At 60.5% G+C, this 56076-nt stretch carries 53 protein-coding genes, 1 pseudogene and 1 riboswitch; of the genes and pseudogenes, 40 read left to right on the forward strand and 14 right to left on the reverse strand.

What is annotated here, in order from left to right; all coding sequences use genetic code 11:
* Nucleotides 1-770: 770 nt before the first annotated feature.
* Nucleotides 771-2060, reverse strand: a complete 1290-nt coding sequence (gltA, locus tag JKA62_RS27975) for a citrate synthase (protein WP_007959044.1) — start codon at nt 2058-2060, stop codon at nt 771-773.
* A gap of 364 nt (nt 2061-2424) precedes the next feature.
* On the opposite strand from gltA, the gene sdhC reads away from it, so the two are divergent.
* The 12 genes from sdhC (at nt 2425) to JKA62_RS28035 (ending at nt 16715) form a co-directional block, all read left to right on the forward strand.
* A complete protein-coding gene (sdhC, locus tag JKA62_RS27980) occupies nt 2425-2799 on the forward strand; it encodes a succinate dehydrogenase, cytochrome b556 subunit (RefSeq protein WP_011333113.1) in 375 nt (124 codons plus the stop codon).
* Nucleotides 2793-3161 carry a succinate dehydrogenase, hydrophobic membrane anchor protein gene (gene sdhD / locus JKA62_RS27985; protein ID WP_007959040.1) on the forward strand — a complete coding sequence of 123 codons (369 nt, stop codon included), beginning with the start codon at nt 2793-2795 and terminating at the stop codon, nt 3159-3161. Before sdhC ends, sdhD begins: the two co-directional genes overlap by 7 nt.
* Before the next feature lie 3 nt (nt 3162-3164).
* The gene (gene sdhA, locus JKA62_RS27990) at nt 3165-4937 is read left to right on the forward strand and encodes a succinate dehydrogenase flavoprotein subunit (protein ID WP_011333114.1); all 1773 of its coding nucleotides are present in this window, start codon (nt 3165-3167) and stop codon (nt 4935-4937) included.
* 11 nt (nt 4938-4948) lie between these two features.
* On the forward strand, nt 4949-5653 hold the full coding sequence (locus JKA62_RS27995; RefSeq protein ID WP_007959035.1) for a succinate dehydrogenase iron-sulfur subunit: 705 nt from the start codon (nt 4949-4951) through the stop codon (nt 5651-5653).
* Between the two features lie 253 nt (nt 5654-5906).
* Nucleotides 5907-8738 (forward strand): 2-oxoglutarate dehydrogenase E1 component, encoded by a 2832-nt coding sequence (locus JKA62_RS28000; RefSeq protein ID WP_011333115.1) that lies wholly within the window; start codon nt 5907-5909, stop codon nt 8736-8738.
* Nucleotides 8739-8780: 42 nt separating this feature from the next.
* Nucleotides 8781-9998, forward strand: a complete 1218-nt coding sequence (gene odhB / locus JKA62_RS28005; protein ID WP_201820454.1) for a 2-oxoglutarate dehydrogenase complex dihydrolipoyllysine-residue succinyltransferase — start codon at nt 8781-8783, stop codon at nt 9996-9998.
* Between the two features lie 97 nt (nt 9999-10095).
* The gene (lpdA, locus tag JKA62_RS28010) at nt 10096-11532 is read left to right on the forward strand and encodes a dihydrolipoyl dehydrogenase (protein ID WP_011333117.1); all 1437 of its coding nucleotides are present in this window, start codon (nt 10096-10098) and stop codon (nt 11530-11532) included.
* A 201-nt stretch (nt 11533-11733) separates the two neighbouring features.
* Entirely contained in the window at nt 11734-12900 is a 1167-nt protein-coding gene (gene sucC / locus JKA62_RS28015; RefSeq protein WP_007959029.1) for an ADP-forming succinate--CoA ligase subunit beta, read from the forward strand.
* Entirely contained in the window at nt 12900-13784 is an 885-nt protein-coding gene (gene sucD, locus JKA62_RS28020) for a succinate--CoA ligase subunit alpha (RefSeq protein ID WP_011333119.1), read from the forward strand. Before sucC ends, sucD begins: the two co-directional genes overlap by 1 nt.
* Nucleotides 13785-14111: 327 nt before the next feature.
* Nucleotides 14112-15425 carry a branched-chain amino acid transport system II carrier protein gene (gene brnQ / locus JKA62_RS28025; protein ID WP_011333120.1) on the forward strand — a complete coding sequence of 438 codons (1314 nt, stop codon included), beginning with the start codon at nt 14112-14114 and terminating at the stop codon, nt 15423-15425.
* Between the two features lie 151 nt (nt 15426-15576).
* Nucleotides 15577-16314, forward strand: coding sequence for a DUF599 domain-containing protein (locus JKA62_RS28030; RefSeq protein WP_011333121.1), 738 nt, complete (start codon nt 15577-15579; stop codon nt 16312-16314).
* Nucleotides 16314-16715, forward strand: coding sequence for an MAPEG family protein (locus JKA62_RS28035; RefSeq protein ID WP_201820456.1), 402 nt, complete (start codon nt 16314-16316; stop codon nt 16713-16715). Before JKA62_RS28030 ends, JKA62_RS28035 begins: the two co-directional genes overlap by 1 nt.
* A 76-nt stretch (nt 16716-16791) precedes the next feature.
* Here JKA62_RS28035 and JKA62_RS28040 read toward each other — a convergent pair whose 3' ends face one another.
* Nucleotides 16792-17028 (reverse strand): hypothetical protein, encoded by a 237-nt coding sequence (locus tag JKA62_RS28040; RefSeq protein WP_011333123.1) that lies wholly within the window; start codon nt 17026-17028, stop codon nt 16792-16794.
* A gap of 158 nt (nt 17029-17186) precedes the next feature.
* Here JKA62_RS28040 and JKA62_RS28045 point away from each other — a divergent pair, with 158 nt between their 5' ends.
* The 4 genes from JKA62_RS28045 to JKA62_RS28060 all read left to right on the forward strand — a co-directional run bounded on the left by JKA62_RS28045 (nt 17187) and on the right by JKA62_RS28060 (nt 20895).
* Entirely contained in the window at nt 17187-17663 is a 477-nt protein-coding gene (locus tag JKA62_RS28045; protein ID WP_201820459.1) for a PaaI family thioesterase, read from the forward strand.
* Nucleotides 17660-18112, forward strand: a complete 453-nt coding sequence (locus JKA62_RS28050) for a PaaI family thioesterase (protein ID WP_007959014.1) — start codon at nt 17660-17662, stop codon at nt 18110-18112. The genes JKA62_RS28045 and JKA62_RS28050 overlap by 4 nt, the downstream gene beginning before the upstream one ends.
* An 81-nt stretch (nt 18113-18193) precedes the next feature.
* Nucleotides 18194-20098, forward strand: a complete 1905-nt coding sequence (gene htpG, locus JKA62_RS28055) for a molecular chaperone HtpG (protein ID WP_201820462.1) — start codon at nt 18194-18196, stop codon at nt 20096-20098.
* A 68-nt stretch (nt 20099-20166) separates the two neighbouring features.
* Complete coding sequence (locus tag JKA62_RS28060; protein ID WP_201820464.1) at nt 20167-20895, forward strand: dienelactone hydrolase family protein; 729 nt, start codon at nt 20167-20169, stop codon at nt 20893-20895.
* Nucleotides 20896-20937: 42 nt separating this feature from the next.
* Here JKA62_RS28060 and JKA62_RS28065 read toward each other — a convergent pair whose 3' ends face one another.
* Nucleotides 20938-21828 carry a pirin family protein gene (locus JKA62_RS28065; protein ID WP_201820466.1) on the reverse strand — a complete coding sequence of 297 codons (891 nt, stop codon included), beginning with the start codon at nt 21826-21828 and terminating at the stop codon, nt 20938-20940.
* 61 nt (nt 21829-21889) lie between these two features.
* Nucleotides 21890-22306: an OsmC family protein gene (locus JKA62_RS28070; protein WP_007959010.1), complete on the reverse strand. Its 417-nt coding sequence runs from the start codon at nt 22304-22306 to the stop codon at nt 21890-21892.
* 129 nt (nt 22307-22435) lie between these two features.
* On the opposite strand from JKA62_RS28070, the gene JKA62_RS28075 reads away from it, so the two are divergent.
* From JKA62_RS28075 to JKA62_RS29290, 3 genes and pseudogenes are all read left to right on the forward strand, one after another.
* Nucleotides 22436-23491, forward strand: a complete 1056-nt coding sequence (locus JKA62_RS28075) for an amidohydrolase family protein (RefSeq protein ID WP_236676697.1) — start codon at nt 22436-22438, stop codon at nt 23489-23491.
* A 130-nt stretch (nt 23492-23621) separates the two neighbouring features.
* Nucleotides 23622-24392, forward strand: a pseudogene (locus JKA62_RS29285) (MCP four helix bundle domain-containing protein); the annotation flags it as partial.
* Nucleotides 24384-25247 carry a methyl-accepting chemotaxis protein gene (locus JKA62_RS29290; protein ID WP_442962202.1) on the forward strand — a complete coding sequence of 288 codons (864 nt, stop codon included), beginning with the start codon at nt 24384-24386 and terminating at the stop codon, nt 25245-25247. The pseudogene JKA62_RS29285 and the gene JKA62_RS29290, both read left to right, overlap by 9 nt.
* 60 nt (nt 25248-25307) lie before the next feature.
* Here the strand turns inward: JKA62_RS29290 and JKA62_RS28085 are convergent, their stop codons facing one another.
* From JKA62_RS28085 to purM, 3 genes are read right to left on the reverse strand one after another with little or no spacing between them, the layout of a single operon-like run.
* The gene (locus JKA62_RS28085) at nt 25308-26021 is read right to left on the reverse strand and encodes a DUF3108 domain-containing protein (protein ID WP_007950391.1); all 714 of its coding nucleotides are present in this window, start codon (nt 26019-26021) and stop codon (nt 25308-25310) included.
* An 8-nt stretch (nt 26022-26029) separates the two neighbouring features.
* Nucleotides 26030-26680, reverse strand: coding sequence for a phosphoribosylglycinamide formyltransferase (gene purN, locus JKA62_RS28090; protein WP_011333131.1), 651 nt, complete (start codon nt 26678-26680; stop codon nt 26030-26032).
* Nucleotides 26680-27738, reverse strand: a complete 1059-nt coding sequence (gene purM, locus JKA62_RS28095; RefSeq protein ID WP_011333132.1) for a phosphoribosylformylglycinamidine cyclo-ligase — start codon at nt 27736-27738, stop codon at nt 26680-26682. The genes purN and purM overlap by 1 nt, the downstream gene beginning before the upstream one ends.
* A gap of 375 nt (nt 27739-28113) precedes the next feature.
* On the opposite strand from purM, the gene JKA62_RS28100 reads away from it, so the two are divergent.
* The 5 genes from JKA62_RS28100 (at nt 28114) to JKA62_RS28120 (ending at nt 32808) form a co-directional block, all read left to right on the forward strand.
* Entirely contained in the window at nt 28114-29193 is a 1080-nt protein-coding gene (locus JKA62_RS28100; RefSeq protein ID WP_201820469.1) for a DUF2066 domain-containing protein, read from the forward strand.
* A gap of 35 nt (nt 29194-29228) precedes the next feature.
* Nucleotides 29229-30302 carry an AI-2E family transporter gene (locus JKA62_RS28105; RefSeq protein ID WP_011333134.1) on the forward strand — a complete coding sequence of 358 codons (1074 nt, stop codon included), beginning with the start codon at nt 29229-29231 and terminating at the stop codon, nt 30300-30302.
* A 210-nt stretch (nt 30303-30512) separates the two neighbouring features.
* Complete coding sequence (gene hda / locus JKA62_RS28110; RefSeq protein ID WP_007950396.1) at nt 30513-31217, forward strand: DnaA regulatory inactivator Hda; 705 nt, start codon at nt 30513-30515, stop codon at nt 31215-31217.
* A gap of 214 nt (nt 31218-31431) precedes the next feature.
* The gene (locus tag JKA62_RS28115) at nt 31432-32052 is read left to right on the forward strand and encodes a C40 family peptidase (protein WP_007950397.1); all 621 of its coding nucleotides are present in this window, start codon (nt 31432-31434) and stop codon (nt 32050-32052) included.
* Between the two features lie 219 nt (nt 32053-32271).
* Nucleotides 32272-32808 (forward strand): C40 family peptidase, encoded by a 537-nt coding sequence (locus JKA62_RS28120; protein ID WP_011333136.1) that lies wholly within the window; start codon nt 32272-32274, stop codon nt 32806-32808.
* Between the two features lie 64 nt (nt 32809-32872).
* Here the strand turns inward: JKA62_RS28120 and JKA62_RS28125 are convergent, their stop codons facing one another.
* Both JKA62_RS28125 and JKA62_RS28130 read right to left on the reverse strand, forming a co-directional pair.
* On the reverse strand, nt 32873-34186 hold the full coding sequence (locus JKA62_RS28125) for a PQQ-dependent sugar dehydrogenase (RefSeq protein ID WP_201820470.1): 1314 nt from the start codon (nt 34184-34186) through the stop codon (nt 32873-32875).
* 65 nt (nt 34187-34251) lie between these two features.
* Nucleotides 34252-34836 carry a hypothetical protein gene (locus JKA62_RS28130; RefSeq protein ID WP_041475179.1) on the reverse strand — a complete coding sequence of 195 codons (585 nt, stop codon included), beginning with the start codon at nt 34834-34836 and terminating at the stop codon, nt 34252-34254.
* A gap of 166 nt (nt 34837-35002) precedes the next feature.
* Nucleotides 35003-35228: riboswitch (cobalamin riboswitch) on the forward strand.
* A gap of 81 nt (nt 35229-35309) precedes the next feature.
* Here JKA62_RS28130 and cobO point away from each other — a divergent pair.
* Genes cobO through JKA62_RS28195 form a run of 14 tightly spaced genes read left to right on the forward strand, consistent with a single transcriptional unit; the run spans nt 35310 to nt 46555 of the window.
* Entirely contained in the window at nt 35310-35921 is a 612-nt protein-coding gene (gene cobO, locus JKA62_RS28135) for a cob(I)yrinic acid a,c-diamide adenosyltransferase (RefSeq protein WP_007950401.1), read from the forward strand.
* Nucleotides 35918-37213 (forward strand): cobyrinate a,c-diamide synthase, encoded by a 1296-nt coding sequence (locus JKA62_RS28140; protein ID WP_201820471.1) that lies wholly within the window; start codon nt 35918-35920, stop codon nt 37211-37213. The genes cobO and JKA62_RS28140 overlap by 4 nt, the downstream gene beginning before the upstream one ends.
* Entirely contained in the window at nt 37210-37860 is a 651-nt protein-coding gene (bluB, locus tag JKA62_RS28145) for a 5,6-dimethylbenzimidazole synthase (protein ID WP_011333140.1), read from the forward strand. Before JKA62_RS28140 ends, bluB begins: the two co-directional genes overlap by 4 nt.
* Complete coding sequence (gene cbiB / locus JKA62_RS28150; RefSeq protein ID WP_011333141.1) at nt 37857-38765, forward strand: adenosylcobinamide-phosphate synthase CbiB; 909 nt, start codon at nt 37857-37859, stop codon at nt 38763-38765. Before bluB ends, cbiB begins: the two co-directional genes overlap by 4 nt.
* Entirely contained in the window at nt 38758-39768 is a 1011-nt protein-coding gene (gene cobD, locus JKA62_RS28155) for a threonine-phosphate decarboxylase CobD (RefSeq protein ID WP_201820473.1), read from the forward strand. Before cbiB ends, cobD begins: the two co-directional genes overlap by 8 nt.
* Complete coding sequence (locus JKA62_RS28160; RefSeq protein WP_201820476.1) at nt 39765-41231, forward strand: cobyric acid synthase; 1467 nt, start codon at nt 39765-39767, stop codon at nt 41229-41231. Before cobD ends, JKA62_RS28160 begins: the two co-directional genes overlap by 4 nt.
* Nucleotides 41219-41740, forward strand: coding sequence for a bifunctional adenosylcobinamide kinase/adenosylcobinamide-phosphate guanylyltransferase (gene cobU / locus JKA62_RS28165; protein ID WP_201820478.1), 522 nt, complete (start codon nt 41219-41221; stop codon nt 41738-41740). The genes JKA62_RS28160 and cobU overlap by 13 nt, the downstream gene beginning before the upstream one ends.
* Nucleotides 41737-42792: a nicotinate-nucleotide--dimethylbenzimidazole phosphoribosyltransferase gene (cobT, locus tag JKA62_RS28170; protein ID WP_201820481.1), complete on the forward strand. Its 1056-nt coding sequence runs from the start codon at nt 41737-41739 to the stop codon at nt 42790-42792. The genes cobU and cobT overlap by 4 nt, the downstream gene beginning before the upstream one ends.
* Nucleotides 42789-43364, forward strand: a complete 576-nt coding sequence (gene cobC / locus JKA62_RS28175; RefSeq protein ID WP_201820484.1) for an alpha-ribazole phosphatase family protein — start codon at nt 42789-42791, stop codon at nt 43362-43364. Before cobT ends, cobC begins: the two co-directional genes overlap by 4 nt.
* 1 nt (nt 43365) lies before the next feature.
* Entirely contained in the window at nt 43366-44097 is a 732-nt protein-coding gene (locus JKA62_RS28180) for an adenosylcobinamide-GDP ribazoletransferase (RefSeq protein WP_201820485.1), read from the forward strand.
* A 56-nt stretch (nt 44098-44153) separates the two neighbouring features.
* Nucleotides 44154-44558, forward strand: a complete 405-nt coding sequence (locus tag JKA62_RS28185) for a MarR family winged helix-turn-helix transcriptional regulator (RefSeq protein WP_007950413.1) — start codon at nt 44154-44156, stop codon at nt 44556-44558.
* A 53-nt stretch (nt 44559-44611) separates the two neighbouring features.
* Entirely contained in the window at nt 44612-45820 is a 1209-nt protein-coding gene (locus JKA62_RS28190) for an MFS transporter (RefSeq protein WP_039769832.1), read from the forward strand.
* Nucleotides 45817-45939: a hypothetical protein gene (locus JKA62_RS29050; protein WP_007950415.1), complete on the forward strand. Its 123-nt coding sequence runs from the start codon at nt 45817-45819 to the stop codon at nt 45937-45939. Before JKA62_RS28190 ends, JKA62_RS29050 begins: the two co-directional genes overlap by 4 nt.
* A 55-nt stretch (nt 45940-45994) precedes the next feature.
* A complete protein-coding gene (locus JKA62_RS28195) occupies nt 45995-46555 on the forward strand; it encodes a glutathione peroxidase (RefSeq protein ID WP_085682922.1) in 561 nt (186 codons plus the stop codon).
* Nucleotides 46556-46634: 79 nt separating this feature from the next.
* Here the strand turns inward: JKA62_RS28195 and JKA62_RS28200 are convergent, their stop codons facing one another.
* The 3 genes from JKA62_RS28200 to JKA62_RS28210 all read right to left on the reverse strand — a co-directional run bounded on the left by JKA62_RS28200 (nt 46635) and on the right by JKA62_RS28210 (nt 49036).
* Complete coding sequence (locus JKA62_RS28200) at nt 46635-47906, reverse strand: OmpP1/FadL family transporter (RefSeq protein ID WP_011333150.1); 1272 nt, start codon at nt 47904-47906, stop codon at nt 46635-46637.
* A gap of 146 nt (nt 47907-48052) precedes the next feature.
* On the reverse strand, nt 48053-48535 hold the full coding sequence (locus JKA62_RS28205) for a hypothetical protein (protein ID WP_011333151.1): 483 nt from the start codon (nt 48533-48535) through the stop codon (nt 48053-48055).
* 276 nt (nt 48536-48811) lie between these two features.
* Nucleotides 48812-49036 carry a hypothetical protein gene (locus JKA62_RS28210; RefSeq protein WP_007950419.1) on the reverse strand — a complete coding sequence of 75 codons (225 nt, stop codon included), beginning with the start codon at nt 49034-49036 and terminating at the stop codon, nt 48812-48814.
* 954 nt (nt 49037-49990) lie between these two features.
* Here JKA62_RS28210 and JKA62_RS28215 point away from each other — a divergent pair.
* Entirely contained in the window at nt 49991-50314 is a 324-nt protein-coding gene (locus JKA62_RS28215; protein ID WP_011333152.1) for a hypothetical protein, read from the forward strand.
* Nucleotides 50315-50489: 175 nt separating this feature from the next.
* Nucleotides 50490-51854, forward strand: coding sequence for a DNA recombination protein RmuC (rmuC, locus tag JKA62_RS28220; RefSeq protein WP_201820498.1), 1365 nt, complete (start codon nt 50490-50492; stop codon nt 51852-51854).
* A gap of 9 nt (nt 51855-51863) precedes the next feature.
* Here the strand turns inward: rmuC and JKA62_RS28225 are convergent, their stop codons facing one another.
* Nucleotides 51864-55334, reverse strand: a complete 3471-nt coding sequence (locus tag JKA62_RS28225) for a hybrid sensor histidine kinase/response regulator (protein WP_011333154.1) — start codon at nt 55332-55334, stop codon at nt 51864-51866.
* Between the two features lie 132 nt (nt 55335-55466).
* The gene (locus JKA62_RS28230) at nt 55467-56009 is read right to left on the reverse strand and encodes a TetR/AcrR family transcriptional regulator (protein WP_011333155.1); all 543 of its coding nucleotides are present in this window, start codon (nt 56007-56009) and stop codon (nt 55467-55469) included.
* Between the last annotated feature and the right edge of the window lie 67 nt (nt 56010-56076).

A 56076-nucleotide genomic window follows, 5' to 3' on the forward strand; every position in this document is an offset into this window, starting at 1 on the left:
GCTGCACCTCCTCTCGATGTGTTTGGCTTCGCCAAACGGTCGCTGCGCTCCCACCCCCGGATCAATCCCTCCACTCAGCCTGCCGACGGGCCCTGCGATCAAAAGCGGTACTCGAGCTAACGCTCATTGTGGTGAGTGGTGAGTGGGGAGGGGCGTGGGGTGTTCGGCTTTGGATTTGTGGTGGATTTACCCCTCACCCCAACCCTCTCCCCGAGGAGAGGGAGCCGATTTTTGTGCTTTTCAAAACCTGAGTTCAACGCGTTATCGCACGTCGGCGAACCTCTCCCAAACCACTCAGTCAGTTCCCTCTCCCTCCGGGAGAGGGCTAGGGTGAGGGGGGGGCTCTTGATCTGGCTTCTGCTCTGGCTCTGGCTTTTGATCTTTAGCCCCTTCGGCAGGCCGAGCGGAGGTGTCCATCAGGGGGTAGGCGCGCAGCGCCGTGCGGCGCAGCCGCATACATCGAGAGGAGGTGCAGCGAAGCAAACCGTAGGCGATGCCCCCTGATGGACACCGTAGCGAGGGAGCACTGAGCCTAAGCGAAGTGCCGTACGCCGGGGCAAAAGCCTTTTGGTTCCTTTTTGGCGTTTGAAAAAGGGACTCGCTGTAAGAGCGAAACCGCCAGCGGCAGCACCCGAAGCAACGGATATACACCCAATCAACAAAAAAACAGTCGGCCCAAAGGCCGCTGAGATGCCCAAAACGAAAAACGGCCCCCATTCACATGGAGGCCGTTCCCGGTAAAACGCTAAGACGCTATCGCAAGACAGCTCTTATTTGCGGTCTTCCAGCTTGGTGATATCCCGCGACTCATAACCAGTGTACAGCTGACGCGGACGGCCAATCTTGTACGGGCTTGAGAGCATTTCCTTCCAGTGCGAAATCCAGCCGACAGTACGTGCCAGGGCGAAGATCACAGTGAACATGCTGGTCGGAATGCCGATCGCCTTGAGGATGATCCCCGAGTAGAAGTCGACGTTCGGGTACAGCGAGCGCTCGATGAAGTACGGATCGGTCAGGGCGATCTCTTCCAGGCGCATGGCCAGTTCGAGTTGCGGGTCGTTCTGGATGCCCAGTTCCTTCAGCACTTCGTCGCAGGTCTGCTTCATGACAGTCGCGCGAGGGTCGCGGTTCTTGTAGACGCGGTGACCGAAGCCCATCAGTTTGAACGGATCGTTCTTGTCCTTGGCCTTGGCGATGAACTTGTCGATGTTCGAAACATCGCCGATTTCATCGAGCATGGTCAGCACGGCTTCGTTCGCACCGCCGTGGGCAGGGCCCCACAGTGCGGCGATGCCGGCGGCGATACAGGCGAACGGGTTGGCACCCGAGGAGCCCGCCAGACGCACGGTGGAGGTCGAGGCGTTCTGCTCGTGGTCGGCGTGGAGGATGAAGATCCGGTCCATGGCCTTGGCGAGTACCGGGCTGATCGGTTTGATCTCGCACGGGGTGTTGAACATCATGTGCAGGAAGTTTTCCGCGTACGACAGGTCGTTGCGCGGGTACATCATGGGTTGGCCCATGGAGTACTTGTAAACCATCGCGGCCAGGGTCGGCATCTTGGCAACCAGGCGGATCGCGGAGATTTCGCGATGCTGCGGGTTATTGATGTCGAGGGAGTCGTGGTAGAAGGCCGAGAGGGCGCCGACTACACCACACATGACAGCCATCGGGTGGGCGTCACGGCGGAAGCCGTTGAAGAAGGTTTTCAGCTGCTCGTGAACCATGGTGTGGTTCTTCACGGTGCCGACGAACTGGGCCTTTTGCTCTGCAGTCGGCAATTCGCCGTTCAGCAGCAGGTAGCAGGTTTCCAGGTAGTCCGACTTTTCAGCCAGCTGTTCGATCGGGTAGCCGCGGTGCAGCAGGATGCCGTTGTCGCCGTCGATATAGGTGATCTTCGATTCGCAGGAAGCGGTCGACATGAAACCGGGGTCGAAAGTGAAGCGGCCCGTGGCCGTCAGGCCCCGAACATCGATAACATCGGGACCAACGGTGCCGGTTAAAATGGGCAGCTCGACGGGGGCTGCGCCCTCGATGATCAACTGCGCTTTTTTGTCAGCCATGTGGCCTCCTATTTATGCTTGAAATCATCAGACAGACCCCCCACGCAGGGCCCGCACCACTATAGTGAGATAAATTCGAATGTCAATTTGCCTAAAGTCTTGCTCCAGAAGGCTTTAACCGTACTTTTTCCTCGAAATTGCCTGCCATTTACGCCTTTTATACGACTTGTGCAATCCGCTATTGGGGGTAGGCGATTGCGTTGTCATTAGTAGCCTAACTGTCTATACTCGGCGACCGACCGCCAAGGGCTTTTGGGCTTGCTTTCATTGGGGGTCGCATCCCTGGGTGGTGGTTACCTGACCAGTGCACTCCCCAACAACTTTGCCCTGATTGTTAGGGGCTCTTCAGTGTGAAAAAAAAGCCGTGAAAAGCCAACGACCTGTAAACCTAGACCTAAGGACCATCAAACTCCCCATCACCGGCGTTACGTCGTTTCTTCACCGTGTTTCCGGCATCATCCTCTTCCTGGGCCTTGGCATCATGCTTTATGCATTGGGCAAATCCCTGGGTTCCGAGGAAGGTTATGTCGAGGTGAAGGCATGCTTGACCAGTCCGCTGGCCAAGTTCGTAGCATGGGGCCTCCTGTCCGCTCTTCTGTATCACCTGGTTGCCGGTGTGCGCCACTTGATCATGGACATGGGCATCGGTGAGACGCTGGAAGGCGGCCGCCTGGGCTCGAAACTGATCATCGCCGTTTCCGTGGTGCTGATCGTTCTGGCAGGAGTTTGGATATGGTAACCAGCGTTACAAACCTTTCGCGTTCGGGCCTCTATGACTGGATGGCACAACGTGTGTCTGCGGTCGTTCTCGCGGCTTATTTCATCTTCCTGATCGGCTACCTCGTCGCGAACCCGGGCATTGGCTACGACCAATGGCACGGCCTGTTCGCCCACAACGGAATGCGTATCTTCAGTCTGCTGGCACTGGTTGCCCTGGGCGCTCACGCCTGGGTCGGCATGTGGACCATCGCGACCGACTACCTGACGCCAATGGCGCTGGGCAAGTCCGCGACTGCAGTACGTTTCCTTTTCCAGGCAGTATGCGGCGTCGCGATGTTCGCTTACTTCGTCTGGGGTGTGCAGATTCTCTGGGGTATCTGATTCATGGCTAACATTCCAACGATTTCTTTCGACGCCATCATTATTGGTGGCGGCGGTGCCGGCATGCGCGCAGCGCTGCAACTGGCACAGGGCGGTCACAAGACTGCCGTGATCACCAAGGTTTTCCCGACCCGTTCGCACACTGTGTCCGCACAGGGCGGCATCACCTGCGCCATCGCTTCGGCCGACCCGAACGATGACTGGCGCTGGCACATGTACGATACCGTCAAGGGTTCCGACTACATCGGTGACCAGGACGCTATCGAATACATGTGTCAGGAAGGCCCGGCTGCCGTTTTCGAGCTGGACCACATGGGTCTGCCGTTCTCGCGTACCGAGCAAGGCCGTATCTACCAGCGTCCGTTCGGCGGTCAGTCGAAGGATTACGGTAAAGGCGGGCAGGCTGCCCGTACCTGCGCCGCTTCCGACCGTACCGGTCACGCGCTGCTGCACACCCTTTATCAGGGCAACCTGAAAGCCGGTACCACGTTCCTGAACGAGTACTACGCTGTCGACCTGGTGAAAAACCAGGAAGGCGAATTCGTCGGTGTGATCGCGATCTGCATCGAAACCGGCGAAACCACCTACATCCGCGCCAAAGCCACCGTACTGGCTACCGGCGGTGCAGGTCGTATCTACGCATCCACCACCAACGCCCTGATCAACACCGGTGACGGCGTCGGCATGGCTCTGCGTGCTGGCGTGCCGGTACAAGACATCGAAATGTGGCAGTTCCACCCGACCGGCATCGCCGGCGCCGGTGTACTGGTTACCGAAGGCTGCCGTGGTGAAGGTGGTTACCTGATCAACAAGCACGGCGAGCGTTTCATGGAGCGTTATGCTCCGAACGCCAAAGACCTTGCCGGTCGTGACGTTGTTGCCCGTTCGATGGTTAAGGAAATCATCGCCGGTAACGGTTGCGGTCCGAATGGCGACCACGTAATGCTCAAACTCGACCACCTGGGCGAGGAAGTGCTGCACAGCCGTCTGCCAGGCATCTGCGAACTGTCGAAGACTTTCGCACACGTTGACCCGGTGGTTGCTCCGGTTCCGGTTGTTCCGACTTGCCACTACATGATGGGCGGCGTTGCCACCAACATTCACGGCCAGGCGATCACCCAGGACGCCGAAGGCGTGGATCAGATCATCCCTGGTCTGTTCGCGGTAGGTGAAGTGGCTTGCGTATCGGTTCACGGTGCCAACCGTCTGGGCGGCAACTCGCTGCTCGACCTGGTGGTATTCGGCCGCGCTGCCGGCCTGCACCTCGAAAAAGCGCTGACCGACGGCATCGAATACGACGACGCTACCGAAGCCGACATCGAAGCTGCCCTGGCACGTCTGAACGCCCTGAACAACCGTACCGACGGCGAAGACGTCGCTACCCTGCGTCGCGAGCTGCAAAGCTGCATGCAGAACTACTTCGGTGTATTCCGTACCGGCGAATACATGCAGAAAGGTATTGCCCAGCTGGCTGATCTGCGCAAGCGCATCGCGAATGTGAAGATCAACGACAAGTCGCAGGCGTTCAACACTGCCCGTATCGAAGCGCTGGAACTGCAAAACCTGCTGGAAGTGGCTGAAGCTACCGCCATCGCTGCCGAAGTACGTAAAGAGTCCCGCGGTGCTCACGCCCGTGAAGACTTCGAAGATCGTGACGACGAAAACTGGCTGTGCCACACCCTGTACTTCCCGGGTGAGAAACGCGTCGCCAAGCGTGCCGTGAACTTCTCGCCGAAGACTGTTCCGACTTTCGAACCTAAAGTCCGGACTTATTAAGGGTGACCGCCATGTTGCAAGTCAGTGTTTATCGTTACAACCCTGATCAGGACGCTGCGCCGTTCATGCAGGAATTCCAGGTTGATACCGGTGGTAAAGACCTGATGGTGCTGGACGTGCTGGCCCTGATCAAAGAGCAGGACGAAGGTTTCTCCTATCGTCGCTCCTGCCGTGAAGGCGTCTGCGGCTCCGACGGCATGAACATCAACGGCAAGAACGGCCTGGCGTGCATCACGCCGCTGTCCGCTGTCGTCAAAGGTAACAAGCTGATCGTTCGTCCGCTGCCAGGTTTGCCGGTTATCCGTGACCTGGTTGTCGATATGAGCATCTTCTACAAGCAATACGAGAAGGTTAAGCCATTCCTGCAGAACGACACGCCGGCTCCGGCCATCGAGCGTCTGCAGTCCCCTGAAGAGCGTGAAAAGCTCGACGGTCTGTACGAGTGCATCCTGTGCGCCTGCTGCTCGACCTCTTGCCCGTCCTTCTGGTGGAACCCGGACAAGTTCCTGGGTCCAGCTGCCCTGCTGCAAGCGTACCGCTTCCTGGCAGACAGCCGTGACACCAAGACGTCCGAGCGTCTGGCGTCCCTCGATGACCCGTTCAGCGTCTTCCGCTGCCGGGGCATCATGAACTGCGTCAACGTATGTCCGAAAGGCCTGAACCCGACTAAGGCCATCGGTCACATCCGTAACATGCTGCTTTCGAGCGGCGTGTGATTCAGCTGCTGTAACCGCTGTACCCGTAGAGGGCTTAGGCGCGGGCTTCAACCCGCGCCATGGCTATAACCAGAGCAGCAGCCATAAGCTGCGGCTCTTATTTTGAAGAAATGAGACAAGCAGGGGCATCCGGGCTGGTACCCGGACTATCAGTGTGATCCTAAGTGGCTTGTTTTGGTCGCTGCATTCGGACTTCTGCAAGCTTGCTCGGTGTCGGCACCGATGGTGTTCCCCTAACCGAGGGTGACCAAGCATGCAAGAAAGCGTGATGCAGCGCATGTGGAACAGCGCCTACCTTTCAGGTGGAAACGCTGCCTATGTGGAAGAGCTCTACGAGCTCTACCTGCACGACCCTAACGCTGTGCCAGAAGAGTGGCGCACCTACTTTCAGAAGCTGCCTGCCGACGGCAGCTCTGCCACCGATGTTTCGCACTCCACAATTCGCGATCATTTCGTGCTGCTGGCAAAGAACCAGCGCCGCGCCCAACCGGTTTCCGCCGGCAGCGTGAGCAGTGAGCACGAGAAGAAGCAAGTTGAAGTGCTGCGATTGATCCAGGCCTACCGTATGCGTGGCCACCAGGCAGCCCAGCTTGACCCGCTGGGGCTGTGGCAGCGTCCTGCACCTGCAGACCTGTCGATCAATCACTACGGCTTGACCAATGCCGATCTTGATACGACCTTCCGTGCCGGCGACCTGTTCATCGGCAAAGAGGAAGCGAGCCTACGCGAAATTCACGAAGCGTTGCAGCAGACATATTGCCGCACCATCGGCGCTGAATTTACGCACATCACCGATTCCGAGCAGCGCCAGTGGTTCCAGCAGCGTCTGGAAAGCGTGCGTGGCCGTCCGGAATATTCCGCGGACATCAAGAGCCACCTGCTCGAGCGCGTGACAGCCGGTGAAGGCCTGGAAAAATACCTGGGCACCAAATACCCGGGCACCAAGCGTTTCGGTCTGGAAGGCGGCGAAAGCCTGATTCCGATGCTCGACGAACTGATCCAGCGTTCCGGTTCCTACGGCACCAAGGAAGTCGTCATCGGCATGGCTCACCGTGGCCGTCTGAACGTACTGGTCAACACCTTCGGCAAGAACCCGCGCGAGCTGTTCGACGAGTTCGAAGGCAAGAAGAAGGTCGAGCTGGGTTCCGGTGACGTTAAATACCACCAGGGCTTCTCGTCCAACGTAATGACCACCGGCGGTGAAGTTCACCTGGCCATGGCGTTCAACCCGTCCCACCTGGAAATCGTTTCCCCGGTGGTCGAGGGTTCGGTTCGCGCCCGTCAGGATCGTCGCAACGACCCTACCGGTGAGAAGGTTCTGCCGATCTCCATCCACGGTGACGCGGCATTCGCCGGTCAGGGCGTGGTAATGGAAACCTTCCAGATGTCGCAGACCCGCGGTTTCAAGACCGGCGGTACCGTGCACATCGTGATCAACAACCAGGTCGGTTTCACCATCAGCAACCCGCTGGACTCGCGTTCCACCGAGTACGCGACCGACGTTGCGAAAATGATCCAGGCGCCGATCCTCCATGTGAATGGTGATGATCCGGAAGCCGTGTTGTTCGTGACCCAGCTGGCCATCGACTACCGCATGCAGTTCAAGCGTGACGTGGTGATCGACCTGGTCTGCTACCGTCGTCGCGGCCACAACGAGGCCGACGAGCCAAGCGGCACCCAGCCTCTGATGTATCAGCAGATCACCAAGCAGCGCACCACCCGTGAGCTGTACGCTGATCGTCTGACCCAGGCCGGTGTATTGGACGCAGAGCGTGTTCAGGCGAAAGTCGACGAATACCGCAACGCGCTGGACAACGGTCTGCACGTCGTGAAATCGCTGGTCAAAGAGCCGAACAAAGAGCTGTTCGTGGACTGGCGTCCGTATCTGGGCCACGCCTGGACTGCGCGTCACGACACTCGCTTCGACCTCAAGACCCTGCAGGAACTGTCCGCCAAGCTGCTGGAAATTCCGGAAGGCTTCGTGGTTCAGCGTCAGGTCGCGAAGATCTACGAAGACCGTCAGAAGATGCAAGCCGGCGGCCTGCCGATCAACTGGGGTTACGCCGAAACCATGGCGTACGCGACCCTGGCGTTCGAAGGTCACCCGATCCGCATGACCGGTCAGGACATTGGCCGCGGCACGTTCTCGCACCGTCACGCTGTGCTGCACAACCAGAAAGATGCCGGTACCTACATTCCGCTCAAGCATCTGTATGAAGGTCAGCCACGCTTCGACCTGTACGACTCGTTCCTGTCGGAAGAAGCCGTACTGGCGTTCGAATACGGCTACTCGACCACCACGCCAAACGCGCTGGTGATCTGGGAAGCCCAGTTCGGCGACTTCGCCAACGGTGCACAGGTCGTTATCGACCAGTTCATCACCAGCGGCGAGCACAAGTGGGGCCGTCTCTGCGGTCTGACCATGCTGCTGCCACACGGTTACGAAGGTCAGGGCCCTGAGCACAGCTCGGCACGTCTTGAGCGTTACCTGCAGCTGTGCGCCGAGCACAACATTCAGGTGTGCATGCCGACCACCCCGGCCCAGATCTACCACTTGCTGCGCCGTCAGGTGATTCGCCCGCTGCGCAAGCCATTGGTCGTTCTGACTCCAAAGTCGCTGCTGCGCCACAAGCTGGCCATCTCGACTCTGGAAGATCTGGCCGAAGGTTCGTTCCAGACCGTTATCCCGGAAATCGATGCACTGGACCCGAAAAAGGTCGAGCGCGTTGTTCTGTGCAGCGGCAAGGTCTACTACGACCTGCTGGAAAAACGTCGTGCCGAAGGCCGCGAAGATATCGCCATCGTGCGTATCGAGCAGCTGTACCCGTTCCCTGAGGACGACTTGAAAGAAGTCCTGGCTCCTTACACCAATGCCAAAGCGGCCGTGTGGTGTCAGGAAGAGCCGATGAACCAGGGCGCCTGGTACTGCAGCCAGCACCACCTGCGTCGCAGCATCAGCAACCTCAACAAATCTCTCGTACTCGAGTACGCGGGCCGTGAGGCTTCTGCTGCCCCAGCATGTGGTTACGCATCGATGCACGCCGAGCAGCAGGAACAACTGCTGCAAGACGCGTTTACCGTTTAACGCCTTCGCGCACCTGAAACCGAATTTAAGGAACCACAGATAATGGCTATCGAGATCAAAGCCCCCACTTTCCCGGAATCGGTTGCCGATGGCACCGTTGCCACCTGGCACAAACAACCGGGCGACGCCGTCAAGCGTGACGAACTGATCGTCGACATCGAAACCGACAAAGTCGTACTGGAAGTGCTGGCTACCGCCGACGGCGTGCTGGGCGCAATCGTCAAGGGCGAGGGCGAAACCGTCCTGTCCGACGAAGTCCTGGGCTCCATCGTTGAAGGCGGCGCTGCATCCGCTGCTCCGGCTGCTGCTCCTGCCGCTGCCGCCGCTGCACCTGCTGCCGCTCATGGCGAAGACGACCCGATCGCTGCTCCTGCCGCGCGCAAGCTGGCTGAAGAGAACGGCATCAACATCGCTTCTGTTGCCGGCACCGGCAAAGGCGGTCGCGTGACCAAGGAAGACGTGGTTGCAGCCGTTGCTGCCAAGAAAGCCGCTCCGGCTGCCGCGCCTGCCAAGGCAGCTGCTCCGGCCGCCGCCGCTCCTGTGTTCGCCGCTGGCGACCGCATCGAGAAGCGCGTTCCGATGACCCGCGTTCGTGCCACCGTTGCCAAGCGTCTGGTTGAAGCTCAATCGAACATGGCGATGCTGACCACTTTCAACGAAGTCGACATGACCGAAGTCATGGCCCTGCGTTCGAAGTACAAGGATCTGTTCGAGAAGTCCCACAACGGCGTACGCCTGGGCTTCATGTCGTTCTTCGTGAAGGCTGCCACCGAAGCGCTGAAACGCTTCCCGGCGGTCAACGCTTCGATCGATGGCAACGACATCGTTTACCACGGTTATGCCGACATCGGCGTCGCTGTTTCCAGCGACCGCGGCCTGGTGGTTCCTGTTCTGCGTAACGCCGAACACATGAGCCTGGCTGAAATCGAAGGCGGCATCGCCACTTTCGGCAAGAAAGCCCGTGACGGCAAACTGTCGATGGACGAAATGACCGGCGGTACCTTCACCATCACCAACGGTGGTACCTTCGGTTCGATGATGTCGACCCCGATCGTCAACCCGCCGCAGGCAGCGATTCTGGGCATGCACAACATCATCCAGCGTCCGATGGCCATCAACGGTCAGGTCGTGATCCGTCCGATGATGTACCTGGCACTGTCCTACGATCACCGTCTGATCGATGGCAAAGAAGCTGTAACCTTCCTGGTGACCATCAAGAACCTGCTGGAAGATCCGGCTCGTCTGTTGCTGGATATCTGATAGAAGCAGTCACGCGCTGCAAGCTTCAAGCTGCGGGAAAACGCAGCCTGGCTTGCAGCGCGCGGCTTGAAGCTTTTCGCTAAAGAGGATTTTTTGAATGTCGCAGAAATTTGACGTAGTAGTGATCGGTGCGGGCCCTGGCGGCTACGTGGCAGCTATCAAGGCCGCGCAACTCGGCCTGAGCACTGCCTGCATCGAGAAGTACACCGATGCTGAAGGCAAGCAAGCCCTGGGCGGCACCTGCCTGAACGTAGGCTGCATTCCTTCCAAGGCGCTGCTGGACAGCTCCTGGAAATACAAGGAAGCGAAAGAAAGCTTCAACGTCCACGGTATCTCGACCGGCGAAGTCAAAATGGACGTCGCTGCGATGGTTGGCCGCAAGGCTGGTATCGTCAAGAACCTGACCGGCGGTGTTGCCACCCTGTTCAAGGCCAACGGCGTTACTTCGATTCAGGGCCACGGCAAACTGCTGGCCGGCAAGAAAGTCGAAGTCACCAAGCCGGACGGCTCGGTTGAAGTCATCGAAGCCGAAAACGTCATCCTGGCTCCAGGTTCGCGTCCGATCGACATTCCACCGGCTCCGGTCGATCAGAAAGTCATCGTCGATTCGACTGGCGCTCTGGAATTCCAATCCGTACCTAAACGTCTGGGCGTGATCGGCGCTGGCGTGATCGGTCTGGAACTGGGTTCGGTGTGGTCGCGTTTGGGTGCAGAAGTGACTGTTCTGGAAGCCCTGGACACCTTCCTGATGGCAGCGGACACCGCGGTTTCCAAGGAAGCGCTGAAAACCCTGACCAAACAGGGTCTGGACATCAAGCTGGGCGCCCGTGTAACCGGCTCGAAAGTGAACGGCGACGAAGTCGTTGTGAACTACACCGACGCCAACGGCGAACAGACCATCACTTTCGACAAGCTGATCGTAGCCGTTGGTCGCCGTCCGGTGACCACTGATCTGCTGGCTGCCGATAGCGGCGTGACCCTGGACGAGCGCGGTTTCGTGCACGTTGACGATCACTGCGCCACCACCGTACCGGGCGTTTACGCCATCGGCGACGTGGTTCGCGGCATGATGCTGGCTCACAAGGCCTCGGAAGAGGGCATCATGGTTGTCGAGCGCATCAAGGGTCACAAGGCCCAGATGAACTATGACCTGATCCCTTCGGTTATTTATACTCACCCGGAAATCGCATGGGTCGGTAAAACCGAGCAGGCCTTGAAAGCTGAAGGCGTTGAAGTTAACGTCGGCACCTTCCCGTTCGCAGCATCCGGCCGTGCCATGGCCGCCAACGATACCGGTGGTTTCGTCAAGGTCATCGCCGATGCCAAGACTGACCGCGTATTGGGCGTGCACGTGATTGGCCCGAGCGCCGCAGAACTGGTTCAGCAGGGCGCGATCGGTATGGAATTCGGCACCAGCGCTGAAGATCTGGGCATGATGGTTTTCTCCCATCCGACCCTGTCTGAAGCCTTGCACGAAGCCGCTTTGGCAGTGAATGGCGGCGCCATCCACATTGCCAACCGCAAGAAGCGTTAAGACACACAATAAGAAACCACGGCGGTACGGCCCGTCGTGAGCCTTGCGTGCAAGACTCACCGCGGAATGTCCGCTGGACGCAGCCTTGCGTAGCTGCACCGGGTATCCGGAAAGGCTACGCAAGCAGCAGTCACAGGTGGCGCGGCACTCATAAAGAGCGCAGCGCCGAATGCGCAGTACCTAACGAAGACGGTAAAAAGCATGAATCTTCACGAGTATCAGGGTAAGCAGCTGTTCGCTGAATACGGCCTGCCAGTTTCCACTGGTTTCGCAGTAGACACCCCGGAAGCAGCAGCAGAAGCTTGCGACAAAATCGGCGGCAACGAGTGGGTTGTCAAAGCCCAGGTTCACGCCGGTGGTCGCGGTAAAGCGGGCGGCGTCAAGCTGGTTCGCAGCAAAGAAGACGCCAAAGCCTTCGCACAGCAGTGGCTGGGCAAGCGTCTGGTGACTTACCAGACTGATGCCAACGGCCAGCCAGTCACCAAGATCCTGGTTGAATCGTGCACTGATATCGCTAAAGAGCTGTACCTGGGCGCTGTCGTTGACCGTTCGAGCCGTCGCATCGTGTTCATGGCTTCCACCGAAGGTGGCGTGGACATCGAGAAAATCGCTCACGACACTCCAGAAAAAATTCTGAAAGCCACTATCGATCCACTGGTTGGCGCTCAGCCATTCCAGGGTCGCGAGCTGGCATTCCAGCTGGGTCTGGAAGGCAAGCAGGTTGCTCAGTTCGCCAAGATCTTCGTAGGTCTGGCCAAGCTGTTCAAGGATCACGACCTGGCTCTGCTGGAAGTGAACCCGCTGGTGATCAAGGCTGACGGCGATCTGCACTGCCTGGACGCCAAGATCAACATCGACGCCAACGCAATGTACCGTCAGCCTAAGCTGAAGACTTTCCACGATCCGTCGCAGGACGATCCGCGCGAAGCGCACGCTGCCAAGTTCGAACTGAACTACGTAGCACTGGAAGGCAACATCGGCTGCATGGTGAACGGTGCCGGCCTGGCCATGGGTACCATGGACATCGTCAACCTGCACGGCGGCAAGCCAGCCAACTTCCTCGACGTAGGTGGTGGTGCTACCAAAGAGCGCGTAACCGAAGCTTTCAAAATCATTCTGTCCGACAGCAATGTCGCTGCAGTACTGGTTAACATCTTCGGCGGCATCGTTCGTTGCGACATGATTGCCGAAGGCATCATCGGTGCAGTGAAAGAAGTCGGCGTGAAAATCCCGGTTGTTGTTCGTCTTGAAGGCAACAACGCTGAACTGGGCGCTAAAGTACTGGCAGAAAGCGGTTTGAACATCATCGCTGCTACCAGCCTGACCGACGCTGCTCAACAAGTCGTTAAAGCTGCGGAGGGCAAGTAATGAGCGTCCTGATCAATAAAGACACCAAAGTAATCTGCCAGGGCTTCACCGGTGCGCAGGGTACTTTCCACTCCGAACAAGCCATTGCCTACGGCACCAAAATGGTTGGCGGCGTGACGCCAGGCAAAGGTGGCACCACTCACCTGAACCTGCCTGTGTTCAACACTGTGAAAGAAGCTGTAGAAGCCACTGGCGCCACCGCCAGCGTAATCTACGTTCCGGCTCCTTTCTGCAAGGACTCGATCCTGGAAGCAGCTTTCGGCGGCATCAAGCTGATCGTCTGCATCACCGAAGGCATTCCTACCCTGGACATGCTGGACGCCAAAGTTAAGTGCGACGAGCTGGGTGTTACCCTGATCGGCCCTAACTGCCCAGGCGTGATCACCCCAGGCGAATGCAAGATCGGCATCATGCCAGGTCACATTCACTTGCCAGGCAAGGTCGGTATCGTTTCCCGTTCCGGCACCCTGACCTACGAAGCTGTGAAGCAGACCACTGACGCCGGTTTCGGTCAGTCGACTTGCGTCGGCATCGGTGGTGACCCGATCCCGGGTTCGAACTTCATCGACATCCTGAAGCTGTTCCAGGAAGACCCGAAGACCGAAGCGATCGTCATGATCGGCGAGATCGGCGGTTCGGCTGAAGAAGAAGCGGCTGCCTACATCAAGGCCAACGTGACCAAGCCGGTTGTTTCCTACATCGCTGGTGTGACTGCTCCTCCGGGCAAGCGCATGGGCCATGCTGGCGCAATCATCTCCGGCGGCAAAGGCACTGCAGACGAGAAATTCGCTGCTCTGCAAGACGCAGGCGTGAAAACCGTGCGTTCGCTGGCAGACATCGGCAAGGCCCTGGCCGAGCTGACTGGCTGGGAAGTGAAGAAGTAAGCTTCGGCTGACTTCTCTGCTCCAGCAACAAAGGCCACCTTCGGGTGGCCTTTGTCGTTTCCGGCGTTCGGGTGGACGATGGAAATTTATAAGCACTCACCCAATAACATGCAAAAACGCGACACAGAAACGTCGCGTATCGGATAGTTCGCCCTCTAACAGTGCGTTTGTCGGGCAAATTCGTTAGGCTAGCCGCCATTTTGCGTCTGCCGCCCACAAGGCATGCAACGCGCTAACGGGTCAGTCTTATACGGATTGACAGCATTTCCCTAACCCCACAGGGAAATCCCCCTCTAAATTCCGATTCAGTAGTGTGGTATTTCCTTAATGAAAGTTTTGAAAGGTCAGGACATCCTGGCACTTGGCTTTATGACATTCGCCCTGTTCGTCGGGGCCGGCAACATCATCTTCCCGCCTATCGTCGGTTTGCAGTCCGGGCCTAACGTCTGGATCGCGGCGCTGGGCTTCCTGATCACGGCAGTCGGTCTGCCGGTGGTCACCGTGGTTGCACTGGCCAAGGTCGGTGGCGCAATGGACGCCCTGAGCAGCCCGATCGGCAAGGTCGCCGGTGGCGTACTGGCTGCCGCGTGCTACCTGGCAGTCGGCCCGCTGTTTGCCACCCCGCGTACCGCGACCGTTTCCTTTGAAGTGGGTCTGGCGCCGCTGACCGGCGAGAGCCCGCTGGCACTGTTCCTCTACAGTTCGGTGTACTTCCTGCTGGTGTTCTTCATTTCGCTCTACCCTGGGCGTCTGCTGGACACCGTCGGTCGCTTCCTCGCGCCACTGAAGATCATCGCCCTGGCCGTGCTCGGTATCGCCGCATTCGCGCTGCCGGCCGGTGACATCGGCGTGGCCACTCCGGAATACGTTGCGGCACCGTTCTCGCAAGGCTTCATCAATGGTTACCTGACCATGGATACCCTGGGCGCGCTGGTGTTCGGCATCGTCATCGTCAACGCGATCCGCTCCCGTGGCGTCGAGTCGCCGGCGCTGATCACCCGTTACGCGATCATCGCCGGGCTGATTGCCGGTGTCGGTCTGGCGCTGGTGTATGTCAGCCTGTTCCGTCTGGGTTCCGGCAGCCACGAAGTCGCTGCGGGCGCGACCAACGGCGCCGCGGTGCTGCACGCTTACGTGCAACACACCTTCGGTTCGCTGGGCAGTGGTTTCCTTGCCGTGCTGATTTCCCTGGCGTGCCTGGTGACCGCTGTTGGCCTGACCTGCGCCTGTGCCGAATACTTCAGCCGCGTATTGCCGCTGTCCTACAAGACCCTGGTGATCATCCTGGCGGCGTTCTCGCTGCTGGTGTCCAACCTGGGCCTGACCAAGCTGATCGCGTTCTCGATCCCGGTGCTCACCGCGATCTACCCGCCGTGCATCGTGCTGGTGGCCCTGAGCTTTTGCGCTGCGTTCTGGCATGAGCAGAGCCGCATCATGGGCCCGGTGATGCTGGTGTCGTTCGTGTTCGGCACCATCGATGCGCTGAAAGGCGCCGGTCTGGCGGACTGGATGCCATCGCAACTGGCCCACCTGCCGCTCAGCGAGCAAGGTCTGGCGTGGCTGGTGCCGTGCGTAATGACCCTGGTGGTTGCCGTGGTTTGCGACCGCCTGCTGGGCAAGCGCGCCGAAGCACTCGCCTAAGATTGCCGGGCCGCCAAGAGCGGCTGCCGAGCGTTTAAACAGAAATGCCCCGTATCAATCGATACGGGGCATTTTTTATGGGCTTCAGGAAGTGTCTTTTTCCCTCGACTAACGTCGAAGGGGAGCCGAAATCTTCATCACAGGGAATTGCATGTCGTTCATCCAAGCCAACCTGATCCACCTGCTGGCCGCGCTCTGGTTTGTCATCTGCTGGGGCGGTTACACCCGTTATGCCACCTGGAAGGGCCGTGACACCGCGTGCCTGGCCAGCGTGCTGCACCTGTACCGCGAAGACTGGATGCGCCGCATGCTGCTGCGTGACAACCGTATCGCCGACGCCAGCGTGATCGGCAACCTTGAACGCAACGCCTCGTTCTTCGCCTCCAGCACACTGATTATCCTGGCGGGCATCCTGACCGTGCTCGGTGCTTCCGAGCGCGCGGTTTCGCTGCTGGCGGACATTCCGATGGTGCAACAGGCCTCGCAGGGGATGTCGGAGATCAAGTTGCTGTGCCTGGCGCTGGTGTTCGTTTATGCCTTCTTCACCTTCAGCTGGTGTATGCGCCAGTACAACTTCGCCGCCATTCTGGTCGGCTCGGCCCCGATGATCGGTGAGCGGCAAGTGTCGGAGCAGGAGCGCAAGGCGTTCGCCTCGCGGGCGGCTCGAGTGATTTCGATGGCGGCCAACCAGTTCAACTTCGGTCTGCGTTCCTACTACTTCGGGATGAGCATGCTGGCGTGGTTCGTCAGCCCGTGGCTGTTCATGTTGATGAGCGCAGGCGTGGTGCTGGTGTTGTATCGCCGGGAGTTTCATTCCGACGTGCTCGATGTAATGGTCTATACACCTACAGAGGCGCCATTGCCCGAAGCGAACAAAGAGGCTGCTTGATGAGTATTCCGTTCTGGTGTGTGTTTATCAGTGCATTGTTGATCTACGTGGCGCGTATGCCGGTCGGCAAGGCCATGAAAGAGCAGGGCGGTTACAACAACCACCTGCCGCGTCAGCAGCAGGCGCAACTCAGCGGTTACGGGGCCCGGGCGCTGGCGGCACATCAGAACAGCATCGAAGCGTTCATCCTGTTCGCCGTTGGCGTGCTGATGGCGCATACCACGCAGACGGCGGGATGGCTGATCGATACATTGGCGATCATCTTCGTGATCTCACGGATTTTCTATTTGTGGTTCTACCTGGCGGATATTCCCACGCTGCGCAGTCTGGTCTGGCTGGTCGGCTTAGTGTGTTCATTGTTGCTGATGATTAGTCCGACTTTTAGAACTGTCTTGCTCTAAGGCGGCATTGGCAAAAAATGACAGGCAAAAGAAAACCCGCACTTGGCGGGTTTCTTTTTTGCCATCGAGAAGCGGCTTATTGCTTCTTGGCAGCTTCTTCTTGCGCTGCAGCGTTCGATTCGGCCTGATCTTTGGCGGCTTCGGCATTTTCTTTCGCCGCGTCGTTCACTTTATCCTGAGCTTCGTTCATTTTCTGCTGAGCTTGTTCAGCATGTTGGTTGGCATCTTGAGCTTTGTCCTCGGATTTTTTATCGCAGGCAGCGAGACCGAGGGAAGCGGTCAACATCAAGGCAATAGCTAAAGTCTTACGCATGGGGTGTTTCTCCTTATGGAAAATAACTACTGGCCTTAAGAACTCGCGCCCAAGGGTTAAGTTCCTCATTTGTTTCAGATATATAAGTTTGTTTCGCAATGGAACTTTTGCTGTTCTTTCCACTACCGGGAACAGCGACTAACAAGAGTAATTATCAAATGGCCGAAAACCCCGTTTTTGAGCGTGCGACACGGTTTCTCTCGGCCCTGCGTCACTGTCAGGTACTGGGATTGAAAGTGCACAGCGCCAGCCACGAAGGCCTGACGGTGGCGCTGCCGTACAGTGCGCAGATCGTCGGCAACCCGCTGACCGGCGTGGTCCACGGCGGGGCGATCACTTCGCTGATGGACACTGCATGCGGCATGTCGACCCTGTGCGTGCTGCCGGAATTCGAAGTCTGCCCGACCCTCGATCTGCGCATCGACTACATGCACGCCGCCGAGCCACATAAAGACGTGTTTGGCTTCGCCCAATGTTATCGAGTCACCACCGATGTGATCTTCGCTCGCGGCTTTGCCTATCAGGATGATCCCGAGCAGCCGATTGCCCATGTCGTCGGCACCTTCATGCGCATGGGCAAAGGCCTTAAAGGCACGAAAGGCTTTGGTGGCGCGATCAAGGGAGAAAGCCCATGAGCGACGATTTCAAGCAGCAACTGCAAGAGGCACACGAGAAGGGTGACTATGCGCCGCTGCTGAAGCTGATTCCCTATGCCGGGCTGATTGGTGTCGAGTGTTCGCGGGTCGGTGATGACTTGCTGTTCAAGCTGCCGGCCAACAAGGACAACATTGGTAACCCTTTATTGCCGGCGATCCACGGCGGGGTGATTGCCGGTTTCATGGAGTTGTCAGCGGCCCTGCACCTGCTGATTTTCACCGGTGCGCCCGGTGTACCGAAAATTATCGATTTCTCCCTCGATTACCTGCGGGCCGGGCAGTTTCGCGACACCTGGGCCCGGTGTCAGGTCTGCCGTCAGGGCCGGCGGGTGGCCAACGTCGCGGTCACGGCCTGGCAAAGCACCGAAAGCGAACCGATTGCCACCGCCCGCGCGCATTTCAAAATCGATGAGCCCTTGAAATCCTGAAGCACGCCCCCAACTCACAGAACAACCCGCCGCCGACCGGCAAGGTCGCGGCCAATGCCATCTGATTGGAGTTTGATGACCATGAGTGTGGAAACTCAAAAGGAAACCCTGGGCTTCCAGACCGAGGTGAAGCAACTGCTGCACCTCATGATCCATTCGCTGTATTCCAACAAGGAAATCTTCCTTCGCGAATTGATCTCGAACGCCTCTGACGCCGTCGACAAATTGCGCTTCGAAGCCCTGGCCAAGCCTGAGCTGCTCGAAGATGGCGCTGAACTGAAAATCCGTGTGAGCTTCGACAAGGACGCCAAGACCGTCACCCTCGAAGACAACGGCATCGGCATGAATCGTGACGATGTGATCACCCACCTGGGTACCATCGCCAAATCCGGCACCGCCGATTTCATGAAAAACCTGTCCGGCGATCAGAAGAAGGATTCGCACCTGATCGGCCAGTTCGGTGTGGGCTTCTACTCGGCCTTCATCGTTGCTGACAAAGTTGACGTGTACAGCCGTCGCGCCGGCACCGCTGCCAGCGAAGGCGTGCACTGGTCGTCGAAAGGCGAGGGCGAATTCGAAGTCGCCACCATCGACAAACCGGAACGCGGCACCCGCATCGTCCTGCACCTGAAATCCGGTGAAGACGAGTTTGCCGATGGCTGGCGCCTGCGCAACATCATCAAGAAGTACTCCGACCACATCGCGCTGCCGATCGAGCTGCCGAAAGAAGCGGCCGCGGCCGAAGGCGAAGAGAAGCCTGAAGTTGAATGGGAAACCGTCAACCGCGCCTGCGCCCTGTGGACCCGTCCTCGCACCGAAGTCAAGGACGAGGAATATCAGGAGTTCTACAAACACATCGCCCACGACTTCGAAAACCCGCTGTCGTGGAGTCACAACAAGGTTGAAGGCAAGCTCGAGTACAGCTCGCTGCTGTATGTGCCGGCCCGCGCACCGTTCGATCTGTACCAGCGTGAAGCGCCGAAAGGCCTGAAGCTGTACGTGCAGCGCGTGTTCGTGATGGATCAGGCCGAGTCCTTCCTGCCGCTGTACCTGCGCTTCATCAAGGGCGTGGTCGACTCCAACGACCTGTCGCTGAACGTGTCGCGGGAAATCCTGCAGAAAGACCCGATCATCGACTCGATGAAGTCGGCGCTGACCAAGCGTGTTCTGGACATGCTGGAAAAACTGGCGAAGAACGAGCCTGAGCAATACAAGGGCTTCTGGAAAAACTTCGGTCAGGTCATGAAAGAAGGCCCGGCAGAAGATTTTGCCAACAAGGAAAAAATTGCCGGTCTGCTGCGTTTCGCATCGACCAACGGCACCGATGGCGAGCAGATCGTCGGTCTGGCCGAGTACCTGGCGCGCGCCAAGGAAGGTCAGGACAAGATCTACTACCTCACCGGCGAAACCTACGCGCAGGTCAAGAACAGCCCGCACCTGGAAGTCTTCCGCAAGAAAGGCATCGAAGTGCTGCTGCTGACCGACCGTATCGACGAGTGGCTGATGAGCTACCTCAGCGAATTCGACGGCAAGACGTTTGTCGACGTCGCGCGCGGTGACCTGGACCTGGGCAACCTGGACTCGGAAGAGGACAAGAAGGCCGCAGAAGAAGTCGCCAAGTCGAAAGAAGGACTGGTCGAGCGTCTGAAAACCGCACTGGGCGATTCCGTTGCCGAAGTCCGGGTTTCCCATCGCCTGACCGATTCGCCGGCCATCCTGGCGATTGGCGAGCAGGACCTGGGTCTGCAAATGCGTCAGATCCTTGAAGCCAGTGGGCAGAAGGTGCCGGATTCGAAGCCTATCTTCGAATTCAACCCGAGCCACCCGCTGATCGAGAAGCTCGACAACGAGGCCAGCGAAGATCGCTTCAGCGACCTGTCGCACATCCTCTTCGACCAGGCCGCCCTGGCGGCGGGCGACAGCTTGAAAGACCCGGCCGCTTATGTGAGCCGTCTGAACAAGCTGCTGGTCGAGCTGTCGGCTTGATCAAACTGTAGAAAAACCCGCTTCGGCGGGTTTTTTCATTCTGGAATTCAACCAATCTGGAGTCAGAAATGAGCCAAGTCACTGTACGTTCCGTGGTCTATCAGATTGACGGCCAGCCTTATGAAGGTCGCCTGGCATTTGACGCCGAGCACAAGGGCGCGCGTCCGGGCCTGCTGATGGCGCCGAACTGGATGGGTGTCAGCGCTGGCGCTGAAGAGATCGCCAAATCGGTGGCGGCCAAGGGTTATGTGGTGCTGATCGCTGACGTATACGGCCAGGCCGTGCGTCCGCAGAACGCTGATGAGGCCGGTGCGGCGATGATGCCACTGAAGAATGATCGTGCGCTGCTGCGCAAGCGTATGCAGGCCGCATTCGAACAATTGCAGAAGCAGGGCGACGCGTCGGTCGATACCTCGAAACTGGCGGTGTTCGGTTTCTGCTTCGGCGGCTGCTGTGCGCTGGATCTGGCTCGCACCGGTGCCTCGGTGAAAGCGGCGGTGTCGTTCCACGGCACCCTGGATTCGCCGAATCCGGCGGACGCCAAGAACATCAAGGGCTCGGTGCTGGTGCTGCACGGCGCTTCCGATCCGCTGGTGCCGAAAGAGCAGTTGCCGGCATTCGAAGACGAGATGAACGCTGCTGGTGTGGACTGGCAGTTGCTGAGCTACGGCGGCGCGGTGCACTCGTTCACCGATCCGCACGCCAATGTGCCGGGCAAGATGATGTACGACGCGAAGACCGCAGCGCGTGCGTTCAAGTCGATGCATGACTTGCTGGAAGAGGTGTTCAAGGGCTGAATCGGCTGAACACACTCCCACGCCTGGTGTGGGAGTGTTGCTTTACAGCGGTGTCGGCTCGCTGCGCGATTTAGGCAGCTCGATCCGCTCGACTTCCCACGGCACCGTCGGCCAATCCCCGGCCGCCCACTTGCGCCGCGCCTCATCGATCGCCGCCGGATCGCTCGCGACAAAATTCCAGTTGATCCGCCGTGGACCGTCCAGTGGCGCACCGCCGAACAGCACCGCGTGGCTGTCGCTTTCGGCGAACAGGCTCATCTCTTCCCCGGTCGGCAACACCACCAGTGCATGGGGTTCGACCGCTTCGCCATTCAGCTGCACATCACCACTCAACACGTACAGCGCCCGCTCTTCATGCTCGGTCGGGATCAGCAGTGTGGTCGCGGTTTGCATCTTCAATTCGGCATACAGCGTAGGAGAAAGCACCGGCACCGGCGATTCCAGGCAAAAGCCTGACCCGGCGATCATGCGGATCTGTACACCGAGGTTATCGCTGACCGGCAAGGTCGAGGCCGGGTGGTGGCTGTAATGCCCCGGGCCTTGTTCGTGGTCCCTGGGCGAGGCGAGCCAGATTTGCAGGCCGTGCATCTTGAAGCTTTGTTCCCAAAGCGGTTCGGGCGTGCGCTCGACGTGAGCGATCGCCGTGCCGGCGGTCATCCAGCTGACATCGCCGGCGCTGACCACCTGATCCGAACCCAGGCTGTCCTTGTGCTGGATCTGCCCGTCGAACAAATACGTAAGGGTCGACAGACCGATGTGCGGATGCTGTCGGATGTTCATGCCTTTGCCCGCCGGATAAACCGTTTCGAGCATGTGATCGAAAAACACGAAAGGCCCGACGCTGCGGCATTTGGCTGACGGCAGCGGGCGCAAGATCGGCTGGCCTTCGACGTCTTCGGCGCGCGGGCGGATGATCAGGGGTTGGGTGTCCATGGTCCATTCCAGGCTGAGCGGGTGATGCGTGGAGCATAACCCGCCGGTGTCGTCGGGGTGATTACTGGCTGTCGAAGCCGACGGGTGCGTGGGTTTCGATGGTGACTTCGCTGGTGGTCATCAGCTTGTGGATCGGGCAGCGGTCGGCAACACGCAGCAGTTCTTCGCGCTGGGCATCGGTGAGCACGCCCTTGAGGGTGAGGGTCACGTGCAGGGCGTATTTGCCTTTCTGCTCCTGGCTGTTGTCGCGTTTGACCTCAACGCCGACGCCGGTCAGCGGGATGTCCTTTTTCTTCGCGTACAGCTTCAGGGTCAGAGCCTTGCAGGCACCGAGGGCGGCGTCGAAGTAATCGTGCGGCTCGGGAGCCGAGCCTTCACCGCCGGCAGTCGTCGGGACATCGGCAAACAGCTCATGCTCATCGATCTGAACGGTGTGGCGAAAACCCTCGGCGGACACGGTATTGACGGTAACGGTCATGTGAACCTCGCAAGCAGTAGGAAAAGGGATTCGATCAAAAAAGACCTTGCAGGTATAGAGCATTTCCCACACAGGCGCGTTCCACTTTCTTGCCGGGTGAACCCTCGTTGCCCGGCGAGGGTCTAGGCTATGCCTGTCTGCCGGAGAACGCTTGTGTCCGTGTTTCGTTTGAGCCTTGCCGTCCTGATGGTTTTCACCGGCGCCGCCAGCGCCCGGGAATACACCTACAGTGACGCGCACCTGCATTACGTGGATTTTTTCCAGGAAACTGCCGGCATGCCGAAATTGCTCACGGCCATGAAGGAAAACTCCATTGAGCATGTGATGATTTCCGGCATTCCCGTGGCGAAGAAATGGCACGAAGACGAGCCGAAGCGCCCGCGTTATTACGCTGGCGATGATGCCGACGCCTATTGGTACAGCGCGACGGACGTGATCGTCGCCGACGCGGTGCAGAAGCTCACGCCGGAGCAGCGCCAGTCCTTTCACCCGTTTCTTTCAGGCTTCAACCCCAACGACAAGAACTCCGCCGCGCACATCCAGCGCATGCTCGATCTGTATCCCGGCTTGTGGCAGGGCATCGGCGAGGTCTTCACCCGTCACGACGATCTCACGGCACTCACCTCCGGCGACACGCCACGCGCCAATAATGAAGCCATGACCCGCATCTATCACCTGGCCGCCGAAAACGATCTGCCGGTGATGCTGCATTCCAACATCACCTCCAAGCGTGAGAAGAATCCGCTGTACCTGAAGGAAATCGAAGAGCCGCTGCGTAATCATCCGCACACCCGGTTCATTTGGGCCCATGCCGGCACCAGTGCCGAGATCCATCGTCATCAGACCCAGCTGGATTTTCTGCTGCCGACCCTGACGCGAATGCTGGAGACATACCCGAACCTGTTCATCGATCTGTCGTGGAGCCTGCTGACGCCTTATCTGCTGGATGAAAAGGAACAGCCGCGAGCCGAGTGGGTGCAACTGGTGGAGCGCTATCCGGATCGCTTCATGATTGGTTCGGACGTGGTCGGGCGATTCAACAAACTCGGTAAGGAAATTCATAGCTTCAAGCCGTTTCTCGACGCCTTGCCTGAGGCAGTCGCGAAAAAAGTCGCACGGGACAACTTCCTCGCGATCTTGCCGCGAACAGCGCTCAAGTCCGGTCAACCTGCGCTGAATCGTTAATGCCGACGGTTCGTAGGATCAAGGCCTTTTGATATCGCGTTTTGGTCTTACGCATTTTTTACAAGGGCCGATACCTTCTAGAGCAACCAGCTGCAGGGTTGATGCAGCGCTTTTGGAAGGAACCAGAGCAATGAGTATCCGTAGTCTCAATATTGCACCCCGGGCCGGGCTGGGTTTCGGGGTGCTGGCGCTGATGGTGTTTGCCCTTGGGGCGTTCGCACTGTTGCAGATGTCAAACATGCGCGCGCAGTCCGACGAGGTCGACAACAACTGGTTGCCCAGCGTGATGGCGGTGGGCGAGATGAGCCAGGACATGCTGCGCCTGCGTGCGCTGACCATGCGCCTGTTGCTCAATCGCGATCCGCAGGCGCTGGATCAGAACGTGGCCAAGCTCGATGATTTGCGCGGTGTGCTGAGTGAAGCCCAGCAACGTTACGACATCCTGATCGCATTACCCGAAGAGCGCGCGCTGTTCGACCGCTTCAAGGTTGCCGAACACAAGTACCTGGAGCTTCAGGCGCAGGTGATGACGTTATCCGCTCAGGGACGAGTGGAGGAGGCGGCCGCCATTCTCAACGGGCAGATGAGCCCGCTGGCGGATGAAATTGCGGTGACCCTGCGTGAACTGGTCGAGCTGAACAAGCACAACGCCAACCTCGCCACTGAGGCCGCACGTTTGGTGTTCACTAACTCGCGGGTGTGGGTCGGGGTGATGATCGGCATCACCGCGCTGATTACCGTCGCCCTGGCGTTGTTGCTGACCCGCAGCATCGTGCTGCCGCTGTCGCAATCACTCAGTGTTGCGGAAGTGGTGGCCGGTGGCGACCTGACCGGGGATATCAGCATTTCCGGCAAGGACGAACCGGCGCGGCTGCTGCATGCGCTCAAGAGCATGCAGCACAACCTGCGCGACACTATCCGCCAGATCTCGGAGTCCTCCAGTCAACTGGCCTCGGCTTCGGAAGAATTGAGCTGTGTTACCGAAGACGCGACGCGGGGGCTGCACCAGCAGAGTCTGGAAATTGAACAGGCGGCCACGGCGGTCAATCAGATGACCGCTGCCGTGGAAGAGGTGGCGAGCAATGCCGTCGCGACTTCCGAGGCTTCCCGTGAGTCTGATCGCATTGCCCAGCATGGCCGCGAGCAGGTCCAGCAGACCGTCTCGTCCATCGAGCTGCTGGCGGACGATGTCACGGCGAATGCCGCGCAGGTGGAGGATCTGGCACAGAAGGTCTACAGCATCAGCAAAGTACTGGATGTGATTCGCTCGATTGCCGAGCAGACCAATCTGCTGGCGTTGAACGCGGCGATCGAAGCCGCGCGGGCGGGGGATGCCGGACGGGGTTTTGCGGTGGTGGCGGACGAAGTGCGGGCGCTGGCCCATCGCACTCAGCAGTCGACCCAGGAAATCGAGCAGATGATCGGCGGCATCCAGCAGGGCACCGATTCGGCGGTCAGCTCGATGCAGCAGAGCAACGTTCGGGCGCGCTCGACGCTGGAGCTGGCGAAGGCCGCCGGCGTTGCGCTGGAGGAAATCGCTTCGGCGTTTACCTTGATCAACGAGCGCAATCTGGTGATTGCCAGTGCGTCGGAAGAGCAGGCGGCCGTGGCGCGGGAAGTTGATCGCAACCTGATGAACATCCGTGACCTGGCGATGCAGACGTCTGCAGGGGCCAATCAGACCAGCGCCGCGAGTCAGGAGTTGTCGCGGCTGGCGGTGGGCCTGAACAGCATGGTCGCCAGGTTCTCGGTCTGATCAGCGTTCGACAGGCGAAAAAAAGCCCCGCGTTTGCGGGGCTTTTTGATTTGCGTTGGATCAGCTGCCTTTGACCGTCTTGCCGTTGACCGTGCCGTCGAGGAGCATGATGTTGTACTCCTTGCCGTCGGTTTCGACCTGTTGCAGGCGAACCAGCAGGTAATCCCAGTCCTTGGCGAACCACAGGACGGTGATGCGCTTGCTTTGTGTCGGATCGCGGACGCGCTCGACCTTGATCGCATCGATCTGGCCGGCCTTGGTTTCGACTTTTTCCGAACCGAGCACGCGGAAGTCGTAGGTATCGACTTCGCCATCATCGACAACCTGATAGCTCATGCTTTTTTTGCCGGCGGCCACGTCATGCTGCAGCGCCAGTTGATAGGTGGATTTGTCGACCATGCCGCGGTTGAGCGGGATTTTCACCGCGTCGCCGCGGTCGGTGCCGGTCACCAGCTTGTTGGCCCAGTCGAAGTCCAGGTCAGCCTTTTTCGCCTTGCCCAGACCACCGCGTTCAAAGTGGTAGGACTGTGGCAGCAGGGTGTCCTTGTCCAGGGTCAGGGTGCTTTCCTCGGACAGGCTGGCAATCATCATCGAGGCTTTGAAGCTGAGCTTCCAGACGCCGTTGGCCTGTTTGGTCAGGCTGCGCTCGGCGGTGCCGCTCATGGGCAGCTGTTTCCAGTCGGCAGTGTAGCTGGCGGAGAACGGTTGAAGGTCTGCCGCCTGGGCAAAAGGCAGGGCGAGCAGAGCGCAAGCGAAGAGCAGGGCGCGACGCATAAAATCTCCTAGTTTCGAATCAAGTGACCGCTGGCCCCGAGTAACTGGCCATCCAGTAAAGCACCTTGCTCGCCGAGGCTCAGCCGTCCTTCGGCGAACCAGCGTACGGCCATCGGGTAGATCAGGTGTTCCTGAGCGTGAACCCGCTGCGCCAGACTTTGCGGCGAATCGTGCAACTCTACCGGTATTACTGCCTGTACGACCAGTGGTCCGCCATCGAGTTCCTCGGTGACGAAGTGCACGGAGCAGCCGTGTTCGGCGTCGCCGGCTTCCAGCGCGCGCTGATGAGTGTGTAACCCTTTGTATTTGGGGAGTAGCGACGGGTGGATGTTGAGCAGGCGACCCTGGTAGTGACGGACGAAGTCAGCGCTGAGAATGCGCATGAAGCCGGCCAGTACCACGAGTTTGGGATTGAATTCGTCGATCAGTTCGATCAGAGCGGTATCGAAGGCCTCGCGGCCCTCGAATCCCTTGTGATCCAGCGAGCGGGTGGCGATACCCGCGTCACTGGCGCGTTGCAGGCCGTAGGCGTCGGCGCGGTTGGAAATCACCGCAGCGATGCGGACCGGGCTGTCGCCGGTCCGCGTGCTGTCGATCAGGGCCTGCAAGTTACTGCCGGTGCCGGACAACAGCACCACGACATCACAGGTCTGGGACATCAGTGAGCCTTGAGGTTCTTCAGTTCGACCTGGGCCGCGCCTTCGGCAGCGGCAGCGATCTGACCGATGACCCAAGGCTGCTCGCCGGCGTCACGCAGGGTGTTCAGCGCAACTTCAACGTGCTCCTGAGCCACGCAGATCACCATGCCCACGCCGCAGTTCAGCACGCGGTGCATTTCGGTTTCGTCGACGTTGCCTTTCTCTTGCAGCCAGTCGAAGACGGCCGGGCGGTTCCAGCTGGCCACGTCAACCACGGCCTGAGCGCCTTTTGGCAGAACGCGCGGGATGTTGTCGAGCAAACCGCCACCGGTGATGTGGGCCATGGCCTTGACCGCGCCGGTGTCCTTGATCAGCTTGAGCAGCGGCTTCACGTAGATGCGGGTCGGGGCCATCAGCAGTTCGGTCAGCGGCTTGCCGTCGAGCTGAACGGTTTCGATATCGGCACCGGACACTTCGATGATCTTGCGGATCAGCGAGTAACCGTTGGAGTGCGGGCCGGACGATGGCAGGGCGATCAGGGCGTCACCGGTGGCGACTTTCGAGCCGTCGATGATTTCGGCTTTTTCCACGACGCCGACGCAGAAGCCGGCCAGGTCGTAGTCTTCGCCTTCGTACATGCCAGGCATTTCAGCGGTTTCGCCGCCGACCAGCGAGCAGCCAGCCAGTTCGCAGCCTGCACCGATACCGGTAACCACGGTGGCCGCTACGTCGACGTTCAGCTTGCCGGTGGCGTAGTAGTCGAGGAAGAACAGCGGCTCGGCGCCGCACACCACCAGATCGTTGACGCACATGGCGACCAGGTCCTGGCCGATGCTGTCGTGCTTGTTCAGGTTCAGCGCCAGGCGCAGTTTGGTGCCGACGCCGTCAGTACCGGAAACCAGCACCGGCTGCTTGTAACCGGCCGGGATCTCGCAGAGGGCGCCGAAACCGCCCAGGCCGCCCATGACTTCCGGGCGCGCAGTGCGCTTGGCGACGCTCTTGATGCGTTCGACCAATGCTTCACCGGCGTCGATGTCTACACCGGCGTCCTTGTAGCTCAGGGAGGGTTGCTTGCTCATGATCCAGGCCTTTAGGGGAGGGGATTCAGGGGTAACGACCGAGTTCAGCGGGAACGCCGAATCCGACAGGGGGCGATTGCCTCACGCGGAGTTCGGGGTGCCCGGCTGTTGCCGGTCTGCGAAGGCGCGCGATTTTATCAGGCTTGAGGGGCAGCGGCCATCCTCACGCCGACGGGCAGGGGCATATCGGTGGAAAAATTTTGCAATTGACGCTGTGGGCGACATCACGGGTGCCTGTATAAGGAACCGTCTATCGTTAGGACTGTGCAAAAACTTACCGACCGCGTGTGAATGTTTTGCGACGGCCTGTGGTCACAGGCTTGCAGAACGGTACACGCGGCCTGTTCCAGCCGCTCTTGTCGACGGGAATTCTCCATGGGTTTGTGTAAATTGCTGTTAGTGGGTGGTTTGTCTCTGATCAGCCTGGCGAGTCAGGCCGAAAATCTCAAAGGTCTCTATCAGGTGCGCGAACCGGTCACTGGCCAGTCGCCAGAGGAGCGCGATCGCGCGACCCAGGCCGCACTGGATACGCTGGTGTTGCGCCTGACCGGTGACCCGAAAGCCTCGCAAAATCCGGGGCTGGCGCCGGTTCGCAAGGATCCGCAGCAGATTATCAGTCAGTTCGGTTTCGATGCCGGGCCGCCGGAAGTGCTGAAAGTCGATTTCGATCCGGGAACCACCGAACAGGCGTTGCGCCGCGCCGGGCTGGCGCTGTGGGGCGCCAATCGGCCCTCGATCCTGAGCTGGTGGCTGAACGATTCGAGCGAAGGCTCGAGCCTGGTGGGCGACGGTCAGGCCAGTGCCGCGCCGTTGCGCCGTGCGGCCCAGCATCGTGGCTTGCCGTTGCGACTGCCGTTGGCGGACTTGAGCGAGCAATTGGTCGCCACGGCGCCGGCGCTTGAGGGTGCTGACCCAGCGCCGTTGCGCAACGCTTCCGAGCGCTACAGCGCTGACGCCTTGCTCGCCGTGCATGCCCGCGAAGAAGGCGGACAATGGCAGGCTAAATGGCAACTGTGGCTGGGCGATAAAAAAGAGGCGGGCAACGTGCAGGGCGCGGATCAGGCTGCCGTGACCGATGCGGTGATGCTGGCGGTCGCTGAACGTCTGGCACCTCGCTTTGTTGCCAAGCCGGGCGCGTCCGGCCAGCAGACCCTGGAAGTGCAGGGCATGAATCTGGAGCACTACGCGGCGCTGCTGCGGTTACTCGAACCGTTCGGCGTGCGTCTGCAGAGTGTCGATGCCGATCGCATTCTGTATCGGGTCAACGGCAGTGCCGATCAATTGCGAGCGCAATTGTCGCTGGCGAAGTTGCAGGAACTGCCGGCCGAGGCGCCGGCTCCGGTCGCTGCGCCTCAGCCTGCGGTCGCCGGTTCGCCGCCAGTTGCTGCGCCGACACCGACACCGGCGGCGCCGACACCGACACCGGCGGCGCCGTCCTTGCGGTTTCGCTGGTAGGTTTTCTTTCTTATATATAAGCAATGGAGTGTTACATGGCCGATACGCGGCGTTGGTTCTGGCTCGGTGGGGTGCTCCTGCTTTGCGCGTTCGTCTGGTTGCTGCATCCGATCCTCACGCCGTTTCTAGTGGCGCTGCTGCTCGCGTATCTGTTCGATCCGCTCGTTGATCGTCTGGAGCGCCTGGGGCTGTCCCGCACCTGGGGTGTGATCACGGTGTTCGCCTTGTTCACCCTGATCGTCACCGCGCTGTTGCTGGTGCTGGTGCCGATGCTCGCCAAGCAATTGCTGCGGCTGTATGAACTGGCGCCGCAAATGCTCGACTGGTTGCAACACACCGCCGTGCCATGGGCGCAATCGAAGCTGGGGCTGTCCGACGGCTTCTGGAAGTTCGACAAGGTCAAAGCCGCGATCAGCGAACACATGGGCCAGACCACTGACATCGTCGGGGTGGTGTTGAGTCAGGCGACGGCCTCAAGCCTGGCGCTGATCGGCTGGTTGGCGAATCTGGTGCTGATCCCTGTGGTGAGCTTTTACCTGCTGCGCGACTGGGACGTGATGATGGCCAGGATCCGCGGCCTGTTGCCCCGTGATCGTGAAGAGCGAGTGGTGGCGCTGGCGGGTGAATGCCATGAAGTGCTGGGCGCGTTCGTGCGCGGGCAATTGCTGGTGATGCTGGCGCTGGGCGTGATCTATGCGGCCGGTCTGATGATTGTCGGCCTGGAGCTGGGCCTGTTGATCGGTCTGATCGCGGGGCTGGCGGCGATTGTGCCGTACATGGGGTTCGTGATCGGCATCGGTGCGGCGTTGATTGCCGGGTTGTTTCAGTTCGGTGGCGATCTGTATCCGATGATCGGAATCGTCGCGGTGTTCATGGTCGGTCAGGCGCTGGAAGGCATGGTGCTGACGCCTTTGCTGGTGGGGGACCGGATCGGTCTGCATCCGGTGGCGGTGATCTTCGCGATTCTGGCCGGTGGCGAGCTGTTCGGCTTCACCGGTGTGCTACTGGCATTGCCGGTGGCGGCGGTGATCATGGTGCTGGTGCGGCATGTCCACGATCTGTACAAGGATTCCGAGATTTATAGCGGGGTGGATGAGCCGGAGTTGTAATCGTGAAGCGCGGGCCGTCCGGTGGATTACCGGGTTGGCCCGTCTCCTGCAGGCCATGGCGCCAAAGAAACTGTCATAAAACCAGCACGTTAACGCAAACCTTTGATTTTGCTTGGGGTCTGTCGCATTGTGCGCTCCGCTTCACGGGTATAAACTTCGCTCACTTTACACAGAGGCCACTAACGGTTCCTTGGGAACTGTTCAGTCAGCATGAAACCGATTCAGCTGCCCCTAGGTGTGCGTCTGCGTGACGACGCCACCTTCATCAACTACTACCCAGGCGCCAATGCCGCTGCACTCGGCTATGTCGAGCGTCTATGCGAAGCCGACGCCGGCTGGACCGAAAGCCTGATCTATCTGTGGGGCAAGCACGGAGTAGGGCGTACGCATCTGTTGCAGGCCGCGTGCCTGCGCTTCGAACAGATGGGTGAACCGGCGGTGTACCTGCCGCTGGCCGAGTTGATGGATCGCGGCATCGAAATTCTCGACAACCTCGAACAGTACGAACTGGTCTGTCTGGACGACTTGCAGGTGATTGCCGGCAAGGCGGACTGGGAAGAGGCAATGTTTCATCTGTTCAACCGTCTGCGTGACAGCGGTCGGCGTCTGCTGATTGCGGCGTCCACTTCACCCCGTGAACTGCCGATCAAACTGGCTGACCTGAAATCACGGCTGACCCTGGCGCTGATCTTCCAGATGCGTCCGCTCTCCGACGAAGACAAATTGCGTGCCCTGCAACTGCGTGCTTCACGTCGCGGTCTGCACCTGACTGACGAGGTTGGGCATTTTATTTTGACTCGCGGTACCCGCAGTATGAGCGCGCTTTTCGATCTGCTGGAGCAGCTCGATCAGGCCTCTTTGCAGGCTCAGCGCAAGCTGACCATTCCCTTCCTGAAAGAAACCCTGGGCTGGTAAAACCGGGGCTTTCAGCCGGTTTTGGCATATTTCAGGCGCCAGAAAACCCGCTTTCCTGTGGGTTGCACAGGCCGCGTCTCCATTCAAATAGGCTTAAGCGCTTAGATGTTACCGAGAAACCGGGAAGTCACAAAAAGATCGATTGAATTTGCAAATGAGGCTGATAGCGGGCATAGTCTCGGCTTCTTTACAACTATCAGCCACGGTCGTGCCCATGCTAAAGCGCTTCGCACCCCTCGTGCCTCTCGCACTCGTCACCCTGTTGTTCGGTTGCGCTGCTCATTCACCTGTTAATCAAGAGCAGCAACAACAGGCTAAAAATTCTGCCACCGCCCAGTCTTCCGTTATTTACCAGGAAGAGCTGGACACCGAAAAAGAACTCGCCGACTTCAACGGCAAGAAGCCTTACCAGCTTCCGGTTCTGGCCGACAGCATCCTCGAACGCGGCATGTCCCTGATCGGTACCCGTTACCGTTTCGGCGGTACCTCTGAAGCCGGTTTCGATTGCAGCGGTTTCATCGGCTACCTGTTCCGCGAAGAAGCGGGCATGAACCTGCCGCGCTCCACCCGCGAAATGATCAACGTTGATGCGCCGCTGGTTTCGCGCAGCAACCTCGAGCCGGGCGACCTGCTGTTCTTCGCCACCAATGGTCGTCGCGGTCGTGTCAGCCACGCCGGGATCTACCTGGGCGACAACCAGTTCATCCATTCCAGCTCTCGTCGCAGCGGCGGTGTTCGCATCGACAGCCTGGGCGACAGCTACTGGAGCAAGACCTTCATCGAAGCCAAACGCGCTTTGGCGAACGCTCCGACCGTGGTTACTGCTCGCAAGTAATCACTCGATTGTCGCTACGCTCGTGGCGACAAAGCGGCCCTTCTGACGCAATAGACCTAAACTTTACAAGGTGAAGTTAAAGTCTTACTTGAAGTTTGCCGCGTAGCCGCTAGAATCCTGATCTATATTGATGGCAAACCGCCTGCGTCCCAACGCAGGCGGTTTTGTTTTCTATCGAATCGGCAGTCAAAGCCGCAGCCAGATCAGGATGTTCTGCAAATGACGATGTCGGCCCGCTTTGCCCTGATGTTCTTCGCAGCGCTGCTCAGCGCCTGCGCCAGCCGCACTCCGCCGCCTGCGCCGGTGGTTCGCGCTCCGATCGTGTTCGGATCCTCCCAGGCCTTTTCACCCGCTGCCGAAGACGTGCTGTTTCGCGCGCTCGGGCTGGTGGGTACGCCCTATCGTTGGGGTGGCAATACGCCGGATTCGGGCTTCGATTGCAGTGGCCTGATCGGTTTTGTCTACCGCGATGCCGCCGGCATCAGCCTGCCGCGTTCAACCCGCGAGATGATCGTCATGCAGGCGCCGAATGTCGGCAAGGAAGGGCTGCAGACTGGCGACCTGATCTTCTTCGCCACCAATGGCGGCTCACAGGTCAGTCATGCGGGGATCTATGTCGGGGAAGGGCGCTTCGTTCATGCGCCCGCCACCGGCGGCACGGTGAAGCTGGACAGCCTGTCGAAAGCGTATTGGCAGAAAGCCTATCTGAGCGCCAAGCGCGTTCTGCAGCCAGAGCATCTGGCGCATAACCCGTAGTCCAGATACATAAAAACCCGTGGCAGCTGAATGGCTCCCACGGGTTTTTTATGCCTGCAATAGATTAACGGGTCGCTGAAACCCGCCACACCTTGTTCCCCACATCATCCGCCACCAGCAATCCACCTTGCTGGTCGATCACCACGCCGACCGGGCGGCCCAGCGCGTTCTCGTCCTTGTCGAGGAAACCGGTCAGCACGTCCACTGGCGTTCCGCTCGGCTTGCCGGCGGCAAACGGCACAAAGATCACCTTATAACCGCTATGCGGTTTGCGGTTCCACGAGCCGTGCTGACCGATGAATGCGCCTTCTTTGAACTGCGCCGGCAGGCGGTTGCCTTCGGCGAAGGTCAGGCCCAGTGATGCGGTGTGCGGGCCGACGGCGTAGTCGGGAGCGATGGCCTTGGCCACCATGTCCGGTCGCTGTGGTTCGACGCGCACATCAACGTGCTGGCCGTAGTAGCTGAACGGCCAGCCATAGAAGGCACCGTCCTTGACCGAAGTGATGTAGTCCGGCACCAGATCGCTGCCTATTTCGTCGCGCTCGTTCACGGCGGTCCACAGCGCACCGCTTTGCGGCTCCCAGGCCAGGCCGTTGGGGTTGCGGATGCCCGAGGCGAAGATCCGGTGATTGCCGGTGGCGCGGTCCACCTCCCAGATCGCCGCGCGGCCTTCTTCCTGATCGAGACCGTTTTCGCCGACGTTACTGTTCGAGCCGACGGTGACGTACAGCTTACTGCCGTCTTTGCTGGCGATGACGTTCTTGGTCCAGTGATGGTTGAGCGTGCCGCCCGGCAAATCCACGACCTTGATCGGCTGGCTCTTGATTTCGGTCGCGCCGGGCTCGTAGTTGAAGCGCAGCAGGCGATCGGTATCGGCCACGTACAGATCGTTGCCGACCAAGGTCATGCCGAATGGCGAGTTGAGGTTCTGCAGGAACACCGTGCGGGTCTCGGCCACGCCATCGTGATCGGCATCGCGCAGCAGGGTGATGCGGTTCGGGCTGGGCACGCCGGCACCCGCGCGGCCCATGACTTTTTTCATCACCCAGCCACGAATGCCCTTGCTGTCGTCCGGTTTTGGCGGGGCGTTGGTTTCTGCCACGAGTACATCGCCGTTCGGCAGTACGTAGAGCCAGCGCGGATGATCGAGATTTTCGGCGAAAGCCGCCACCTGAGTGCCTGCCGCTGCCGTCGGCTTCGCGCCGGCCGGCCAGCCAATGGCCGGGGCGATGTTCACCGTCGGGATCAGGGTCTTGTTCGGTTCGGGCAGTTTCGGTGACGGACCGGTGCCGTCGGAGACTTGCAGGCTGGAGGATTCACCACAGGCGGCGAGCCCTCCGGCGATCATGATGACGAAAACGAACTGGGGCTTGCGCATTGCTGATCTTCCCTATGAATGCATTCCTAAACATAGAGAAGCGCACAAGCCCGATGGTTCAACCCTCAGCCGCGAGCTTCCTTGAACAGCACGGCAACGCCGGGGTGATAGTTGCCGGCTTCGCTGCGCAATTTGCGGTAGGCGTAGGGAAAGTACCAGGCGACGGCGCAGGTGTGTTCCTTTTGCAGGTCGTCGACCATGTCCTGCAACTCTTCCGGGCTGGCGCTGTGCTGGGCTTTTTGCGGGGCGACGAACAGGCAGCCGAGTTTCAGGTCGCTGGCGTAGCTGATGCGCCTGGCGTCGCTGGTGATATCCGCCAGGGCCTGCGTCAGATTCAGGCTGGTGACGCGCGGCCAGCGTTGGGTCGCCTGAATGAAGGCGCGATCCTCGGCGCCAGCAATAAACAAATCGGCGCGGGCGTTGCGCTCGCCTTCTTCATTCTGTTTGCGGGTGGCAGTGTCGCGCAGGGTGACCAGTTCGGCCATCCACGCAGCGGCCGACAGCAGGCCGAGGTTGGCTTTTTCGTCGTGCCAATAAGGTGTGTCATTGTCGCCGCGCACGGCGTTGTAGCGGTCGATACAGTCAAACCAGCGTTCCAGCACCGGGCGCAGGAATTCCAGCCGCGGATTGCTGATGATCATGCCTTGCATGGTGCTCTCCCTTGTTATTGTGATGTGCTCTCTGCAGTCAAAAGGCATGGCTCTTTGATATCACTCATGGCAGTGTGGCACAAGATTGGCGTCAGTTAATTGATCGGCGGCAGTTATTCGCCGCACAAGCCCCTCTTCAATTGACGCTCCACCCCCAACCCTCTAACCTTCGCGGCTTGTTTCAGGTGCTCTGTGGCGCATGTCGACAGAGTGAAACAGGGAAGCCGGTGAGGCGGGTCTTCGAGCGAAGAACCCTCACGATCCCGGCGCTGCCCCCGCAACGGTAAATGAGTAAAAGCTGCGTCTGATGCCACTGCTTAACAGCGGGAAGGCGCGCAGCCAGGCACCAGCCGCTCATGAGCCCGGAGACCGGCCTGATCCATCCAGCGGCATCACGGTGGGCGATGCCAGGCTTGTTGCCGTCTATTCTTGTGCCTGCCCGCCGTTATCCAGCCTCAACGGAGAGCTCCCCCATGACTGATTCCCCCGAACGCGACGAGCGCCACCTGGCGCGCATGCAGCGCAAAAAAGCGGTGATCGACGAACGCATCGCCAATTCGCCAGACGAGTGCGGGCTGGTGCTGGTGCTCACCGGCAATGGCAAAGGCAAGAGCAGTTCGGCATTCGGCATGCTCGCCCGCGCCATGGGCCACGGCATGCAGTGCGGCGTGGTGCAGTTCATCAAGGGTCGCAACAGCACCGGCGAAGAGCTGTTCTTCCGCCGCTTCCCTGAACAAGTACGTTTTCATGTGATGGGCGAAGGCTTCACCTGGGAAACCCAGGACCGCCAGCGCGACATCGCCGCCGCCGAAGCGGCCTGGGAAGTCTCCCGCGAACTGCTGCGTGATCCGTCGATCGGTCTGGTGGTGCTCGATGAACTGAACATCGCCCTCAAGCACGGTTACCTCGATCTGGATCAGGTGCTCAGCGATCTGCAGGCCCGTCCGCCGATGCAGCATGTGATCGTCACCGGTCGCGCTGCCAAGCCGGAAATGATCGAGATGGGCGACACCGTCACCGAAATGGGCATGATCAAACACGCCTTCCAAGCCGGTATCAAAGCGCAGAAAGGCGTCGAACTTTGAATCAACCACGTCACTGCCCGGCGGTTCTGATCGCCGCGCCGGCTTCCGGTCAGGGCAAGACCACCGTCACCGCCGCGCTGGCCCGTCTGCATCGCAATCAGGGGCGCAAGGTCCGCGTGTTCAAATGCGGCCCGGACTTTCTCGACCCGATGATCCTCGAGCGCGCCAGCGGTGCGCCGGTCTATCAACTGGACATGTGGATGGTCGGCGAGCAGGAAAGTCGTCGCCTGTTGTGGGAAGCCGCCGCCGAAGCCGATCTGATCCTGATCGAAGGCGTGATGGGTTTGTTTGACGGTACGCCGTCGAGCGCCGATCTGGCGCGGCATTTCGGCGTGCCGGTGCTCGGCGTGATCGACGGCACGGCCATGGCGCAGACCTTCGGCGCTTTGGCTCTGGGTTTGGCGCGCTATCAGCCGGACCTGCCGTTCGCCGGCGTGCTGGCCAACCGCGTCGGTACCGTGCGCCATGCGCAGTTGCTGGAAGGCAGCCTCACTGAAGGCCTGCGCTGGTACGGCGCGTTGTCCCGGGAAACCGGGATCGAACTGCCAAGCCGCCATCTCGGCCTGGTGCAGGCCAGCGAACTGAATGACCTCGACGTACGTCTCGACGCCGCCGCCGAAGCACTGGCCGGCACTTGCGAGGTAGCGCTGCCACCGGCCGTGGAATTCGCCGCACCAAAAATCGTTGAGACCGAAAAGCTGCTCGAAGGCGTGCGAATTGCCGTCGCCCGCGACGAAGCCTTTGCCTTCACCTACGGCGCCAGTCTCGATCTGTTGCGAGCGATGGGGGCGGAGCTGAGTTTCTTCTCGCCGATCCGCGATGCGCAATTGCCCGACGCCGACAGCTTGTACCTGCCCGGCGGTTATCCGGAATTGCACCACGTAACCTTGTCGCAGAACGCCGACATGCTCAAAGCGATCCGCGCGCACCACGCGGCCGGCAAACCGTTGCTCGCCGAGTGCGGTGGCATGCTGTACTTGCTCGACTCGCTGACCGATGTCGAAGGCACCCGCGCGGAGCTGGTCGGCCTGTTGAGTGGCGACGCCGTGATGCAAAAGCGCCTCGCCGCGCTGGCGCTGCAAGAGGTCGACCTGCCGGAAGGCCTGTTGCGCGGCCACACCTATCACCATTCCCTGACCACCACCGAACTGACGCCGATTGCCCGTGGCCACAGCCCCAATGGGGGGCGCGGCGCAGAAGCGGTGTACCGGCAAGGGCGGATGACCGCCTCGTACGTACATTTTTACTTCCCGTCGAATCCGTCGGCGATTGCCGCACTGTTGGTGCCATGACCGACAACGCCTTCACTGACGCCGAGCGCGAAGCGGTCTACCGCGCCATCGCCGAACGCCGCGACATGCGCCACTTCAGCGGCGGTACGGTCGAGCCTGACGTGTTGCGACGATTGCTTGAAGCCGCGCATCAGGCGCCGAGCGTCGGCCTGATGCAGCCGTGGCGCTTCATCCGTATCAGCGACCGCGCGCTACGTGGCCAGATCCAGAACCTTGTTGAAGAGGAGCGCGTGCGCACCGCCGAAGCCCTCGGCGAGCGCAGTGACGAATTCATGAAGCTCAAGGTCGAAGGCATCAACGACTGCGCCGAAGTGTTGGTCGCGGCGTTGATGGACGATCGCGAGCGGCATATTTTCGGTCGTCGCACGCTGCCGGAAATGGACATGGCGTCGCTGTCCTGCGCAATCCAGAACCTGTGGCTGGCCGCGCGTGCCGAAGGCCTGGGCATGGGCTGGGTGTCGCTGTTCGAACCGCAGGCGCTGGCCGATCTGCTGAAACTGCCGGACGGGGCCAAGCCGCTGGCGGTGCTTTGTCTGGGGCCGGTCAAGGCATTCTATCCGGCGCCGATGCTGGTACTCGAAGGGTGGGCGCAGGCGCGTCCGCTGAATGAGCTGCTGTACGAAAATTTCTGGGGAGTGAGTCAATGAGTGTGGCGTTGCTGAGTGCCGCCGCGGTTGCGCTGGATGCGCTGCTGGGTGAACCGAAACGCTGGCATCCGCTGGTGGCGTTCGGCAATTTCGCCGGGCGCATCGAGCAACGTTTCAATAGCGCTGGTCGTGGTTGGCGCAGCCATGGCGTCACCGCGTGGGTGATCGCGGTGTTGCCGCTGACCCTGCTGGCCACCGCGTTTTCCTGGGCGCCGTATGTGGGCTGGATCGTCGAGATTCTTGCGCTGTATTGCGCCCTCGGCATGCGCAGCCTGGGTGAGCACGTCGAGCCGGTGGCCAAGGCTTTGCGCGCCGATGATCTAGAGGAGGCGCGCAAGCGTGTGGGTTATCTGGTCAGCCGTCAGACCGATGAGCTGGACAGCACCGCCGTCGCCCGCGCCGCCACCGAGTCGGTGCTGGAAAACGGCAGCGATGCAGTGTTCGCCGCGCTGTTCTGGTTTGCCGTGGCCGGTGCGCCGGGCGTGGTGCTCTATCGTCTGAGCAATACGCTCGACGCGATGTGGGGCTATCGCAACGAACGCTTCGAGCGTTTCGGCTGGGCAGCGGCAAAAATCGACGACGTCCTCAACTACATTCCTGCACGGCTGGTGGCGTTGACCTACGCCTTGCTCGGCAAAACCCGACTGGCGTTGAAATGCTGGCGCACCCAGGCGCCGAAATGGGACAGCCCGAACGCCGGCCCGGTGATGGCCGCTGGCGCGGGTGCCTTGGGCGTCGAGCTGGGTGGCCCGGCGATTTACCACGGCGAGCTGCACGAGCGTCCGCAACTGGGCGAGGGCGCGCCGGCGGATGCCGATTCCATTGATCGCGGCTGGCAATTGGTCCAGCGCGGGGTATGGTTATGGCTGCTGATTCTCTGCGTGGGGGCTGAATTCTATGCTTGAGCACGGTGGCCGGTTGCGCAGGGCGGCGCTCGAATACGGCATCGCGGAAGAAGACTGGCTCGACCTGTCTACGGGCCTGGCGCCGTGGCCGTTTCCGGTCCCGGACATCCCGCTGCGGGCCTGGGCGCGTTTGCCGGAAAACGATGACGGCCTGGAGCAGGCCGCCTGCGATTACTACGGCGCCAGCCAGGTGTTGCCGGTGGCCGGTTCGCAGATGGCCATTCAGTTGCTGCCGCGTTTGCGTAGGGCCGGCAAGGTCGGCGTGCTGTCGCCGTGTTATGCCGAACATGCCGAAGCCTGGCGGCGCAGCGGCTATAGCGTGCGTGAGGTGCTGGAGCAGGAAGTCGACTTCTTTCTCGACAGCCTCGACGTGCTGGTGGTGGTCAATCCGAACAATCCAACAGGCCTGAACCTGACCCCGGCGCGCCTGCTCGACTGGCACGCACGGCTGGCCCAGCGCGGCGGCTGGCTGGTGGTCGACGAAGCGTTCATGGACAACACGCCGCAGTTGAGCCTTGCCCCGCATGCGCATCAAGTGGGTTTGATCGTACTGCGCTCGTTCGGCAAGTTTTTCGGTCTGGCCGGTGTGCGGCTGGGGTTCGTGCTGGCCGAGCGCAAGTTGCTCCGGTTGCTGGCCGAACAGGTCGGGCCCTGGGCAGTTAGCGGACCGACGCGGGTGCTGGGGCAGGCTTGTCTGCGCGACACCGAAGGCCATACCCGCCAGCGCATCCGCAGCGACGAGGCCAGCGAACGATTGGCTGCGCTACTTGAGCGGCACGGCTTCAAACCGCAGGGCGGCTGCGCACTGTTTCAGTGGCTGATCACCGAACAGGCCGCCGCGCTGCACGAGTTCATGGCCCGCCGCGGCATTCTCCTGCGCCTCTTCGCGCACAACAGCAGCCTGCGTTTCGGCCTGCCCGCCAACGCCGCCGATGAAGTGCGCCTTGAGCAAGCCCTGCAAGCCTTTGCCCTGGACCGCTCTATGGAAAACCAACCAGCATGACCACATTAATGGTGCAGGGCACCACCTCCGACGCCGGCAAAAGCACGCTGGTGACGGCGCTGTGCCGCTGGGCAACCCGCCAGGGCGTTGCCGTGGTGCCATTCAAACCGCAGAACATGGCGCTCAACAGCGCGGTGACTGCTGACGGCGGCGAGATCGGCCGGGCACAAGCGGTACAGGCGCAAGCCGCGCACCTTGAGCCACACACCGACATGAATCCCGTGCTGCTCAAGCCGAATAGTGACACTGGCGCCCAGGTCATCATCCACGGTCGCGCGGTTACCAGCATGAACGCTGTCGCCTATCACGACTACAAAGCCATCGCCATGCAGGCGGTTCTCGCTTCCCATGAACGCTTGAGCACTGCTTATCCGTTGGTGATGGTCGAAGGCGCGGGCTCGCCGGCAGAGATCAATCTGCGCGCCGGCGACATCGCCAACATGGGTTTCGCCGAAGCGGTGGATTGCCCGGTTTTGTTGATTGCCGACATCAACCGTGGCGGCGTGTTTGCCCATCTGGTCGGCACGCTGGAACTGCTGTCGCCGAGTGAACAGGCGCGAGTCAAAGGCTTCATCATCAACCGTTTTCGCGGTGACATCGCCTTGCTGCAGCCGGGCCTCGACTGGCTGGAGCAGCGCACCGGCAAGCCAGTGGTGGGCGTGCTGCCGTACGTGATGGACCTGCATCTGGAGGCCGAGGACGGCATCGATCAGCGCCAGACCGACAAGGCCGAGCAAGTCTTGAAAGTGGTGGTGCCGGTGCTGCCGCGTATCAGCAACCACACCGATTTCGATCCGTTGCGTCTGCATCCTCAGGTGGATCTGCAATTCATCGGCCCGGGGCAGGCGATTCCTCCGGCCGATCTGATCATTCTTCCGGGCTCGAAAAGCGTGCGCAGTGATTTGGCGTATCTGCGGGCCAATGGCTGGGAATCGGCGATCCGCCGTCACCTGCGTTACGGCGGCAAATTGCTGGGGATCTGCGGCGGCCTGCAAATGCTCGGCGAGCAGGTGCACGATCCGCTGGGCCTGGAAGGCGCGCCGGGTTCCAGCGCCGGTCTGGGTTTGTTGGCGTTTGAAACGCAGCTCGAAGCCGAAAAGCAGTTGCGCAATGTGCGTGGACGTCTGGCGCTGGAAGATGCAGAGGTTAGCGGTTATGAAATTCATGCCGGCGTGACCACGGGAGCTGCGCTGGAAAACGCCGCTGTGCATCTGGACGACGGCCGCTGTGATGGTGCGCAAAGTCTCGATGGACAGATTTTCGGCACCTACCTGCATGGCCTGTTCGAATCGCCGGCGGCCAGTGCGGCGCTGTTGCGCTGGGCCGGTCTGAACGATGTGCAGGAGGTGGATTACCACGGCCTGCGCGAACGCGACATCGAGCGGTTGGCGGATCTGGTGGAGAAGCATCTGGATACCGGGCTGTTACGTGAACTCTGTGGAATGTCCCCATGCTCCAACTGATCCTCGGCGGCGCCCGCTCCGGCAAAAGTCGCCTGGCTGAAAAACTCGCCACTGACAGCGCGCTGGCAGTGACGTACATCGCCACCAGTCAGCCGCTGGATGGCGAGATGAATGAACGCGTCGCTCATCACCGCGCGCGCCGTCCCGCCGAATGGGCGCTGATCGAAGAGCCGCTGGAGCTGGCCCGGGTCCTGCGCGAAACCGCCAGTGCCGAACGTTGCCTGCTGGTGGATTGCCTGACCCTGTGGCTGACCAATCTGCTGATGCTCGATGACGCCGAGCGCCTCGCTGCCGAACGCGAAGCCCTGCTCGAATGCCTGGCGTCGCTGCCGGGTGAAACCATTTTTGTCAGCAACGAGACCGGAATGGGTGTCGTGCCGCTGGGCGAATTGACTCGCCGCTACGTCGATGAAGCCGGTTGGCTGCATCAAGCTCTGGCCGAGGGTTGTCAGCGAGTCGTCTTGACGGTCGCCGGCCTGCCTCTGACTCTGAAAGGACCTGCGTTATGACCCAAGCCTGGTGGCTGAACCCGTGCAAACCGGTTGATACGGACGCCGTTGAAAACGCGGCGGCGCGTCAGCAGCAATTGACCAAACCCGCCGGCTCCCTCGGGCAGCTCGAATCGGTGGCGGTGCAACTGGCCGGATTGCAGGGCCAGGTCAAACCGACACTCGATCACGTCTGGATTTCGATTTTTGCCGGTGACCACGGTGTTGTCGCCGAAGGGGTTTCCGCATTTCCGCAGGAGGTCACCGGGCAGATGCTGCTGAATTTCGTCAGCGGCGGCGCGGCGATCAGTGTGCTGGCGCGACAACTTGGCGCGCAGCTGGAAGTGGTGGATCTGGGCACCGTGACACCGTCGCTGAGCCTGCCGGGCGTGCGTCACCTGAACATCGGTCCGGGCACGGCGAATTTCGCCAAGGGCGCGGCGATGACTCGGGCCCAGGGTGAACTCGCCTTGCAGGGCGGTCGCGACAGTGTGCTGCGGGCGAAAGCGGCAGGCGCGCAATTGTTCATCGGCGGTGAAATGGGCATCGGCAACACCACGGCTGCCAGTGCGCTGGCCTGTGCGCTGCTCGATTGCCCAGTGGTTCATCTGACCGGTCCGGGCACCGGGTTGAATGCCGAAGGCGTCAGTCACAAGGCGCAGGTGATCGAGCGAGCGCTGGCGCTACACGCAGCACAACGCGGCGATGCGTTGCAGACCCTGTTCAATCTCGGCGGCTTCGAAATTGCGGCTTTGGTCGGCGCGTATCTGGCCTGTGCGCAGGAAGGTGTGGCGGTTTTGGTGGACGGTTTTATCTGCACGGTCGCCGCGCTGGTGGCGGTGCGTCTGAATCCGGCTTGCCGTGAGTGGCTGCTGTTCGGTCACCGCGGTGCCGAGCCGGGCCATCGCCATGTGCTGGATACCCTTGGCGCGGAGCCGCTGCTTGAACTGGGTCTGCGTCTGGGCGAGGGCAGTGGCGCGGCGCTGGCGGTGCCGTTGCTGCGTCTGGCCTGCGACCTGCACGGTCAGATGGCGACCTTCGCCGAAGCAGCAGTGGCGGATCGCCCGGCATGACCTTGCGTCTGGACCTGCTGCGCCACGGAGAAACCGAACTCGGCGGCGGCCTGCGCGGCAGTCTCGACGATGCACTGACCGAAAAGGGCTGGGCGCAGATGCGCGAGGCGGTGATTGGGCAGGGGCCGTGGGATCGGCTGGTCAGTTCGCCGTTGCAGCGTTGCGCGCGGTTTGCTGAAGAGTTGAGCGCGCAGCGGGATCTGCCGGTATCTCTGGACAAGAATCTGCAGGAGCTGCATTTCGGTGCCTGGGAAGGGCAGAGTGCAGCAGCGTTGATGGAAACCGATGCCGAGGCGCTGGGTCTGTTCTGGGCGGATCCTTATGGCTTTACTCCGCCGCAGGGTGAGCCGGTCAGCGATTTCTCTGCGCGGGTGCTGGCGGCGGTGATGCGCCTGCACGCGGCGTACGCGGGTGAGCGGGTGTTGCTGGTCAGTCATGGCGGCGTGATGCGTCTGTTGCTGGCGCGGGCCCGTGGCTTGCCCCGTGAGCAACTGCTCAATGTCGAGGTCGGTCACGGCGCGCTGTTTTCGCTGATCGTCGAGGCCGACGGTTCGCTCAGGGAAGTGCTCTGACATGCTGCCTCTGTGGATCGCCCTGCAATTTCTCAGTAGCCTGCCGATTCGTCTGCCGGGCATGCCGGCGCCGGAACAGCTCGGCCGGTCACTGTTGTTTTATCCGCTGGTGGGCTTGCTGTTCGGTGTGATTCTCTGGGCGCTGAACATTGCGTTGGCGGGCGCGCCATTGCTGTTGCACGCGGCGCTGTTGCTGACGGTGTGGGTACTGCTCAGCGGGGCGTTGCACCTTGATGGTTTGGCGGATAGCGCCGATGCATGGCTCGGCGGTTTCGGTGATCGCGAGCGTACGCTGACGATCATGAAAGATCCGCGCAGCGGGCCGATTGCCGTGGTGACGCTGGTGTTGGTGTTGTTGCTCAAGTACGCCGCGTTGCTGGCCTTGATCGAACAACAGCAGGGCATGGCGTTGATCATCGTGCCGCTGATCGGCCGAGCGGCGTTGCTCGGACTGTTTCTCACCACGAGCTATGTGCGGGCCGGCGGGTTGGGGCAGGCGCTGGCCGATCATCTGCCACGCAAGACAGGTTGGCAGGTGCTGGCGGTGAGTGCGGCGGTGTGTTTGGTGATTGCCGGGTTCAATGCTGTCGTGGCGTTGCTGCTGGCGGTCATCGTGTTCATCTGGCTGCGGCATTTGATGGTGCGACGACTGGGTGGGACCACCGGTGATACGGCCGGTGCGTTGCTGGAATTGCTGGAGATGTCAGTGCTGGTCGGGCTGGCCTTGTTTTGATAAGTAACTTTGATCTGTAACTTGATTTAACACAGTCGCGGGTATATACACGCATCATGCTTCCATCTCAGTGTTTGTGCACCAACCTGCGACGCGCCGCACGTGGCGTCAGCAGGCATTACGACGGCGCTCTCGACGGCTTCGGGATCAACGTTGCCCAGTATTCTTTGCTGTGCAATCTGCAGCGGCTGGATCAACCGAGCATTTCCGAACTGGCCGAGGCGATGGGCCTGGATCGCAGCACCCTCGGGCGCAATCTGCGGGTACTGGAAGGCGAGGGGCTGGTGGCGCTGGCTGAAGGCGAAGACATGCGCAACCGCATCGTCCGGCTCACCGAAACCGGTGCGCAACGCCTGGCAGCGGCACTGCCAGCCTGGGAAGCGGCGCAACAGCGGTTGATCGACCGACTGGGTGCCGAGAAGCGTGAAACCTTGCTGCGGCTATTGGATGAACTGGCCTGAGAGCCGGTTTTTCCGAATCTAAGCGGGTATATACCCGCGACTGGAGAATAACAATGAGTTCGATGTGGCGTACGTGCGGTTGGGTGTTGCTGGGGAGCGCGCTGATTCTGGCGTTGTCATTGGGCGTGCGGCACGGCTTCGGTTTGTTTCTGTCGCCGATGAGCGCCCAGTTCGGCTGGGGCCGTGAAGTGTTCGCCTTCGCCATCGCCTTGCAGAACCTGATCTGGGGCCTGGCGCAACCGTTTACCGGCGCGCTGGCCGACCGCTTTGGCGCTGCGAAAGTGGTGCTGATCGGCGGGGTGCTCTACGCCTTGGGCCTGGTGTTCATGGGCCTGTCGGAAACCGCGTTGGGCTTGTCCCTGAGCGCTGGCCTGCTGATCGGTATCGGTCTGTCCGGCACCTCGTTCTCGGTCATCCTCGGCGTGGTCGGCCGCGCTGTGCCGCCGGAGAAACGCAGCATGGGCATGGGCATCGCCAGTGCTGCCGGTTCTTTCGGCCAGTTCGCCATGCTGCCGGGTACCCTCGGGCTGATCGGCTGGCTCGGCTGGTCGGCGGCGTTGCTGGTACTGGGCTTGCTGGTGGCGCTGATCGTGCCGCTGGTGAGCATGCTCAAGGACAAGCCGCTGCCGGTGCTCGGCCATGAACAAACCCTGTCCGAAGCCTTGCGCGAGGCGTGTTCGCACTCCGGGTTCTGGCTGCTTGCGTTCGGCTTCTTCGTCTGCGGATTTCAAGTTGTGTTCATTGGCGTGCACTTGCCAGCGTATCTGGTCGATCAGCACCTGCCGGCGAGTGTCGGCACCACGGTGCTGGCGTTGATCGGTCTGTTCAATATCTTCGGCACGTACACCGCCGGTTGGCTCGGTGGGCGCATGTCCAAGCCGCGTCTGCTGACCGGGCTCTATCTGCTGCGCGCCGTGGTGATCGTGCTGTTCCTGTGGTTGCCGGTGACGACGACCTCGGCCTATCTGTTCGGTATGGCCATGGGCTTTCTTTGGCTGTCCACGGTGCCATTGACCAACGGTACGGTGGCGACCTTGTTCGGCGTGCGAAACCTGTCCATGCTCGGTGGGATCGTGTTCCTGTTCCATCAGTTGGGTTCGTTCCTCGGCGGCTGGCTGGGCGGGGTGGTGTATGACCGGACCGGGAGTTATGACTTGATCTGGCAAGTGGCGATTCTCTTGAGCCTGTTGGCGGCAGCGCTGAACTGGCCGGTGCGCGAGCGTCCGGTCGAGCGCCTGCAACCGCGTGCGAGCGCTGCATGAACCGTTTCTGGCCGCAGATCGTCGTCACCGCACTCGGCGCCGCGTTGCTGGCGCTGGTGTGGTGGGGCTGGCATCAGGGCGGGCTGGCGCTGATGCAGTTGGGCATGGGTGCTTGCTAGATCGGCGGGAGGGCGAGTAACGTCGAGGTCTGACGATTGCTCAAGGATGCCCGACATGCTCAAGCGCTGGTGTGCTGTTCCCGCGTTGCTGATGGCGTTGACCGGACTGGCTCAGGCCGCGGATTGTCCGGATCTGTTGCAAGGTTCGTTGCCCAAGTTGCGGGCCAAGGAATCCATCGACCTGTGTCAGCGTTACGCCGACAAACCGCTGGTAGTGATCAACACGGCCAGCTTCTGTGGTTTCGCGCCGCAGTTCGAGGGGCTGGAGGCGCTCAATCAGCGCTACAAGGCCCAGGGCCTGGAAATGCTCGGCGTACCGTCCAATGACTTCAAGCAGGAGTCCAAGGACAGCGCCGAGACCGCCAAGGTCTGCTACGCCAACTACGGCGTAACGTTCACCATGACCGAGCCGCAGAAGGTCCGGGGCGACGATGCGACTCACTTGTTCCAGGTGCTGGCCAGGCAGAGCAGTGCACCGAAGTGGAATTTCTACAAATACGTCATCGACCGCCAGGGCAAGGTGATTGCCAACTTCTCCAGCCTGACCAAACCGGATGATCCGGAATTTCTGGCAGCCATCGAGAAAGCCATTGCCTCCCAGCCGCTGAAACCCTGATCGACACCCATCAAAAAGCCCCGCCTCTGTGAAGAGAGCGGGGCTTTTTATGGCGAGGGGTTAGCCTCGCCGTGCAGCATCAGAAGCGGTAGGTTGCGCCGACACCGAAGCCGTTTGCCGAGTTTTCATACTGCGAGTTGTAGCTCTGGCCACGATCGTTTGTGTTGCGAATGTTGACCTTCTCTTCCTTCAGGTACGAGTAGGCAACGTCGATGGTCAGGTCTTCGGTCGGGCTCCAGCCGGCACCGATACTGAAGATGGTCCGGTCGCCGGTCGGTATGCGTGGCGAACGGTCGACGTTGTTGGTCGGCGACTGGTCGAACGTCAGACCGGTACGCAGTACCCATTCCTTGTTCAGTTGGTAGGACGTACCGATGGCGTACGCCCAGGTGTCATGCCAGTTCTGTTCTTCGGTGATCTCGCCGAACTGGCCAGCCAGCAGTGGCTGAACGCCGGAGTTCTTGACGGTGATCTTTTCCAGCTGGCTCCAGCGGGTCCAGGTGGTACCGGCGTAGACGTTCCAGCGATCGTTGATCGCCTGGGTGACCGAGAGGTCCACGGATTCAGGCGTGGTGATCTTCAGCGAAGCGTCGTACTTCTGGTTCGCACCCAGGCCGATCGCGCCCAGCACACCGTAGTTGACCTTGGTGTTGCCTTCGAGCTTGTAGTCGACTTTCGAGTGGTAGGTCAGACCCAGGCGAGTGCTGTCGGTAGCCTGTACCAGCACCCCGATGTTGTAGCCCAGTGCGGTGTCGTCACCCTTGATCTTGACCTTGCCGTCCGGCGCAGCCTGGGTGATCGACAGGTTGGATTCAAGCGAGCCGTCGATACGGTTGATGGTCGGGCCGAAACCGATCGACACGACGTCGTTGAACTTGTAGCTGACGGTTGGCTGGAAGGTAATGATCTTGACTTCGGACTTGCTGCCGAAGTAACGGCCTGCGAAGCCGTTTTCATAGTCGGTGATCAGGCCGAAGGGTACGTACACACCCAGACCGAATGCCCAATGCTCGTCGATCGGCTTGACGTAGTAGCCCATAGGTACGGAGGTGAAGGGCACCATGTCGCCTTTGTTGCTGCCGCCGTTCGGGCTGGAGCTGGCGTCGCTGATATCGGTTTTTGCATCGAGGAATGCAACGCCACCGGTGACTTGTTCGCGCGTGATGCGCGACATGCCGGCAGGGTTGCCGTAAACAGTGCTTGCGTCGTCGGCAGAAGAAGATCGCCCGGCGTACCCAGTCCCCATCCCGCTGATGCTGTGTTCGTTGATGGCAAAGCCAGCCGCGAAGATCTGGGTGGATGCCACGGTTACGGCAAGGCTAAGGGTGGTTTTGAGCATGACTTTTTTCATTATTAGAACTCCTGGTGATCACCGGGGCGAAAATTACCAACATTTTCGTCCCGGCGCTATAGTCCGTATGCCTTGAGTTAGAGCGGTTTTGTAGGACAATCCGACCAGATTCGCTACTCGTTGGGCGATGTTGCAAAACCGGTGGGTCAGCAAGCGACCTGATTCAGCGGTGAAACACAGGTTTGCCAGGCGCAGGTGAAATCGCGCAGACGACCTTGAGGCTGGAAGGTCTGACGCCAGATGCGCGCCATGCCCAGCAGATCGTCCGGCTCGGGGAGGATGGGGTTTTGTTCTTCCACCAGCAGCCAGGCGATGGCCGTGGCGTAACGCAGGTTGACGGTCAGTTCGAGGTGCGGCCCGCTGAGAAATGCATGTTGGCTGGCGAGGCCGCGCACCAGGCTGGCGCGTTCCGGATCCAGCGCCAGGTAATGGTCCCAGAGGGCCTGATGACGGTGTTCGGCAATCCGGTACAGGCCGTGGCCACGGCGGTCATGCAGGGCGGAACCGAGGGCGGACTGGCTGGCGGCAATGCCCAGCAGAAGGGATTCGGCAGTTGCGCAGTGGCGTCCCAGGTAGATCAGCGTAGGACGGATCACGTAGCGGCACAGTTCGCTGGCAGCGATACCCATAAAACCCTCGGATCTTGTTATTCGGGCGGCGAGACCTGAAGGGGAGCTTGGCAGCTGTGGATCGACTCAGGCTCGCCGGAAGCGGATCACGCCGCTTGAGTTGAAGTGTAGTGTCATATTCGCGACGTAAAGGCCTGTTTTTAAAATATTTCCGGTGACGCGTTATAACCGTTATATCGGTTGGTGCTTAAGCGAAAAGGGTAAGGGTGAAATATCGGGCAATAAAAAGCCCCGCATTTTCAGCGGGGCTTTTGCTTTTGCAGCCATTTCGGCCTCTCAGGCGATCAATGCCTGACGGGTGCGATCAATCACGGCCTGCAGCGGTTCGGCGCTGGAGTATTGATCGGGGTACAGACGCTCGCTGTGGCGGGCGATCCCGTGTTCATTGACCACGGTGAAGCTGAAGCAGCCTTTGCGAGCGGCCATGATCAGGCAGTTCATTGGGGCAAAAGCGTTGGTTAGGGTGCGAATGGCATCCTGAGTCTGGATTTGAGTCGACATAGTTATTAGGTGTTCCTACAAATGACACGGATAAGAACCGTGCAACGTTAAAACGTTCCAGTAACGTCAACCACCATTGGTCGAACGAAGAACCCGACTGGAACAAGGCAGCCAGTTCGAGCGCTATAAAAGTTGGCGCGCTTGGGCTGGCAGGTAGGTACTTAGGAGGACAGGCAACACATCGAGGGCAGAGGTTCTGGGCCCGGGGTGAAGATCCTGATCAATTTGCAGGTTGGTTCGGTCAGAGTCAGTGGTCTTCGCAACACCCTTTGCATTCGATTCAAAGGCTGTGTTGTCGCAAGATTTACCTGGAAACCATCGAGGGGTCGATCCCGCTTTTTTCGGTGAAGGCTTCTGTGAGAGAACCTTTACCGTGGGGGTGTATTCGACCGGAATTGACTTTCAGCTTGGTACTAACGCCGCGGATACTAACCGAACGCTCCAAAGAAGGCAAACCCGCTGAACAAAAAAATCCCGAGATATCGCCCAGGCCTTGAAACTTGCCCCGATCCGGTTCAGATCATGACCGTCGGTCGCCACAACTCTGGCAGGCGCGGAAGCTCGACGCAGAGGCCTATCCCCAGGCCGAATGCCAAAACGACCCGAAAAGGCGCATCGATATAACCGCGTAACAGGTAATTGTGCACATTAGTTGCGCAGACTGTAACGGCGCTGTCATAACGATCCTGACCCCGGTGGCTGCCTGTAACGAAAGTTTAAGTCAATGAAAAACATCGCTTTTTTTTACTGGTGAAAAAATCGTCAGTTTGACTGAGAGCCCCATTCCACAAGGCTTTGCGGCGAATGGAGGACGGTTGTCCACTGAGTTATCCACAGCTTCTGTGGATTGTCCCGAGCGCTTGCTCTAGCACGGGCGTGCCGGGTTTTTTCGACTTTACCTGTGCGAAAAAAAGAGTAGAGTGGCGCGCCTTCCGATCTGCCCCACAGTGCTTTATGAAGTTTCGTTCAGCTACAGACTCTGTTACCTCCCAACCCCCTCGTGTTACCGCTCCCAAGCGATTTTCCGTGCGCGTGGCCGAATGGCTGCTGGACAGCCCGCGCCTGGGCGACAGCCAGAATGCCAAGCACCTCGCCGGCCGCCTGCTCAAGCAACCGGCCCGGGAAGGGGTGGTTGCCGCACAAAGTCGCCTCGGCCAGTTGATGTGCCGCGAGTGCGGCAATGCCCGGGATCGGCGGATCGGCCAGGACCTGCTGCGCCAGGCCGCCCGTGCCGGTGACCGACGCGCGCAACAGGAACTCGGCCTGATCGAAGACTGAGCTGTCCAAGACCAGACGCCTTGGTTAACCTTCAGGCTTTATCGGATTGGCGGGAATCACTATGGCGATGGACTTGACCAGCATCCTGCTGGGGCTGGCAGGTGCGGCGGTGCCGCTGCTGGCACTGGCCTGGCAACTGCAACGTCGGGCCAGTCAGAACCAGTCTGAAGTCGCGTTGCTCGAAGAGCGGCTGGCCATGGCGCAGATGGCCCAGGATGGCCTGACTGCTCAACTTGAAGCCTGCCGCGATGAAATCGCCGACCTCGGCCAGGCCAATGCCGCCAAGCAGGCGGATCTCGCCGCCGTGCGCCGGGAAGTCGAGCTGCTGCAGATCGAGCGCGATGACGCCCGTGACGCCGCCCACGCCTGGAACCTCGAGCGCGCCAACAAGGAAGCTGAATTGCGCCGCCTGGACGCCCAGGCCGCTTCGCTGAATGCCGAGTTGCGCGAGCAACAGGAAAGCCATCAACAACGCCTGGATGACCTGCAAGGTTCCCGCGACGAGCTGCGCGCGCAGTTCGCCGAACTGGCCGGCAAGATCTTCGATGAGCGTGAGCAACGTTTCGCCGAAACCAGCCAGCAACGCCTCGGCCAATTGCTCGATCCGTTGAAGGAGCGCATCCAGTCGTTCGAAAAACGCGTCGAGGAAAGCTACCAGGCCGAAGCCCGCGAGCGTTTTTCGCTGGCCAAGGAACTGGAACGCTTGCAACAACTGAACCTGCGCCTGAGCGATGAAGCGACCAACCTGACCCGCGCTCTGAAGGGCCAGAAAACCCAGGGCAACTGGGGCGAGCTGATTCTCGAGCGCGTGCTTGAGCATGCCGGGCTGGAGAAGGGGCGCGAGTACCAGACCCAGGTCAATCTCAAGGGGCCGGATGGCGAGCGTTTCCAGCCGGACGTGATCATTTACCTGCCGGGCGACAAGCAGGTGGTGGTCGACTCCAAGGTCAGCCTCACCGCCTATCAGCAATACGTGGCGGCGGAGGACGAGGCCATCGGCCAGATCGCCATGAAACAGCACGTGCTGTCCCTGCGCAGCCACGTCAAAGGCCTGGCCGGCAAGGATTACAAACGTCTGGAAGGCTTGCACAGCCTCGATTTCGTCTTGCTGTTCGTGCCCATCGAAGCGGCGTTTTCCGCTGCGTTGCAGGCTGAGCCGGCGCTGTTTCAGGAAGCCTTCGACCGCAACATCGTGATTGTCAGCCCGACCACACTGCTGGCAACGCTGCGGGTCATCGACAGTCTGTGGAAGCAGGAACGCCAGAGCCAGAATGCCCGGGAAATCGCCGAGCGCGCCGGCTGGCTGTACGACAAGTTCGTGTTGTTCATTCAGGATCTGGACGAAGTCGGCAATCGCTTGCAGCAACTGGACAAGGCCTACAGCGCGGCGCGCAACAAGCTGACGGAAGGGCGCGGCAACCTGGTCAGCCGCAGCGAACAGCTCAAGTTGCTCGGCGCGCGGGCCAGCAAAAGCCTGCCGGCGGATCTGCTGGAACGCGCGATGACCGACGCCGACGGCCTGGTTGAGCTGCCTGAATAAGCCGCTCTGCTAGAGCGGCAAGTAGCGACTCAACAACGCCCGCAACGCCGCCGGTTTCACCGGTTTGGCCAGGTAATCCAGCCCCGCCGCGTGCACCTGGGCCACGGTTTCCGGATGCCCGTCGGCGCTGATCACCACGCCCGGCACCGGCTCGCCCAGCCTTGTGCGCAACCACGCCATCAACTCGGTGCCGGTTTCGCCGTGATCCAGGTGATAGTCCACCAGTGCCAACTGTGGGCGCACGCCCTCGTCGAGCAGTGCCGCGCATTCTTCGCGGTTGCGCGCCGTCCACACCTGACAGCCCCAGCGCGTGAGCAGGCTGTTCATGCCGATCAGAATGCTGTCTTCGTTGTCGATGCACAGCACCTGCGCGCCGCTGTGCAATTTACCGTTTATTTCCACCGCCGCGGTTGGCTGCACGGTCTGCGCTTTGGCCAACGGCACACGAACGCTGAACACGCTGCCGCGCCCCGGCCATGAGCGCACACGCAAGGTGTGGCCGAGTACGCGGCACAGGCCATCGGCGATCGCCAGGCCCAGGCCCAGACCTTTTTCGGCGCGGGTCTGGTGACTGTCGAGGCGTTTGAATTCCTCGAAGATCACTTGCTGTTTGTCCTCCGGAATCCCCGGACCGCGATCCCACACTTCCAGACAGATTTCGCCTTTACGCCGACGCACGCCCAGCAGCACCGGGCCTTTTGCGTAGCGGAACGCGTTGGTCAGGAAATTCTGCAGAATCCGTCGCAGCAACTTGATGTCGCTGTCGATGCGCAGCTGACTGCCACGTACCCGGAAACTCAGGCCTTGTTCCTGGGCCAGTGCCTTGAACTCGGCACCGAGAATATCGAACAGCTCATTGACCGCGAACGGCTTGCGATCCGGGTTGATCTTGCCGTTTTCCAGGCGGGAAATGTCCAGCAGGTCGCTGATCAGGTCTTCGGCCGAACGCAGCGAACTGTCCAGATGCTGCACCAGTTTCTGCGCTTCCTCGCTCAAGCCGTCGGCCTGATGGGAGAGGGCGGCGGAGAACAAGCGTGCGGCGTTCAAAGGCTGCATCAAGTCGTGGCTGACCGCTGCGAGGAAACGGGTTTTCGACTGGTTGGCCGCCTCGGCATTGCCCTTGGCTTCGGTCAGTGCGACGTTGAGTTGCGACAGTTCCTGGGTCCGTTCGCTGACCCGTTGCTCCAGCCCTTCGTTAGCCTCGGTCAGGGCCTGTTCGGCTTCGCGGAACGCGGTGATGTCGGTGAAACTCATGACGAAACCGCCGCCCGGCATCGGGTTGCCGATCAGTTCGATCACCCGGCCGTTGGGGAACAAACGCTCGGAAGTGTGAGCACGACCCTGACGCATCCAGTGCAGGCGCCGGGCGACGTGAACTTCCGCTTCACCGGGGCCGCACAAACCACGCTCGGCGTTGTGGCGAATGATGTCGGCGATCGGCCGGCCAACGCTGATCAAACCGTCCGGATAGTTGAACAGCTCCAGATAGCGGCGGTTCCATGCCACCAGTTTCAGCGATTGGTCGACCACGCTGATGCCTTGGGTAATGTTTTCGATGGCGCCTTGCAGCAGCGCACGGTTGAACTGCAACACTTCCGACGCTTCGTCGGCGATTCGGACGACGTCCTCCAGTTGCATTTCCCGACCTTCGATGGCGGCTTTTACTACAGCTCGCGTCGAAGAAGCACCAAGAACACCCGCCAGCAAGCGCTCGGTGTGGGCGATCCATTCACCGTCAGCGTTCTGATTCGGGTTGAAGCCTTTGCCCTGACGATAGGCGAAGCGAATGAAACTCTGCCGGGCGCGTTCTTCACCGACAAACCGTGCGGCCAGTTGCAGCAGGTCGTCGATTTGCACCGCCAGCATCGAGCGGGCGCTCGGCCGTGCGCTGATTTCCTGACCGATAAAACGTCCGGCCTGCCAGTGCTCCGACACTCGTGTACGGGACAGCACCGAGACCCAGGCAAACAACGTGAAGTTGCCCGCCAGCGACAGCACTACACCTTGGGTCAAAGGGGTAATCGGCAGGTTCAGCGGGTTGCTGTGGAGCCAGGCGAGGCCGGGGAAACTGTCCAGCGACCAGCCGAGACTGCGCGCCGCGATCGGCAGGACCAGGGTGTAGAACCACAGGAACGTGCCGGCGGCGAGGCCGGCGAACACGCCGCGGCGGTTGGCTTGTTTCCAGTACAGCGCGCCGAGCATTGCCGGGGCCAGTTGGGTCACCGCGGCGAAGGCAATCTGGCCGATGGTCGCCAGGCTCGCAGTCGAGCCGAGCAAGCGGTAGCTGACATAAGCCAGCAACAGAATCACCACGATGCTGACCCGGCGCACCGAGAGCATCCACTGGCGGAACACTTCGAACGGGCGCTCGGCATTGTTGCGGCGTAGCAGCCACGGCAACAGCATGTCGTTGGAGACCATGGTCGACAACGCCACACTCGCCACGATCACCATGCCGGTGGCCGCCGATGCACCGCCGATAAACGCCAGCATCGCCAGCGCCGGGTGAGCCTGGGCCAATGGCAGGCTGATAACGAACGAGTCGGGGATGACCGAGTTGGGCAGCATCATCTGACCGGCCAGGGCGATCGGGACTACAAACAGCGCAGCCAGTGCGAGGTAGGCCGGGAACACCCATTTGGCCAGGCGCAGATCCTGCGGGTCGATGTTCTCGACCACTGTCACGTGAAACTGCCGGGGCAGGCAAATGATCGCCATCATCGCCACGCCGGTCTGCACCACCATCGATGGCCAGTTGATGGTTTCTTTCCAGTATTCCTCAAGGCGCGGGGCGAGCATCGCCTGATTGAACAGGTCGTCGAAACCGTCATACAGCCCATAGGTGACGAAAGCGCCGACGGCGAGGAAGGCAAACAGTTTGACCAGCGATTCAAAGGCAATCGCCAGCACCATGCCGCGGTGGTGCTCGGTGGCGTCGAGGTTGCGCGTACCGAAAACGATGGTGAACAGCGCCAGCACCAGCGACACGATCAGCGCCGTGTCCTGGGCACGGGTGCCCATGGCGTCGGCGCCGGCCCCGATCAGCAGGTTCACACCGAGGACGATGCCTTTGAGCTGCAAAGCGATATAAGGCAGAACGCCGACCAGACAGATCAGCGCGACGACCACCGCCAGCGATTGGGATTTACCGTAGCGGGCGGCGATGAAGTCGGCGATGGAGGTGATGTTCTCCTGTTTGCTGATCATCACCATTTTCTGCAGCACCCACGGCGCACCGAGCAACAGCAGGATCGGCCCGAGATAGATCGGCAGGAATGACCACAGTTGTTCGGCGGCCTGACCGACCGCGCCAAAGAACGTCCAGCTGGTGCAATAGACCGCCAGCGACAGGCTGTACACCCAGGCACGCACCCGTGGCGGCAGCGGGGTGCTGCGACGGTCGCCGTAGAAGGCGATGGCGAACATGATGGCCATATAGGCCAGGGCGACGGCGGCGATCAGCCCGGTGGACAACGACATGGAACACTCCCGACAGAAAACGACCGGACTCGCGCCCGGTCAGACAGTCTCGCACGGGCGCGGCGGTTAGTCAGTGTCGACCAAGGTCGTGGCGCGGCGGGGTGTCGCAGGAACAGAACCGGGCAGTTCTGATCAGTCCGGTTTGAGCGCGAGGTCGATCAGGCGGTGCAGTTCTTCGACTTCCAGCGGCGCTGCCGAAAACAGAATGCGAAATACCACCGGGGACACCACCAGATTGATCAGCCGATCCACGCTCGGCGCCGGTTCCTTGGGGTGGCGCTCGATGATGGTCTGCAACTGCGCGCCGATGATCGCCACGCAGTAGCCCGGCGTTGCACTCGCCTGCACGTCGCGCATCATGTTGCGCCCTGGCTCCGAACTCATTTCGTCGAGATATTGTTCCGCCCACGCGCGGATATCGCTGCGCAGACTGCCGGTTTCAGCCGGCTCGCTGTCGGGGCGCATGCGGGCGAGGGCGACGTCGGCCAGCAAGGCCGCTAGATCGCCCCAGCGTCGATAAATCGTCGATGGCGTCACGCCGGCGCGCGCCGCGATTTGCGGGACGGTCACCGTTGAGCGCTCCTGCTCTTGCAGAAGCGCGCGGACTGCCGAGTGAATCGACTCTTGCACCCGGGCACTGCGACCGCCGGGGCGTAAACCTTCTTTAATAGCCATGCGGCAGACCTTAACACAAAGAATTTGCTTTAAGCGCAAGCCGAGAGCACACTCCGCAAAAGCAAAA

It is taken from the genome of Pseudomonas sp. B7 (assembly GCF_016735645.1).
Taxonomy (GTDB): Bacteria; Pseudomonadota; Gammaproteobacteria; order Pseudomonadales; family Pseudomonadaceae; genus Aquipseudomonas; species Aquipseudomonas glycinae.

Excerpts from the sequence above, each read along its gene's own strand:
- gltA (WP_007959044.1), bottom strand. The coding sequence starts at position 2,060 with ATGGCTGACAAAAAAGCGCAGTTGATCATCGAGGGCGCAGCCCCCGTC.
- sdhD (WP_007959040.1), top strand. The coding sequence starts at position 2,793 with ATGGTAACCAGCGTTACAAACCTTTCGCGTTCGGGCCTCTATGACTGG.
- sdhA (WP_011333114.1), top strand. The coding sequence starts at position 3,165 with ATGGCTAACATTCCAACGATTTCTTTCGACGCCATCATTATTGGTGGC.
- JKA62_RS27995 (WP_007959035.1), top strand. The coding sequence starts at position 4,949 with ATGTTGCAAGTCAGTGTTTATCGTTACAACCCTGATCAGGACGCTGCG.
- JKA62_RS28000 (WP_011333115.1), top strand. The coding sequence starts at position 5,907 with ATGCAAGAAAGCGTGATGCAGCGCATGTGGAACAGCGCCTACCTTTCA.
- odhB (WP_201820454.1), top strand. The coding sequence starts at position 8,781 with ATGGCTATCGAGATCAAAGCCCCCACTTTCCCGGAATCGGTTGCCGAT.
- lpdA (WP_011333117.1), top strand. The coding sequence starts at position 10,096 with ATGTCGCAGAAATTTGACGTAGTAGTGATCGGTGCGGGCCCTGGCGGC.
- sucC (WP_007959029.1), top strand. The coding sequence starts at position 11,734 with ATGAATCTTCACGAGTATCAGGGTAAGCAGCTGTTCGCTGAATACGGC.
- sucD (WP_011333119.1), top strand. The coding sequence starts at position 12,900 with ATGAGCGTCCTGATCAATAAAGACACCAAAGTAATCTGCCAGGGCTTC.
- brnQ (WP_011333120.1), top strand. The coding sequence starts at position 14,112 with ATGAAAGTTTTGAAAGGTCAGGACATCCTGGCACTTGGCTTTATGACA.
- JKA62_RS28030 (WP_011333121.1), top strand. The coding sequence starts at position 15,577 with ATGTCGTTCATCCAAGCCAACCTGATCCACCTGCTGGCCGCGCTCTGG.
- JKA62_RS28035 (WP_201820456.1), top strand. The coding sequence starts at position 16,314 with ATGAGTATTCCGTTCTGGTGTGTGTTTATCAGTGCATTGTTGATCTAC.
- JKA62_RS28040 (WP_011333123.1), bottom strand. The coding sequence starts at position 17,028 with ATGCGTAAGACTTTAGCTATTGCCTTGATGTTGACCGCTTCCCTCGGT.
- JKA62_RS28045 (WP_201820459.1), top strand. The coding sequence starts at position 17,187 with ATGGCCGAAAACCCCGTTTTTGAGCGTGCGACACGGTTTCTCTCGGCC.
- JKA62_RS28050 (WP_007959014.1), top strand. The coding sequence starts at position 17,660 with ATGAGCGACGATTTCAAGCAGCAACTGCAAGAGGCACACGAGAAGGGT.
- htpG (WP_201820462.1), top strand. The coding sequence starts at position 18,194 with ATGAGTGTGGAAACTCAAAAGGAAACCCTGGGCTTCCAGACCGAGGTG.
- JKA62_RS28060 (WP_201820464.1), top strand. The coding sequence starts at position 20,167 with ATGAGCCAAGTCACTGTACGTTCCGTGGTCTATCAGATTGACGGCCAG.
- JKA62_RS28065 (WP_201820466.1), bottom strand. The coding sequence starts at position 21,828 with ATGGACACCCAACCCCTGATCATCCGCCCGCGCGCCGAAGACGTCGAA.
- JKA62_RS28070 (WP_007959010.1), bottom strand. The coding sequence starts at position 22,306 with ATGACCGTTACCGTCAATACCGTGTCCGCCGAGGGTTTTCGCCACACC.
- JKA62_RS28075 (WP_236676697.1), top strand. The coding sequence starts at position 22,436 with ATGCCTGTCTGCCGGAGAACGCTTGTGTCCGTGTTTCGTTTGAGCCTT.
- JKA62_RS29290 (WP_442962202.1), top strand. The coding sequence starts at position 24,384 with ATGCAGCACAACCTGCGCGACACTATCCGCCAGATCTCGGAGTCCTCC.
- JKA62_RS28085 (WP_007950391.1), bottom strand. The coding sequence starts at position 26,021 with ATGCGTCGCGCCCTGCTCTTCGCTTGCGCTCTGCTCGCCCTGCCTTTT.
- purN (WP_011333131.1), bottom strand. The coding sequence starts at position 26,680 with ATGTCCCAGACCTGTGATGTCGTGGTGCTGTTGTCCGGCACCGGCAGT.
- purM (WP_011333132.1), bottom strand. The coding sequence starts at position 27,738 with ATGAGCAAGCAACCCTCCCTGAGCTACAAGGACGCCGGTGTAGACATC.
- JKA62_RS28100 (WP_201820469.1), top strand. The coding sequence starts at position 28,114 with ATGGGTTTGTGTAAATTGCTGTTAGTGGGTGGTTTGTCTCTGATCAGC.
- JKA62_RS28105 (WP_011333134.1), top strand. The coding sequence starts at position 29,229 with ATGGCCGATACGCGGCGTTGGTTCTGGCTCGGTGGGGTGCTCCTGCTT.
- hda (WP_007950396.1), top strand. The coding sequence starts at position 30,513 with ATGAAACCGATTCAGCTGCCCCTAGGTGTGCGTCTGCGTGACGACGCC.
- JKA62_RS28115 (WP_007950397.1), top strand. The coding sequence starts at position 31,432 with ATGCTAAAGCGCTTCGCACCCCTCGTGCCTCTCGCACTCGTCACCCTG.
- JKA62_RS28120 (WP_011333136.1), top strand. The coding sequence starts at position 32,272 with ATGACGATGTCGGCCCGCTTTGCCCTGATGTTCTTCGCAGCGCTGCTC.
- JKA62_RS28125 (WP_201820470.1), bottom strand. The coding sequence starts at position 34,186 with ATGCGCAAGCCCCAGTTCGTTTTCGTCATCATGATCGCCGGAGGGCTC.
- JKA62_RS28130 (WP_041475179.1), bottom strand. The coding sequence starts at position 34,836 with ATGCAAGGCATGATCATCAGCAATCCGCGGCTGGAATTCCTGCGCCCG.
- cobO (WP_007950401.1), top strand. The coding sequence starts at position 35,310 with ATGACTGATTCCCCCGAACGCGACGAGCGCCACCTGGCGCGCATGCAG.
- bluB (WP_011333140.1), top strand. The coding sequence starts at position 37,210 with ATGACCGACAACGCCTTCACTGACGCCGAGCGCGAAGCGGTCTACCGC.
- cbiB (WP_011333141.1), top strand. The coding sequence starts at position 37,857 with ATGAGTGTGGCGTTGCTGAGTGCCGCCGCGGTTGCGCTGGATGCGCTG.
- cobD (WP_201820473.1), top strand. The coding sequence starts at position 38,758 with ATGCTTGAGCACGGTGGCCGGTTGCGCAGGGCGGCGCTCGAATACGGC.
- JKA62_RS28160 (WP_201820476.1), top strand. The coding sequence starts at position 39,765 with ATGACCACATTAATGGTGCAGGGCACCACCTCCGACGCCGGCAAAAGC.
- cobU (WP_201820478.1), top strand. The coding sequence starts at position 41,219 with ATGCTCCAACTGATCCTCGGCGGCGCCCGCTCCGGCAAAAGTCGCCTG.
- cobT (WP_201820481.1), top strand. The coding sequence starts at position 41,737 with ATGACCCAAGCCTGGTGGCTGAACCCGTGCAAACCGGTTGATACGGAC.
- cobC (WP_201820484.1), top strand. The coding sequence starts at position 42,789 with ATGACCTTGCGTCTGGACCTGCTGCGCCACGGAGAAACCGAACTCGGC.
- JKA62_RS28180 (WP_201820485.1), top strand. The coding sequence starts at position 43,366 with ATGCTGCCTCTGTGGATCGCCCTGCAATTTCTCAGTAGCCTGCCGATT.
- JKA62_RS28185 (WP_007950413.1), top strand. The coding sequence starts at position 44,154 with ATGCTTCCATCTCAGTGTTTGTGCACCAACCTGCGACGCGCCGCACGT.
- JKA62_RS28190 (WP_039769832.1), top strand. The coding sequence starts at position 44,612 with ATGAGTTCGATGTGGCGTACGTGCGGTTGGGTGTTGCTGGGGAGCGCG.
- JKA62_RS29050 (WP_007950415.1), top strand. The coding sequence starts at position 45,817 with ATGAACCGTTTCTGGCCGCAGATCGTCGTCACCGCACTCGGCGCCGCG.
- JKA62_RS28195 (WP_085682922.1), top strand. The coding sequence starts at position 45,995 with ATGCTCAAGCGCTGGTGTGCTGTTCCCGCGTTGCTGATGGCGTTGACC.
- JKA62_RS28200 (WP_011333150.1), bottom strand. The coding sequence starts at position 47,906 with ATGAAAAAAGTCATGCTCAAAACCACCCTTAGCCTTGCCGTAACCGTG.
- JKA62_RS28205 (WP_011333151.1), bottom strand. The coding sequence starts at position 48,535 with ATGGGTATCGCTGCCAGCGAACTGTGCCGCTACGTGATCCGTCCTACG.
- JKA62_RS28210 (WP_007950419.1), bottom strand. The coding sequence starts at position 49,036 with ATGTCGACTCAAATCCAGACTCAGGATGCCATTCGCACCCTAACCAAC.
- JKA62_RS28215 (WP_011333152.1), top strand. The coding sequence starts at position 49,991 with ATGAAGTTTCGTTCAGCTACAGACTCTGTTACCTCCCAACCCCCTCGT.
- JKA62_RS28225 (WP_011333154.1), bottom strand. The coding sequence starts at position 55,334 with ATGTCGTTGTCCACCGGGCTGATCGCCGCCGTCGCCCTGGCCTATATG.
- JKA62_RS28230 (WP_011333155.1), bottom strand. The coding sequence starts at position 56,009 with ATGGCTATTAAAGAAGGTTTACGCCCCGGCGGTCGCAGTGCCCGGGTG.